At 33.3% G+C, this 57,671-nt stretch carries 48 protein-coding genes and 3 rRNA genes (2 of these 51 cut by a window edge); 18 read left to right on the top strand and 33 right to left on the bottom strand.

What is annotated here, in order from left to right; all coding sequences use genetic code 11:
• Positions 1 to 582, bottom strand: the start of a protein-coding gene (locus tag ACWJKE_RS18060; RefSeq protein WP_462959064.1) for a glycosyltransferase. The gene continues 813 nt to the left of window position 1, outside the view; only the first 582 of its 1,395 coding nucleotides appear in the window; its start codon is at positions 580 to 582; the stop codon falls past the left edge of the window.
• A 229-nt stretch (positions 583 to 811) separates the two neighbouring features.
• On the opposite strand from ACWJKE_RS18060, the gene ACWJKE_RS18055 reads away from it, so the two are divergent.
• On the top strand, positions 812 to 1,885 hold the full coding sequence (locus ACWJKE_RS18055) for a tetratricopeptide repeat-containing glycosyltransferase family 2 protein (RefSeq protein ID WP_216304472.1): 1,074 nt from the start codon (positions 812 to 814) through the stop codon (positions 1,883 to 1,885).
• 149 nt (positions 1,886 to 2,034) lie between these two features.
• On the opposite strand, the gene ACWJKE_RS18050 is transcribed toward ACWJKE_RS18055, so the two are convergent.
• Complete coding sequence (locus tag ACWJKE_RS18050) at positions 2,035 to 2,865, bottom strand: IS3 family transposase (protein ID WP_462959355.1); 831 nt, start codon at positions 2,863 to 2,865, stop codon at positions 2,035 to 2,037.
• A 5-nt stretch (positions 2,866 to 2,870) separates the two neighbouring features.
• Positions 2,871 to 3,407, bottom strand: a complete 537-nt coding sequence (locus tag ACWJKE_RS18045; protein ID WP_462958831.1) for a transposase — start codon at positions 3,405 to 3,407, stop codon at positions 2,871 to 2,873.
• Between the two features lie 114 nt (positions 3,408 to 3,521).
• Between ACWJKE_RS18045 and ACWJKE_RS18040 the strand changes: the two genes are divergently transcribed.
• A complete protein-coding gene (locus tag ACWJKE_RS18040) occupies positions 3,522 to 4,205 on the top strand; it encodes a helix-turn-helix domain-containing protein (RefSeq protein WP_258280590.1) in 684 nt (227 codons plus the stop codon).
• A 74-nt stretch (positions 4,206 to 4,279) separates the two neighbouring features.
• On the top strand, positions 4,280 to 5,098 hold the full coding sequence (locus tag ACWJKE_RS18035; RefSeq protein ID WP_253198320.1) for an IS3 family transposase: 819 nt from the start codon (positions 4,280 to 4,282) through the stop codon (positions 5,096 to 5,098).
• Positions 5,099 to 5,500: 402 nt separating this feature from the next.
• Here the strand turns inward: ACWJKE_RS18035 and ACWJKE_RS18030 are convergent, their stop codons facing one another.
• The 5 genes from ACWJKE_RS18030 to glsA all read right to left on the bottom strand — a co-directional run bounded on the left by ACWJKE_RS18030 (position 5,501) and on the right by glsA (position 11,744).
• Positions 5,501 to 6,448, bottom strand: a complete 948-nt coding sequence (locus ACWJKE_RS18030) for an L-lactate dehydrogenase (RefSeq protein ID WP_216304470.1) — start codon at positions 6,446 to 6,448, stop codon at positions 5,501 to 5,503.
• 497 nt (positions 6,449 to 6,945) lie between these two features.
• Positions 6,946 to 7,749, bottom strand: coding sequence for a pyruvate, water dikinase regulatory protein (locus ACWJKE_RS18025; protein WP_216304469.1), 804 nt, complete (start codon positions 7,747 to 7,749; stop codon positions 6,946 to 6,948).
• Between the two features lie 170 nt (positions 7,750 to 7,919).
• Positions 7,920 to 9,083 (bottom strand): class I SAM-dependent methyltransferase, encoded by a 1,164-nt coding sequence (locus ACWJKE_RS18020; protein ID WP_462952835.1) that lies wholly within the window; start codon positions 9,081 to 9,083, stop codon positions 7,920 to 7,922.
• A gap of 246 nt (positions 9,084 to 9,329) precedes the next feature.
• Positions 9,330 to 10,739 carry an alanine/glycine:cation symporter family protein gene (locus ACWJKE_RS18015; RefSeq protein WP_462952834.1) on the bottom strand — a complete coding sequence of 470 codons (1,410 nt, stop codon included), beginning with the start codon at positions 10,737 to 10,739 and terminating at the stop codon, positions 9,330 to 9,332.
• 87 nt (positions 10,740 to 10,826) lie between these two features.
• Complete coding sequence (gene glsA, locus ACWJKE_RS18010; protein WP_462952833.1) at positions 10,827 to 11,744, bottom strand: glutaminase A; 918 nt, start codon at positions 11,742 to 11,744, stop codon at positions 10,827 to 10,829.
• A gap of 439 nt (positions 11,745 to 12,183) precedes the next feature.
• On the opposite strand from glsA, the gene ACWJKE_RS18005 reads away from it, so the two are divergent.
• On the top strand, positions 12,184 to 12,654 hold the full coding sequence (locus ACWJKE_RS18005) for a GreA/GreB family elongation factor (protein WP_220287768.1): 471 nt from the start codon (positions 12,184 to 12,186) through the stop codon (positions 12,652 to 12,654).
• Positions 12,655 to 12,739: 85 nt separating this feature from the next.
• Here ACWJKE_RS18005 and ACWJKE_RS18000 read toward each other — a convergent pair whose 3' ends face one another.
• The 5 genes from ACWJKE_RS18000 to ACWJKE_RS17980 form a co-directional block, all read right to left on the bottom strand.
• Positions 12,740 to 13,648: a L,D-transpeptidase family protein gene (locus tag ACWJKE_RS18000; protein ID WP_216304463.1), complete on the bottom strand. Its 909-nt coding sequence runs from the start codon at positions 13,646 to 13,648 to the stop codon at positions 12,740 to 12,742.
• Between the two features lie 247 nt (positions 13,649 to 13,895).
• The gene (locus ACWJKE_RS17995) at positions 13,896 to 15,356 is read right to left on the bottom strand and encodes an IS1182 family transposase (protein WP_220287894.1); all 1,461 of its coding nucleotides are present in this window, start codon (positions 15,354 to 15,356) and stop codon (positions 13,896 to 13,898) included.
• Positions 15,357 to 15,523: 167 nt separating this feature from the next.
• Positions 15,524 to 15,640, bottom strand: a 5S ribosomal RNA gene (gene rrf, locus ACWJKE_RS17990).
• Between the two features lie 116 nt (positions 15,641 to 15,756).
• Positions 15,757 to 18,682 (bottom strand): 23S ribosomal RNA (locus ACWJKE_RS17985).
• A 292-nt stretch (positions 18,683 to 18,974) separates the two neighbouring features.
• A 16S ribosomal RNA gene (locus ACWJKE_RS17980) occupies positions 18,975 to 20,492 on the bottom strand.
• Together the 16S, 23S and 5S rRNA genes form the textbook arrangement of a ribosomal RNA operon.
• Positions 20,493 to 21,075: 583 nt before the next feature.
• On the opposite strand from ACWJKE_RS17980, the gene ACWJKE_RS17975 reads away from it, so the two are divergent.
• Positions 21,076 to 21,279, top strand: coding sequence for a DUF6440 family protein (locus tag ACWJKE_RS17975; RefSeq protein WP_462952832.1), 204 nt, complete (start codon positions 21,076 to 21,078; stop codon positions 21,277 to 21,279).
• 21 nt (positions 21,280 to 21,300) lie between these two features.
• Here ACWJKE_RS17975 and ACWJKE_RS17970 read toward each other — a convergent pair whose 3' ends face one another.
• Positions 21,301 to 21,441 carry a hypothetical protein gene (locus ACWJKE_RS17970; RefSeq protein ID WP_462952831.1) on the bottom strand — a complete coding sequence of 47 codons (141 nt, stop codon included), beginning with the start codon at positions 21,439 to 21,441 and terminating at the stop codon, positions 21,301 to 21,303.
• 397 nt (positions 21,442 to 21,838) lie between these two features.
• Between ACWJKE_RS17970 and gltS the strand changes: the two genes are divergently transcribed.
• Positions 21,839 to 23,071: a sodium/glutamate symporter gene (gltS, locus tag ACWJKE_RS17965; RefSeq protein WP_220287364.1), complete on the top strand. Its 1,233-nt coding sequence runs from the start codon at positions 21,839 to 21,841 to the stop codon at positions 23,069 to 23,071.
• A gap of 286 nt (positions 23,072 to 23,357) precedes the next feature.
• Complete coding sequence (locus ACWJKE_RS17960) at positions 23,358 to 23,873, top strand: hypothetical protein (RefSeq protein WP_216303241.1); 516 nt, start codon at positions 23,358 to 23,360, stop codon at positions 23,871 to 23,873.
• Positions 23,874 to 23,971: 98 nt separating this feature from the next.
• On the opposite strand, the gene ACWJKE_RS17955 is transcribed toward ACWJKE_RS17960, so the two are convergent.
• Positions 23,972 to 25,153, bottom strand: coding sequence for a MalY/PatB family protein (locus ACWJKE_RS17955; RefSeq protein ID WP_462952830.1), 1,182 nt, complete (start codon positions 25,151 to 25,153; stop codon positions 23,972 to 23,974).
• Between the two features lie 680 nt (positions 25,154 to 25,833).
• Between ACWJKE_RS17955 and ACWJKE_RS17950 the strand changes: the two genes are divergently transcribed.
• From ACWJKE_RS17950 to ACWJKE_RS17940, 3 genes are all read left to right on the top strand, one after another.
• Positions 25,834 to 27,096, top strand: coding sequence for a dicarboxylate/amino acid:cation symporter (locus tag ACWJKE_RS17950; protein WP_462952829.1), 1,263 nt, complete (start codon positions 25,834 to 25,836; stop codon positions 27,094 to 27,096).
• Positions 27,097 to 27,465: 369 nt separating this feature from the next.
• Complete coding sequence (locus tag ACWJKE_RS17945; protein WP_216303244.1) at positions 27,466 to 27,846, top strand: RidA family protein; 381 nt, start codon at positions 27,466 to 27,468, stop codon at positions 27,844 to 27,846.
• Positions 27,847 to 27,863: 17 nt separating this feature from the next.
• A complete protein-coding gene (locus tag ACWJKE_RS17940) occupies positions 27,864 to 28,853 on the top strand; it encodes a D-cysteine desulfhydrase family protein (RefSeq protein ID WP_462952828.1) in 990 nt (329 codons plus the stop codon).
• A gap of 112 nt (positions 28,854 to 28,965) precedes the next feature.
• Here ACWJKE_RS17940 and ACWJKE_RS17935 read toward each other — a convergent pair whose 3' ends face one another.
• On the bottom strand, positions 28,966 to 29,868 hold the full coding sequence (locus ACWJKE_RS17935; protein WP_462952827.1) for a LysR family transcriptional regulator: 903 nt from the start codon (positions 29,866 to 29,868) through the stop codon (positions 28,966 to 28,968).
• 134 nt (positions 29,869 to 30,002) lie between these two features.
• On the opposite strand from ACWJKE_RS17935, the gene ACWJKE_RS17930 reads away from it, so the two are divergent.
• A complete protein-coding gene (locus ACWJKE_RS17930; protein WP_462953663.1) occupies positions 30,003 to 30,422 on the top strand; it encodes an OsmC family protein in 420 nt (139 codons plus the stop codon).
• A gap of 223 nt (positions 30,423 to 30,645) precedes the next feature.
• Here the strand turns inward: ACWJKE_RS17930 and ACWJKE_RS17925 are convergent, their stop codons facing one another.
• On the bottom strand, positions 30,646 to 32,691 hold the full coding sequence (locus ACWJKE_RS17925; protein WP_462952825.1) for a sigma-54 interaction domain-containing protein: 2,046 nt from the start codon (positions 32,689 to 32,691) through the stop codon (positions 30,646 to 30,648).
• 191 nt (positions 32,692 to 32,882) lie between these two features.
• Here ACWJKE_RS17925 and ACWJKE_RS17920 point away from each other — a divergent pair, with 191 nt between their 5' ends.
• The 4 genes from ACWJKE_RS17920 to ACWJKE_RS17905 are packed head-to-tail and all read left to right on the top strand — an operon-like array spanning position 32,883 to position 35,637.
• Positions 32,883 to 33,266: a GntR family transcriptional regulator gene (locus ACWJKE_RS17920; protein WP_462952824.1), complete on the top strand. Its 384-nt coding sequence runs from the start codon at positions 32,883 to 32,885 to the stop codon at positions 33,264 to 33,266.
• Complete coding sequence (locus tag ACWJKE_RS17915) at positions 33,259 to 34,113, top strand: ABC transporter ATP-binding protein (protein WP_462959063.1); 855 nt, start codon at positions 33,259 to 33,261, stop codon at positions 34,111 to 34,113. The genes ACWJKE_RS17920 and ACWJKE_RS17915 overlap by 8 nt, the downstream gene beginning before the upstream one ends.
• Before the next feature lie 58 nt (positions 34,114 to 34,171).
• Complete coding sequence (locus tag ACWJKE_RS17910; RefSeq protein ID WP_462953660.1) at positions 34,172 to 34,870, top strand: ABC-2 transporter permease; 699 nt, start codon at positions 34,172 to 34,174, stop codon at positions 34,868 to 34,870.
• Positions 34,864 to 35,637: a hypothetical protein gene (locus ACWJKE_RS17905; protein WP_462959062.1), complete on the top strand. Its 774-nt coding sequence runs from the start codon at positions 34,864 to 34,866 to the stop codon at positions 35,635 to 35,637. Before ACWJKE_RS17910 ends, ACWJKE_RS17905 begins: the two co-directional genes overlap by 7 nt.
• 186 nt (positions 35,638 to 35,823) lie before the next feature.
• Here ACWJKE_RS17905 and ACWJKE_RS17900 read toward each other — a convergent pair whose 3' ends face one another.
• The 6 genes from ACWJKE_RS17900 to ACWJKE_RS17875 all read right to left on the bottom strand — a co-directional run bounded on the left by ACWJKE_RS17900 (position 35,824) and on the right by ACWJKE_RS17875 (position 41,726).
• Positions 35,824 to 36,825, bottom strand: coding sequence for a GGGtGRT protein (locus tag ACWJKE_RS17900; protein ID WP_216303250.1), 1,002 nt, complete (start codon positions 36,823 to 36,825; stop codon positions 35,824 to 35,826).
• 22 nt (positions 36,826 to 36,847) lie between these two features.
• Positions 36,848 to 37,540, bottom strand: coding sequence for an iron-sulfur cluster assembly scaffold protein (locus tag ACWJKE_RS17895; RefSeq protein WP_216303251.1), 693 nt, complete (start codon positions 37,538 to 37,540; stop codon positions 36,848 to 36,850).
• A 143-nt stretch (positions 37,541 to 37,683) separates the two neighbouring features.
• Positions 37,684 to 38,517 carry a deoxyribonuclease IV gene (locus tag ACWJKE_RS17890; RefSeq protein ID WP_220287378.1) on the bottom strand — a complete coding sequence of 278 codons (834 nt, stop codon included), beginning with the start codon at positions 38,515 to 38,517 and terminating at the stop codon, positions 37,684 to 37,686.
• Between the two features lie 34 nt (positions 38,518 to 38,551).
• Positions 38,552 to 39,964, bottom strand: coding sequence for a glycoside hydrolase family 1 protein (locus tag ACWJKE_RS17885; protein ID WP_462959061.1), 1,413 nt, complete (start codon positions 39,962 to 39,964; stop codon positions 38,552 to 38,554).
• 246 nt (positions 39,965 to 40,210) lie between these two features.
• A complete protein-coding gene (locus ACWJKE_RS17880; protein ID WP_462953658.1) occupies positions 40,211 to 41,287 on the bottom strand; it encodes a M24 family metallopeptidase in 1,077 nt (358 codons plus the stop codon).
• A gap of 34 nt (positions 41,288 to 41,321) precedes the next feature.
• Positions 41,322 to 41,726, bottom strand: coding sequence for a DUF6465 family protein (locus ACWJKE_RS17875; RefSeq protein ID WP_462953657.1), 405 nt, complete (start codon positions 41,724 to 41,726; stop codon positions 41,322 to 41,324).
• A gap of 522 nt (positions 41,727 to 42,248) precedes the next feature.
• Here ACWJKE_RS17875 and ACWJKE_RS17870 point away from each other — a divergent pair.
• A complete protein-coding gene (locus tag ACWJKE_RS17870; RefSeq protein ID WP_216303255.1) occupies positions 42,249 to 42,476 on the top strand; it encodes a ground-like protein in 228 nt (75 codons plus the stop codon).
• A 51-nt stretch (positions 42,477 to 42,527) separates the two neighbouring features.
• On the opposite strand, the gene ACWJKE_RS17865 is transcribed toward ACWJKE_RS17870, so the two are convergent.
• The 3 genes from ACWJKE_RS17865 to recQ form a co-directional block, all read right to left on the bottom strand.
• The gene (locus ACWJKE_RS17865) at positions 42,528 to 44,144 is read right to left on the bottom strand and encodes an ABC-F family ATP-binding cassette domain-containing protein (RefSeq protein WP_216303256.1); all 1,617 of its coding nucleotides are present in this window, start codon (positions 44,142 to 44,144) and stop codon (positions 42,528 to 42,530) included.
• A gap of 105 nt (positions 44,145 to 44,249) precedes the next feature.
• A complete protein-coding gene (locus tag ACWJKE_RS17860) occupies positions 44,250 to 45,476 on the bottom strand; it encodes a DEAD/DEAH box helicase (protein ID WP_462952820.1) in 1,227 nt (408 codons plus the stop codon).
• Positions 45,477 to 45,491: 15 nt separating this feature from the next.
• Positions 45,492 to 47,663, bottom strand: a complete 2,172-nt coding sequence (gene recQ, locus ACWJKE_RS17855; protein ID WP_216303258.1) for a DNA helicase RecQ — start codon at positions 47,661 to 47,663, stop codon at positions 45,492 to 45,494.
• A gap of 326 nt (positions 47,664 to 47,989) precedes the next feature.
• Here recQ and ACWJKE_RS17850 point away from each other — a divergent pair, with 326 nt between their 5' ends.
• Both ACWJKE_RS17850 and ACWJKE_RS17845 read left to right on the top strand, forming a co-directional pair.
• Entirely contained in the window at positions 47,990 to 48,481 is a 492-nt protein-coding gene (locus ACWJKE_RS17850; RefSeq protein WP_165414514.1) for a YajQ family cyclic di-GMP-binding protein, read from the top strand.
• A gap of 296 nt (positions 48,482 to 48,777) precedes the next feature.
• Complete coding sequence (locus ACWJKE_RS17845) at positions 48,778 to 49,023, top strand: AbrB/MazE/SpoVT family DNA-binding domain-containing protein (RefSeq protein WP_071614011.1); 246 nt, start codon at positions 48,778 to 48,780, stop codon at positions 49,021 to 49,023.
• Positions 49,024 to 49,107: 84 nt separating this feature from the next.
• On the opposite strand, the gene ACWJKE_RS17840 is transcribed toward ACWJKE_RS17845, so the two are convergent.
• From ACWJKE_RS17840 to opp4C, 7 genes are all read right to left on the bottom strand, one after another.
• Positions 49,108 to 49,524, bottom strand: coding sequence for a hypothetical protein (locus ACWJKE_RS17840; RefSeq protein ID WP_165414641.1), 417 nt, complete (start codon positions 49,522 to 49,524; stop codon positions 49,108 to 49,110).
• A gap of 733 nt (positions 49,525 to 50,257) precedes the next feature.
• Positions 50,258 to 52,549, bottom strand: a complete 2,292-nt coding sequence (locus ACWJKE_RS17835; RefSeq protein WP_462954363.1) for an ATP-dependent DNA helicase — start codon at positions 52,547 to 52,549, stop codon at positions 50,258 to 50,260.
• 170 nt (positions 52,550 to 52,719) lie between these two features.
• Entirely contained in the window at positions 52,720 to 54,651 is a 1,932-nt protein-coding gene (locus ACWJKE_RS17830) for an ABC-F family ATP-binding cassette domain-containing protein (protein ID WP_462959367.1), read from the bottom strand.
• A 183-nt stretch (positions 54,652 to 54,834) separates the two neighbouring features.
• Positions 54,835 to 55,023: a hypothetical protein gene (locus ACWJKE_RS17825; RefSeq protein WP_165414639.1), complete on the bottom strand. Its 189-nt coding sequence runs from the start codon at positions 55,021 to 55,023 to the stop codon at positions 54,835 to 54,837.
• A 60-nt stretch (positions 55,024 to 55,083) separates the two neighbouring features.
• The gene (locus ACWJKE_RS17820; RefSeq protein ID WP_462953656.1) at positions 55,084 to 56,049 is read right to left on the bottom strand and encodes an ABC transporter ATP-binding protein; all 966 of its coding nucleotides are present in this window, start codon (positions 56,047 to 56,049) and stop codon (positions 55,084 to 55,086) included.
• A 42-nt stretch (positions 56,050 to 56,091) separates the two neighbouring features.
• Positions 56,092 to 57,072 (bottom strand): ABC transporter ATP-binding protein, encoded by a 981-nt coding sequence (locus ACWJKE_RS17815; protein ID WP_220287386.1) that lies wholly within the window; start codon positions 57,070 to 57,072, stop codon positions 56,092 to 56,094.
• A gap of 10 nt (positions 57,073 to 57,082) precedes the next feature.
• Positions 57,083 to 57,671 carry the 3' portion of an oligopeptide ABC transporter permease gene (gene opp4C, locus ACWJKE_RS17810; RefSeq protein WP_216303262.1) on the bottom strand. The gene runs 329 nt beyond the window's last position, so only the last 589 of its 918 coding nucleotides appear in the window; the start codon falls outside the window, past its right edge; the stop codon is at positions 57,083 to 57,085.

Raw genomic sequence — 57,671 nt, 5'->3', positions numbered from 1 at the left:
GCATAAATCATCATCTTCAAAATTTCCAGGTGAAAATTGCTCATCCATAACGCCAATCTTGTTAAGAACATCTCTCCTTATAAGCATGCAAAATGCCACAAGCCTTACTTTCCCCTCCCATTTCTCGGGGTTTGAAACATTATTAGCCTCAGCGAATGGAATCATATCTTTAACATCACTATAAGGCACACTTACAGACTGATAATTAGAACAATTATTAGTTATAGATGAAGTTGCTCCAACTTTATCATCACTGTAAAGACATATTTTAAGATTATCAAGCCACCTTGGAGTAACTACCGTATCATTATTCAAAAACAAAATATCATTTTCTTTGCCTGATGCAGCTATTCCAATATTACAGCCCTTTGGAAAACCTACATTTTCATCATTTAAAATAGATTTTATATCCTTCTGGTCTTTAAGCCATTCTCTTGTCCCATCAGTAGAATTATTATCTACAACAATTATTTCGTAGGTATTCTCTTTAGTGTATTTCCTTATGCTATCAACGCATTTGTGATTGTAAATAAGATTGTTGTAAGTTAAAATTATTATTGAAGTTTTCCTATTCTCAATCATTACTTTATCCCTTCCTCGATCACTTAGTCACAGCAAATTATGCTTCAATTACATATTACGCTTATTATTAAAAAATGTACCTATCCTATTTATAAATTCATCCTAATGGCCTTAGAAATGATTTTCATAACCTTAGTTACATTTTATAATTTATTTTTAAATATGCTCCCTATTCCAACCCACAGCATATTATATACTGTAAATTTGTTTTAGGAGGCTTATATCTTATATGGTAACTATTAGTTTATGTATGATTGTAAAAAATGAGGAAGATGTTTTAGGTAGGTGTCTTGACTGTATTAAGGATATTGTTGACGAAATAATAATAGTTGACACTGGCTCCACAGATAACACAAAAAAAATTGCACAAGAATATACAGATGATTTTTTTAATTTCCAGTGGATTGATGATTTCTCTGCTGCTAGAAATTTTTCTTTTTCTAAAGCAAAAATGGATTATATTCTTTGGCTAGACGCTGATGATATCATTCTCGAAGAAGATATAAAAAAATTTAAACAACTTAAGCAAAGCTTAACTCTAGATGTAGATAATGTTATGATGATGTATAACGTAGGCTTTGATGAAAATGGAACAGTTACCTTATCATATTTTAGAGAACGCTTGTCAAAAAGAATAAATAATTGTAAATGGACAGAACCTGTTCATGAATGCCTAGTAATGGGAGGAAATATTATAAACGCCGATGTTTGCATAACACATAGAAAAGAACATGCCGCAGTACAAGGTAGAAATATATCTATTTATAAAAAATTGCTGTCAGATGGGCAATCTTTAACACCAAGAGGACTCTTCTATTATTCCAGGGAATTACATCAAAATGGATTTTTTGAAGAAGCAATAAAATATTTCAATGAATTTTTAGACACAGAAAAGGGCTGGGTAGAGGATAATATAAGTGCCTGCTTTGATCTTTCTAACTGTTATAACATTATAGGTGATAAAAAAGCCATGCTAAAAATACTACTTAGAAGCTTTGAATATGATACTCCAAGAGCTGAAATATGCTGTACTATAGGAACCTACTATTTTGAGATTTCCGATTATAACAAGGCTATTTTTTGGTATAAGCTCGCATCAGAACTTAATAAGCCAGTTAATAGTTGGGGCTTTATATCTCATGATTATTGGGGATATATACCCAATTTACAACTATGTGTTTGTTATGACAGGTTAGGAAGTAGAGCAGAGTCAATTAAATATAATAATAAAGCGGCTGAATATAAGCCTGATTCTCCAGCGGTACTTTCAAATAGAGATTATTTTGAAAGTACTGCTATATAAATTATTACCTTTAAAATATATCCCAAAATTGAGGTAACATTATATGATATGCTCCCCTTATGGTGAATTGAACCCTAAAAGTTGAACAAAATATTTGAACAAAATATTTCATGTATGGGACTAGTAGTTTAATGTAACTGCTGGTCCTTTTACGCTACTGATTTTCTATAATTAACTGGACTTAACCAATTCAAACTTTGTTTGATTCGATCATTGTTATAGTATTTGATATAATCGATTAATTCCATCTTTATTTCTTCCATTGATGTAAATTCCCTTATATACAATAGCTCAGTTTTTAAAATACTAAAAAAGTTTTCTACTACTGCATTATCATGACAGGTTGCTTTACGTGACATACTTTGTTGAATTCCTTTTGCTATTAATTTATTTCGATATGATTTTTGTTGATATTGCCATCCCTGATCCGAATGCAAAATAAGTCTCGTGTTATCGGGTATTTTTCTAAAAGCCTCTTCCAATGTATGATTAATTTGCATCATATTTGCATGGTCATTAAGATCATAACTAATAATTTCACGATTATATAAATCCAGAATTACTGATACGTATGTTTTTTGCCCACAAAATGAAATTTCACTGATATCCGTTACCCATTTCTGATTAGGTTTGTCCGCTTTAAAATTCCTGTTTAATATGTTAGGTGCGATTTTCCCAACATCACCCTTATAAGAGTTATATTTCTTCATTCTTACACAACAAAACAGTCCCAGAGAATTCATTAATTTTAGTACCGTCTTATGATTAATTATATATCCGAGTTTGTGTAACTCCGCTGTAATACGTCTGTAACCATATGTTTTTTTATTTTTATCAAAGAGTTCTATAATCTTTTGCTTTATTTTTTTATACTTATCTAGTCTGTTCATTCGTTTTATATAATAATAGTAAACACTGTGTGGAATTTGTGCTATATCTAAAAGCAGCGTGATTGTGTATTTATGCCTTAATTCATAGATTACTGTTACCTTTTCTTTGGTGTTTGCCTGGATTGAATTAAGGCATTCAATTTTTTTGTGTAATCTAGCTCCGCACGAAGACGCTCGTTTTCATTGTAAAGAGCCTTCTCCGTTTTTGTTTGTAAATCGCTTAGTTTTAAGTTTTTACAAGTGCTGATTATATTCTTTATAGGTTCTCCTTTTTTTCGGCCACGATGATCTATAGCTAAAAATTCTTTGCCATTTTCAATATAGAGTTTTTTCCATCTAAGAACTAAAGATTCATTAAGATTATATTTAGAACATATCTCATGTTTTGAAAGACCACTATTTATTAATTCTTCTGCAACCTTTATTCGAAAGTCACCTGTATATTTATTCCGTTTTCCATTACGAGGTATAAGTGCATCGTCGCCATGTAACTCCTGAATTTTTTCCCATCCTCGTATTGTTTGGGGAGCGACATCATATTTTCTTGCTAGAGCATTGCGTGAGCCATTATTAGCTTTCTTCCATTCATCAAGTATTTCTAAACGCTTTTCAAGTGTGTATTTTACTTTCAAAAAAAATCACCCCTTATATAAACAATTATAATACTTTGTCCAATAAAAGGGGAGCAGTTCATGGTAGACAGTTAAAATAATAAAACTGTTTACTATAAGGAGGGCTATTTTTTTATGGGAAGAAAATCAACTATATCAGACCAACAAAAAATTAAGGCTGTAACATCATATTTAAATGGAAAAGCTAGTATGTTAAGTTTATGCAACAAACTTCAAGTACATAAGAGTTCTTTTCAAAAATGGGTAATACGATATAAATCAGAAGGTGAAGCTGGGTTAAAACATTCTAGCAAAAATACTTCTTATACTGCCAAAATCAAGATTAACATTGTAAAAGAATATCTTGATGGGCATGGCTCACTGAATGATTTATGCATTAAGTATCATATTTCGTCAAATACAGTTTTATGCAATTGGATAAAGAAGTATAATGGTCATGAAAACATAAAATCTTCTGGAACAGGAGGAAAAATAATCATGACCAAAGGACGCAAAACTTCTTATATTGAACGCATTGAAATCATAAAGTACTGTATTGAAAACAATAACAGTTATAATAAAACTGTTGAAAAATATAAGGTATCTTATCCTCAGATTTATACCTGGATGAAGAAGTATAATCAGTTTGGTATTGAAGGGCTTTTGGACCGACGTGGAAAGCCAAAGGCTGAAGAGTTAATGACAGAAGATGAAAAGCTAAAAGCTCAATACAAGCTTTTAGAAGCACAAAATAGAAGATTACGGATGGAGAATGCTCTTCTAAAAAAAATCCAAGAGATAGAAAGAAGGCGATATTAAGCGAAGCTAGATACGAAGATACTTATCTTGCAATCCAAGAATTATCTAACAAAGATAAATTTCCTATAACTGAGTTGTGCATTATAGGCGGCGTTAGCCATTCTGCATATTATAAATGGCTACACAGAGAAAAAAGTAACCGAGTATTGAAAAACGAAGAATTATTAAAGCTTATTTGTGAGTTATATGAGGAAAAAGACGGTATCTTAGGCTATCGCCAGATGACGATTAAAATCCGTAGAGAATATAATAAAAAAGTTAATTATAAACGAATTTATCGTCTGATGCAGATATTAGGATTAAAATCCGTATGCAGAAAAAAAAGATATAATTATATTAAGTCAACTCCTGAAGTTACTGCAGAAAATATTTTGGATAGAAATTTTAAAGCAGAACAAGTCAATAAAAAATGGCTTACAGATGTAACCGAGTTTAAATATGGGAGAAGTGGACAAAAGGCTTATCTAAGTGCAATATTTGATTTAGGTGATAGAAGTATTGTTTCATATGTCATTGGTCATTCTAATAATAACCAATTGGTTTATCAAACCTTTAATCTTGCTGTTAAAGTATACCCTGATGCTAAACCAATATTTCATAGTGACCGAGGTTTCCAGTATACTTCAAAAATATTTAAAGAAAAACTAAAAAAAGCTGGAATGATACAGAGCATGTCGAGGGTTGGGCATTGTATTGATAATGGTCCAATGGAAGGATTTTGGGGAATCTTAAAAACAGAAATGTATTATCTTCATAAATTTGAAGACTATGAAAGCTTAAAGAAATCGATTGAAGACTATATAGAATATTATAATAATAGACGTTATCAAAAACGTTTAAAGTGCATGACACCAATGGAATATCAGCGGTATCTATTAGGTAATGCAGCATAAATAAAGCGCCTACCAAATGATAGACGCCTTACATAAAATCTTTAATTATTTCCACTGTCTACTTGACAGGGGGCAGTTCAATATGGGTTCCCTTTATCAAAATTATTTTATAGTTCTGGCAACAATTCTATAATTCAAGAAGATTATAAAATAAGTAACATCAGTTATGTTCCTATCGGCACTGGCACATTTATAATGGGTAATAGTTGGCTTAATATTTGTTCAAATGAGAATAATATTATGCCTAAAAGTGTTATAGGAGATGGGTTACGTTAAAAATTTGAACAAAAAAAATCTTAACTATTCAGAAAAGATTCTTTTTATATTCATAATCCTATTTAATTATTCTAAAATGAAATTCGGCAATTTTCTACTTGTTATTTTATTTCGAATGCCTCAACTTTATATTTTGGAATCTTTTATAACTGTCTTCAGCACCTTTGAAGATTCCAAAAGTTTATCTGTTTCATCCTCATTGAGTTTGACTTGTAGTATTTTTTTTACCCCTTCTCTACCTAAAATTGTTGGAACTCCCATATAAATGTCCTGGATTCCATATTCACCCTTTAGCAGAGATGATACTGTAAGAATAGAGTTCTCATTGCTTAATATTGCTTCAACTATTCTTTTTATGGCTAGGGCAACAGCATAATATGTTGCACCCTTTTTTTTAATAATAGTATAGGCTGCTTCTTTTACTTCCTTATATATATCAAACTTCATCTCTCCACCACATTTTTTAGGACACATATCACAGTACTCATCAACATTCATACCCGCAATACTAGTTAAACTCCAAGTAGCAATTTCTGAATCCCCATGTTCACCCATTATATAGGTATGTATATTTCTAGCGTCAATTTCAAAATGCTGACTAAGCAGGTATTTAAATCTCGAAGTATCAAGAACCGTCCCCGACCCAATTACTCTATTGCTTGGAAATCCTGAAAGCTTATAGGTTATATAAGTCAATACATCCACGGGGTTTGACACTACCAATAATATAGAATTGGGACTGAATTTTACAACTTCCGGAACTATACTTTGAAATATTTTTAAATTTTTCGAAATACAGGTAAGCCTTGTTTCTCCTGGCTTTTGACCAATTCCAGCTGTAATAATTACTATATCTGAATCCTTTGTGTCTGAATACTCTCCAGACGTTATTTCAATAGGCCTTACGAAGGAAGCTCCATGTGATAAATCCATTGCCTCGCCCTCAGCTTTTTCCTTATTTATATCTACAATTACAATTTCAGATGCTAATCCTCCAGTCATTAAAGCAAATGCTGTAGTAGAACCTACAAAACCTGCTCCAATTATAGATATTTTATTTCCTCTTGTCCTCATACAAAAACTTCCTTTCTTTGTTACCATTATATACTATATAATAATTAATAGCTAATAATATTGTTTCTGAAATGGACATCGATTAAGTAAGTAATAATGCTTTAATAAATATCGCCGTTTGATGCCCTCCCTTTAAATTAAAATATATAAATAAAAAAGACTTTCAACACACTGAAATTCTATCCTGCTTAAAATCTCCTTTAGCATAAACGATTATACTAAAAAAGACCTTACATACAACGATAAAACCATTGTGTTAAAAATCTCACTTGACTGAACTCAGCCACGATAAAGCCAGACCAAAAGGTCAGTATGTTGACTTTATCACCAATATAGGCAGCTACTCCCTTTTAACATTTAAGTTTATATTTTTTATTATACTATTAATGTATCATAAAATTCACACACGAAATACATTTTTTTTATTTTAAGTAAAATTGTTCCACAGCAAAGCATTTATTTAAAAATATTACTATTATTAAAAAACATTAAAAACACTATTGATCATACCCTATACTTTTCATAATAATTAAAGCCGTATCTTCTATAGCTCTTTTAGTAACATCAATTGTTAAACACCTTGTTTTTTTCATTATTTTTTCTGCATAATCTAACTCATCTAATATTCTTGAATCATTCGCATATTGAAAGTTGGCATTAAGTCCATTGAATTTACCCATTCTATTTTTTCTTATTTCGATAAGCTCAAAGGGATTTATTTTAAGCCCTATGATCTTCCTTCCAGGGATGTTATATAGTTCTTCTGGAACAGGCACTTCAGGTACTAACGGTATATTTATAGCTTTAATTCCTTTATTAGCTAAATACATACACAATGGGGTTTTTGAAGTTCTTGAAACACCAATAAGCACTACGTCTGCATGTTTTATCCCATCATAATCCCGGCTATCATCATATTGCATAGCAAACTCCATAGCTTCTATTCTTTTATAATAATCCTTATCCATTTTCCATATTGCTCCTGGAATGTATTCTGGCTGTTTATTTAATAACTTAGAAGCTAGTCCTATCCCTGGTCCTAAAACATTCGATACAAATATTCCTTTTTCTACACATCTTTGTACTAAAAATTCTTTTACATCTACCATAATAATAGTAGAAATAATCATTACTTTTGAATCCCTATCTATTTTGCTAATAAAATAATTAACATCCTCAGCTGTTTTAATATGTGGTGTTTTTTTCACTATTACACTATCTGGAAACTGACTCGCTACTGATTTAGCCACAAGTTCCGCTGTTTCTCCTATTGAATCCGATACCGCATATATTGTTAACATTTTTTCATCTCATCTACTCTCTTTTTATATATTTTTTTCAGCACTCTAGCTTATCGTCTCTTAATATAAAAACTAAATTAAAATTATATTTTTAAAACAAATTAAAGAATGTTGAATTTAAATTAGATTGATTAAGCTATCATTATGTTATCCATATTAATCGATATAATTTAAATTAAATTATCTTTTTTTAATAAATTAAATAATGTTGAATTTAAATTAAATTGGTTCATTAAAACATTAACTTCAGATAATGCTTTTTCTTTTTTATCCTTAGATATATTAGCTTTTGAAGCTCTAATTAATATGTTTTTAGGAGAGTGTGATATATCTATAAATTCTAGAAGCTGACTTTTATATCCGACGCTTTCTAAAAGATTTGCTCTTACTGAATCTGTCATAAGCGCTGAAACCCTTTCTTGTACTATTCCATACTTTGTTAGTATCGATAATGACTCTGTTTTAATTTGGCTATTGAATTCATGCTGGCAGCAAGGAACAGAGAAAATCATATTACTATTCCACTTTATCGCATTATATAAAGCATAATCAGTAGCTGTATCGCACGCATGTAATGTAATTACCATATCAACTTTATTATCATATTTAAATCCATTTATATCCCCTAGCTCAAAATGTAAGTTTTCATAATTGTATCTTGTAGATATGTCATTACATTCTTTAATTACATCCTCCTTAAGATCAAGTCCTATCATTTTCACATTGATTTTTTTGATTTCAACAAAGTAATAATATAATACAAATGTTAAGTAAGATTTTCCACATCCAAAATCTAATATAGTAAGTTCTTTAAAATCATTCTTCTTAATTTCATCATCAATAATTTCAACAAACTTATTTATTTGCTTATACTTATCATATTTTGAATTAACAACCCTGCCTTCTTTTGTAAAAATGCCTAAATCTATAAGAGGCTCTATTATCATACCCTCTTTAAGAATATAATTTTTTTCTTTGTTATGTCCTTTATTAGCAATTTTTACATTATCACTTTTTTTCTTCCCTAAATGAATTTTACCTTTTTTAGATATTTTCAAATCAAATGTAATTGTATTTGACCAAGCATCTACTTGTTTATAACTCGCTGATACATATTCTAGTATTTTTTCTCCTAAAACATCTATAGTAATATTCTCATGGAAAGCTTGCTTATCGGTGTTTTTTTCTATTTGATAATATTGCTTTACATCATCTTCTTTCAATACGAATGTTATTTTATTATACTGTACATCTTTATTCATTTTATTACTAATAACTAATTTTAAAATATCTTGCTTTAATATTTCATTAATCGCGCTTCTTAACTCTTCCATGTCAACACACCTTATAATTTATTTTAAAACTACTTTTCTATCTAATAATATCATTATATACCAAGTTAATTAATTCTAACACTTTTAAAAATAATTCCAATAAAATTTATGATATGAAAAATCTTGCTTCCCTAATATTTATAAAGAATTTTTTTTATAATATATAAAAACAGACCATATACTAAAATATACACCGTATATGGCCTGTTCAATAACCGATTTAAAATATGCTATTAGAATTCCCTACTAATCCTTATTCCAACACTCAGTATTGGTAAGTCCATCAATAGAATCCGCATGAAATACTGGATCTTTGCCTTGTTTAATCTGAATTGCATAATCCTTAATTACCTTTGGAAGCACCTTACTTAATTTGAAAATAACAACAAGATTTATGAGTGCCATTGCTCCCATAAATAAATCTGCCATATTCCATACAATACTTATTGAAGACATTGATCCCCAAAATACCATACCAAGTACACCTACTCTAAAAGTAGTAAGCCATATTTTATTTCCATTCATAAACTCAATATTTGATTCACCATAATAATAGTTTCCAATTATAGAACTCCACGCAAACATGAAAATGCATACAGCTATAAATATGTTCCCCCATTCACCTACCTGCGATGTTAATGCTGCTTGTGTCAGTTCTATTCCTGTAAGTCCTTCGTTTAAATGTTCGCCAGAAACCAAAACGATAAATGCTGTTGCACTACATATTACTATAGTATCTAGGAAAACCCCAAATACTTGCACAATACCCTGTTTAACAGGATGACTTACATCTGCTGTAGCTGCTGCATTTGGAGCACTTCCCATACCTGCTTCATTTGAGAATAGTCCTCTTTTAATACCCATCATAATCGCTGCACCAATTCCACCGCCTGTAAATTGCTTTAAACCAAAAGCACCTTGAAAAATCATTTTAAATACAGCTGGAACTTGAGCTATATTTTTGAAAATTACAAAGAATGCAACAAATACATAGGCTACAGCCATAACTGGCACTAGAATCTCTGCAACTTTTGCTATCCTCTTAACGCCACCAAATATAACTAAAGCAGTAAGTCCTACCAGGATCATGCCCCCCCAGAATCTTGTAATACCAAAAGCTCCTTCAAAAGCTAATGTTACAGTATTTGCCTGAACCGAATTAAATACAAGTCCAAAGGATATAGTTATAAGTACTGAGAATACTATACCAAGTTTTCGTTTGCCAAGCGCTTTTTCCATATAGTATGCAGGGCCACCCTTGTATCCGTTTTCACCCTTTACTTTATAAATCTGTGCTAATGTATTTTCAACAAAGCTTGAGCCTGCACCTAAAAGAGCTATAACCCACATCCAGAAAACTGCTCCTGGACCTCCAACTGTTACGGCTATCGCAACCCCCGCAAGATTTCCAGTACCAACATGAGAAGCAACACTTATACAGAATGCCTGAAACGATGATACCGCCACACCTTCCTCGCCATCTGAGGTTTTTCTACCATTCCTAAGAAGTTTAAATGTATGAGAGAAAAATCTAAACTGTGGAAACTTAAGATGAATAGTAAAATATGCTCCAATACTTATAAGTAAAATTATGAGCACGTAAGACCAAAGTATGTTATTAACTGATGTTACAATAGAATTTAATAAATTTAACATTTTGTCACACTCCTTCTAATAATTTAAATACTGAAATATAATAATTTTTTTCTACACCATACCTTATTATGTATTTTATTACAAAATTCAGAAGATACTTAGATTGAGTTCTTTAGAAAGTTCTTCTAGAACTCTCGTTCCAGCAATACTATTTCCGTAATTATCAAGTGCTGGCCCTACAACTGCTATTCCCATACGGTTTGGAACAACAGCCATAATACATCCCCCTACTCCGCTTTTAGCAGGAACACCAACCTCAATACAAAATTCTCCGGATCTGTCGTATAATCCACAGGTCATCATAATAGCCTTAACTATTTTATTGATGTACTCTGGAATTAACCGTTCATTTGACCATGGTGCTACTCCATTGTTTGCAATTACTGATGCCATTCTTGCTACATCCTCAACAACTACCTCAACTGAGCAGCATTTAAAGTATGCGTCTAATACGTCTTCTACATCCTTTTCAATTATGCCTGCTCCCTTTAGATAGTAAGCAATAGCTCTGTTTGTATTCCCAGTTAATTTTTCAGAGTTATAAACTGAATAATTCACCTCAATGTCATTATTATTTGCTAATTTTTTCATCATATTGTGAATTTTACTGAATTTTTCTATCCCATTATCTCCTTCCACAAGGGATGTACAAACTATTGCACCTGCATTTATAAACGGATTTGATGGTTTATGTGTCTCCTTCATTTCTAACTTAACCAATGAATTAAATGGGTCCGCTGAAGGTTCCTTACCTACTTTAGAAAAAACTACATCCTTTCCATTATCAATAAGAGCACATATAAGGATTACCACCTTTGATACACTTTGAATAGTGAACTTTGTTAGGTAGTCACCTTCTACAATAATATTACCGCATATGTCAAATATACATGCTCCAAGAGCATCTCTATCCCCCTTTGCAAGTTCAGGAATATACGTTGCTACTTGTCCATCTTTCGTAATTTTTTTACTGTTTTCAATTGCTGTTCTTAATATTGATTGCATTTACAACCCCCTCTTTAAGTTGTTTTTCTCATCTTCATATTTAATATTTTTTTATTTATATTACTTACAATGACTTCTTTTATTATACTCTATTATTCTCAAGATTTGGATAAAAAACTTTAAACATATTTCTACATATTTATAATAATCATGAAGATTTGTTTCGGAGGTGCTTTTTATTTGTAAATGTTTACATAAATGCCCACAATAAAATACCTTATAGACTTAGATGGAGTTATTAATGCTATCATTAACTTATGATCATTGGTGGTCATGTGGATGGAAGAATAACAGTACTTACTGAAAAAAGTTGAAAAACGGCAAGTTCAATAGTAAAATATACAAGTAATACTCCAGATTTTTTAAGAAATTGAATTATAAATGTACTATTAAATTATATAGTAAACAATCTGTAAAAAAGATAAAAGAAGGTGCTAAAATGAATAATAAGCTTACTAAAAAAGATCTTGAAGATCTTCAAAAAGAATTTGATTATCGTAAAGGTCCTTTAACCATGGAAATTGCACATGAAAAAATGATAGCTGCTGCTCACGGTGATAGAAGTGAAAATGCTGAATATAAAGCTGCCAAAACAAATATGTACGAAAACTACAGAAGAATGGGATATTTAATAAAAATGATTAGAACCGCTGAAGTTATAGATGATGTTATTTATAATACTAAAGGGGCAAATATAAGTGATAAATTAATGATAAAATTTGAAGGTAGCGATGATATCGAAGAAATAGAACTTGTAACAACATTACAAGTGGATATATTAAATGGCAAGTTTAGTATTGAGTCACCAATAGGAATGGTATTATTCGGAAAAACAGTAGGAACTATAGTAGAAGTAGCATCTCCTGATGGAAATTATAAAATAGAGCTATTAAGCATAACTAAAGAATAACTTAACACATTGTAGCATACAATAAAAATAAGAATACCAAATGGAATTCTTATTTTCGAGTATATATCCTTTTATAACTTACTTTTTATTTGCTCCAAATAGCAGTTCTAGCTGGAATATTATCATATATAAATTTAGCATCTTTTAAAGCTAACCTTACACATCCGTGAGATACAGGAACTCCAAGGGTGTTATCTATAACATAATTACCCTTTCTATCGTATAGTACGCTGTGGAATAAATAGTTACCTCTTATTTGAGTATAATATTTACACCTAGCGCCTCCATCTGAAATAAAGTAGCTTCCTTTAATTCCAACGGTAAAATTACCTTTAACTGTTGGTGTTCTTGATTTTCCTGAAGAACAAACCATTGATCTAACAAGATTCCATTTTCTGTTAGACCCTTTGAATATATTTACCCTTTGGTGAGATAAATCAATCCATATAAAATAAGCAGTTGAACTATAAATGTTCTTACTGTTTATAGTTTTTTCTAACGAATTGTTTGAAACTGAAACTTTAGGTGTATATTTTTGTATTACTGGTGGTTTATACATAGACTGTGAAGTTGGTTTCATATTAAGTTTCTTTAGTGTTAAATTACCTACTATGCCATCTTTGATTAGCTTATTTCTCATTTGAAAGTCTATAACCGCATAATAGGTTAATCGTCCGAAGTCTCCATCTGCATAAAGTTTATAACCAAATTTATTAAGCTTTTGCTGTATTTCCTTAACTTTACTGCCCTTATTTCCTTGCTTAAATATTATTTGAGCAATTGGCTGTTGTTTTTTTTGAGCTAAAAGTTTAATACTGTTATTTTGTACATTTTCTTTTTGTATAGTATTTTGAGATACTCTAACGTTAGTTTGATATATTTTTGCGTCACTAGGAGGCAATTTCACCGCAGCCTCCGATTTATTCGCTAAAGTACATCCACTTATCATAACCACAACTATAAAGACAATACCTGATAGATATCTTTTATTCATACTGAATACCCCTTTTTTTTAGAAGTATGGATCTTGTCCCTATAGTATATTCTCCTAAAATTAAAGTGTCACTAAAATCCAAAAATGTAATTGTATTTAACCAAATAAAAACCACTAAGTTAAACTGAGGCCGCTGAAAAAAGCACTCTTTATTTAGTAGAGTTTTCAAGCTTGAATAGAAAAAGCATGAGATGTCCATATTTTGGATATCTCATGCTTTTTATTTTATAATTAAGTTTTAAAAGCCCTATTTCATGCTTTTCAACTTAATTATTCTCTTTAGATTCACAGTGAAGATTGATAATGCACCTTGCATTTGCATGCTAATTAAGCCTGACGATATTGCTACATCATAGCTATGTTGGTGCTTAAGTTCACTGTTTTTAGCCTCTATCATATAACGTTCCCTAGCTCGTTTTTTAAAATATTCACTTTTTTCGAACTCTATTTGATCTTTGTGAGTATTTGACTTTATTGAAACTGAATAAGTTTTAGATTTAGCGCCTTCTTTATAACACCCATCTTTATGAACACAATTTTTACACTTTTCTACATTAAAATAGTAGGTTAGCACTTGATTTTTACCAACATTCTTCTTTCCCTGTTTTGCTTTTTTAATAGCCATATGACCTGCCGGACATACAAATAAACCAGCATCTTTATTAAACTCAAATTCATCTTCTTTTTTTCGCATTCCTTGTGAAATTACAGGATTTAGTCTTGAAATTAATGCAATTTTATTTTCTTTTGTATATTCTAGGTTTTTCTTTTCAGAATAAGCTGTATCTCCAATTACTTCATTTACATCTATACCAGCCTCACGGCTTTTTTCTATTAAGGTTATGAGCTCCTTTCCATCACTTTTTTCGCCAGTTGTAATAACAGCTGCTGTAATTAAACGTTCTTCACTCATAGCAAGGTGTGATTTATATCCAAAAAAAGAACTATCCTCAGTTTTATGCCCCACTTTTGCATCCTCATCTTTTGATATTTTTAGATTTTCTAAGTCATCATTAATAGCTTCCATTAAGTAGTTTAATTTAGTTTTCACAGCTGGATTTGCTGCAGTTTCTGGCTTCTCGTTTATGGTATCAATTAATAATTTGCAGTACTCAAGAATATCTTCAAGTACTCCAGTTGTAACTTTATTAGGTAACTCTTCTTTAATACCAGGATGTACTCCGTACAATGTTTTTCTTAAGTTTTTTGCACGTTTCAATAATTCCTCGCTTGCTGACTTTTGGTTATAACGTGACTTGGTATGCGTAGCATCAACTATTATTGCTTTACTTTTTAAAACTCCCTCTTTTATAGCAAGTTCTACAGTCTTGTTTATTAATAAATCCAATAAATTCATGTCTTTAAGGCGAAGCTTTCTAAATTTAGTTAGTGTACTTGAGTTTATTAAATTTGTTTCTTCTGGGGCTAAATTTAGAAAATATTTAAAGGACATGTCATAAAGAGTTCTTTCAACAACATCTTCATCAGACAATTCATATATTACTTTCAAAAGTAAATATTTAAATAGCATTATGGGGTTAATAGCACCTCTACCCATAGATGAACTATAGTTAATCATCAATTCGTCATAAACAAATGAAAAGTCAACAAGGTCATTAATTTGCTTTAAAATGTTATCTTTCGGAATAATTAACGAATATAAGCTATGGTATGTATTTATTTTTATTTCCAATTGTCCTTTTAGCATAATAGTTTAGCCCCTTTTATTTTATTCTACTATACTAATTCGACATATCTTTTAAAATTCCTTTTTGTTTTTTAGTCTTTTATATAAAAAAATCGCCATCTTTAATTAGATGACGATTTTTTTATATAGTTTTTCAGTGGCCTCGTTAAACTTAGCGGTTTTTTCTTACCTGGCGACAACCTACTCTTCCACAAGGTCACCCCTGCAGTACCATCGGCGCATTGAAGCTTAACCTTCGTGTTCGGTATGGGAACGGGTGTTACCTTCATGCCATAATCACCAGATTGAGAATATAAATATTCTCTGAAAATTGCACAGTGAATTAGTCTTTTCGCTCACGCTCAAAGCCTCGCTTCTTTCTTACGAAAGAAGTATATCGCATTACTTTTAATTATATATTTAGGTCAAGCCCTCGACTTATTAGTATTAGTCAGCTGAACATGTTACCATGCTTACACCTCTAACCTATCAACCTGGTGGTCTTCCAGGAGTCTTACTAACATCGCACTTACGTGCGAGTTATGGGAAATCTCATCTCAGGGTGGGCTTCACGCTTAGATGCTTTCAGCGTTTATCCCTTCCAAACATAGCTACCCAGCGATGCCACTGGCGTGACAACTGGTGCACCAGAGGTTTGTCCATCCCGGTCCTCTCGTACTAAGGACAGCTCCCTTCAAATTTCCTACGCCCGCGACGGATAGGGACCGAACTGTCTCACGACGTTCTGAACCCAGCTCGCGTGCCGCTTTAATGGGCGAACAGCCCAACCCTTGGGACCTACTTCAGCCCCAGGATGCGACGAGCCGACATCGAGGTGCCAAACCTCCCCGTCGATGTGGACTCTTGGGGGAGATCAGCCTGTTATCCCCGAGGTAGCTTTTATCCGTTGAGCGATGGCCCTCCCACGAGGTACCACCGGATCACTAAGCCCGACTTTCGTCCCTGCTCCACTTGTAAGTGTCGCAGTCAGGCTCCCTTCTGCCTTTGCACTCTTCGCGCGATTTCCAACCGCGCTGAGGGAACCTTTGGGCGCCTCCGTTACTTTTTTGGAGGCGACCGCCCCAGTCAAACTGCCCACCTAACAATGTCCTGTGACCAGATTCATGGCCTCCAGTTAGAACCTCAGTACTGTCAGGGTGGTATCCCAAGGATGACTCCACACAGGCTGACGCCCATGTTTCTCAGTCTCCCACCTATCCTGTACAGACAATACCGAAATTCAATGCTAAGCTACAGTAAAGCTCTACGGGGTCTTTCCGTCCAATCGCGGGTAGCAAGCATCTTCACTTGCACTACAATTTCGCCGGATGTGTTGTTGAGACAGTGCCCAAATCATTACGCCATTCGTGCGGGTCGGAACTTACCCGACAAGGAATTTCGCTACCTTAGGACCGTTATAGTTACGGCCGCCGTTTACTGGGGCTTAAGTTCATACCTTCGCTTGCGCTAAGTAATCCCCTTAACCTTCCAGCACCGGGCAGGCGTCAGCCCCTATACATCAGCTTTCGCTTTAGCAGAGACCTGTGTTTTTGCTAAACAGTTGCTTGGGCCTATTCTCTGCGACCTACTTACGTAGGCACCCCTTCTCCCGAAGTTACGGGGTCAATTTGCCGAGTTCCTTAACAACAATTCTTCCGATGGTCTTAGGATTCTCTCCTCACCTACCTGTGTCGGTTTGCGGTACGGGCACCAATATCCTCGATAGAGACTTTTCTTGGCAGCGTGGAATCAGATACTTCGGGAATAAATTCCCTTCCCCATCACATCTCAGCGTTAAGAGCAAACGGATTTGCCTGCTTGCTCCGCCTAAATGCTTAGACACACATCCAATAGTGTGCACATCTTATCCTCCTGCGTCATCCCATTTCTAATAACGTCCATTGGTGGTATCGGAATATCAACCGATTGTCCATCACCTACGCCTTTCGGCCTCGGCTTAGGTCCCGACTAACCCTGAGAGGACGAGCCTTCCTCAGGAAACCTTAGGTTTTCGACCGTTAAGATTCTCACTTAACTCTCGCTACTCATGCCAACATTCTCACTTCTGTACCGTCCACCACTCCTTACGGTATGACTTCAGCCAGTACAGAAAGCTCCTCTACCGCGTACACAATTGTGTACACCCATAGCTTCGGTGGTAAGTTTTAGCCCCGGACATCTTCGGCGCAGGATCTCTTGACTAGTGAGCTATTACGCACTCTTTAAATGAGTGGCTGCTTCTGAGCCAACATCCTAGTTGTCTTAGAAATCCCACATCCTTTTCCACTTAACTTACACTTTGGGACCTTAGCTGATGGTCTGGGCTGTTTCCCTTTTGACTACGGATCTTATCATTCGCAGTCTGACTGCCGAAATAAAAGTATATGGCATTCGGAGTTTGATAGGGTTCAGTAACTGTTGTCAGCCCCTAGCCCATTCAGTGCTCTACCTCCATTACTCAATTAATCGACGCTAGCCCTAAAGCTATTTCGAGGAGAACCAGCTATCTCCGAGTTCGATTGGAATTTCTCCGCTATCCACAGCTCATCCCATGGTTTTTCAACACCAACGTGGTTCGGACCTCCACGGAATTTTACTTCCGCTTCATCCTGGCCATGGATAGGTCACCCGGTTTCGGGTCTACGACATGCAACTATGCGCCCTATTCAGACTTGGTTTCCCTTCGGCTCCGTACCTTAAGTACTTAACCTTGCTACATATCGTAACTCGTTGGCTCGTTCTACAAAAAGCACGCCGTCACACATATAAAGTGCTTCGACCGGTTGTAGGCACACGGTTTCAGGTTCTATTTCACTCCCCTTCCGGGGTTCTTTTCACCTTTCCCTCACGGTACTTCTTCACTATCGGTCACTAGGTAGTATTTAGCCTTGGGAGGTGGTCCTCCCAGCTTCCCACAAGGTTTCACGTGTCTCGTGGTACTCTGGATTAGATCTGACTGTTTTTCCTTTTCATTTACAGGCCTATTACCTTCTGCGGAGCAGCTTTCCAGCTATCTTCAATTAAGGAATTGCAGTATTTATGATCTATCCTCAACCCCCAGATCAAAGACCTGGGTTTGGGCTCTTTCCCTTTCGCTCGCCGCTACTTAGGAAATCGATGTTTCTTTCTCTTCCTCCGGGTACTTAGATGTTTCAGTTCCCCGGGTCTACCTCTGCATACCTATTTATTCAGTATGCAGTACATAGTTGTTACTATGTGGGTTCCCCCATTCGGAAATCTTTGGATCACAGGCTATTTGCGCCTACCCAAAGCTTATCGCAGCTTAACGCGTCCTTCTTCGGCTCCTAGTGCCAAGGCATTCGCCATGCGCCCTTTGTAGCTTGACCTTGATTCTGTCTATTTACATAGACGATTATATTAATTTTGCGAAATTGTATTAAATCAATTTATAAACTACTTGCGTAGTTTTAATTTTTTTAAAACAACTTTTTTCACTGTGCAATTTTCAAAGAACATTTTAAGAAAAACTATTTATTATCTAACTCCTAAGAGTTAGATAAAATTAGTCTCTCAAAATTAAACAGAGAACTAGGTACGATTAATTACAATAGATATTTTTGAAGAATAAATTAATATTCTTCTATTGCATCGACCGAAGTCAATACATCTACTCCCTAGAAAGGAGGTGATCCAGCCGCAGGTTCTCCTACGGCTACCTTGTTACGACTTCACCCCAATCATCAATCCCACCTTCGGCCGCTGGCTCCTTACGGTTACCTCACGGACTTCGGGTGTTACCAACTCTCATGGTGTGACGGGCGGTGTGTACAAGGCCCGGGAACGTATTCACCGCGACATGCTGATTCGCGATTACTAGCAACTCCGGCTTCATGTAGGCGAGTTGCAGCCTACAATCCGAACTGGGATGAGTTTTTGAGTTTGGCTCCACCTTGCGGTCTTGCATCTCTTTGTACTCACCATTGTAGCACGTGTGTAGCCCTAGACATAAGGGGCATGATGATTTGACGTCATCCCCACCTTCCTCCCGGTTAACCCGGGCAGTCTCACTAGAGTGCTCAACTTAATGGTAGCAACTAATGATAAGGGTTGCGCTCGTTGCGGGACTTAACCCAACATCTCACGACACGAGCTGACGACAACCATGCACCACCTGTCACCCTGTCCCGAAGGACTTCGCCCATCTCTGGGTTATGCAGGGGATGTCAAGTCTAGGTAAGGTTCTTCGCGTTGCTTCGAATTAAACCACATGCTCCGCTGCTTGTGCGGGCCCCCGTCAATTCCTTTGAGTTTTAATCTTGCGATCGTACTCCCCAGGCGGAATACTTAATGTGTTAACGGCGGCACCGAGGTTCGACCCCCGACACCTAGTATTCATCGTTTACGGCGTGGACTACCAGGGTATCTAATCCTGTTTGCTCCCCACGCTTTCATGCCTCAGCGTCAGTTACAGTCCAGTAAGTCGCCTTCGCCACTGGTGTTCTTCCTAATCTCTACGCATTTCACCGCTACACTAGGAATTCCACTTACCTCTCCTGCACTCTAGACACCCAGTTTCAAATGCAGCACCCAAGTTAAGCTCGGGTATTTCACATCTGACTTAAATGTCCGCCTACGCATCCTTTACGCCCAGTAAATCCGGACAACGCTTGCCACCTACGTATTACCGCGGCTGCTGGCACGTAGTTAGCCGTGGCTTCCTCCTCTGGTACCGTCATTATCGTCCCAGAAGACAGAACTTTACAACCCGAAGGCCTTCATCATTCACGCGGCGTTGCTGCGTCAGGGTTTCCCCCATTGCGCAATATTCCCCACTGCTGCCTCCCGTAGGAGTCTGGACCGTGTCTCAGTTCCAATGTGGCCGATCACCCTCTCAGGTCGGCTACGCATCGTCGCCTTGGTGAGCCGTTACCTCACCAACTAGCTAATGCGCCGCGGGTCCATCTCAAAGTGGAATTTTCCGAAGAAAAATCCTTTGATGTTTCGATCATGCGACCAAAACATATTATGCGGTATTAATCTCCCTTTCGGGAGGCTATTCCCCTCTTTGAGGCAGGTTACCCACGTGTTACTCACCCGTCCGCCGCTAATCCACCCCGAAAGGTTTCATCGCTCGACTTGCATGTGTTAGGCACGCCGCCAGCGTTCGTCCTGAGCCAGGATCAAACTCTCAATTTAAAAGTTTACACTTTTTTAGTTGAAATGATTAATCTGCGACAACTGTTAAGTTGATTCGCAAGCTCATTACATACTTTTAGTCTTACGACTAAATTTTACTTTATACTAAAGTAATTAACTGGTTTAACGAAATATTATTTCGCTATCTTTACCTATTTCTCTGTTTAATTTTCAAAGACCAATTCGCTTTGTCATCATGTGACGACTTCTACTATATTACTAGGTATTTCTTGTTTTGTCAACATTTTTTTAATTTATTTTCATTTGAAAACATACTAAATAGTTATCAACACTTAGTTTATCGTGCCACTCGTTTGTGACGACAAGGAGTATTCTATCATATAAATAAGGGCATAATTTCACAATATAGGTACTCTAGCTAGATTACATTCATATTTCTACATATTAGTCTAAATAATTCAATGTTTCGCATCCTGATACACATGGCTAATTATTATCAACATAGAAACATTTTTTTGAGAAACTGTCGTCAAATAACAAAAGTCTCCCCCTATTAAGTATACAACCTTAATTTTTGGCTATATTTAATAATATTGCGAAATAAAAAATATAGGAGGAAAAAATGTTTAATAAGAATGATAAGATAAGAAATAAAACATTTAAAACTGTATGCAATCGGGCTGATGCATTAGCAGTACGTTGTAAAATACTTGTAGATACAGACACAGTAACAAATTATTTAATTAATATTGAGGATTATGCTGGAGGAATTACTGTATTGTTAGATAAAGATGGAAACCCTATATTTTCACAAGTGAAGTTGTAACGTTTTTATATAGATACAAACCTACTTATAATGTTTACTGATTTCAGTAATTAATTTACCCCAAAACTTAGACTCCTTTTTAATTGTTTTTACTATTTTTTTCGGATTAGCTTTTCCACTATACAATACTTTTACAACTAATAATGTATATATCAACTTCATATAAATCACTCCTTACAGTTATTTATATTCTTTTAAGCCTTTGAAAAGTCTAATGATTTACCAAAACCCCCGTTCCCTAGAGTTTTTCACATATTCAATTAAGGATTTCCCTAAAGTATCAGATTGGTGGATCCTTAATATCTGGAACTGATTTCAATATACAGTTTTTATTTACTAATTATCTCAAATCTATTATAAATCCTCTCTAAACGAATCCTTATTACTAAATAATTAACTGATACTTTTTTATCGAACATATAGTATTTAATTCTACATATATTATTAAAACCACTCTTATGTTTCTATAGATGTCTAGCACTGTTAAAATTAGAAAGTGGTATAATAAAATTAATCAAGACAACGTTTACATTGTCTTGATGTTAAAGGAGGAGCAATTATGAAAACAGAATTAGTAGAAGATTTACTTACTCTCAAGGTTGATATGGTAGCAACCTTAGCAACCGCAATTTTATTATTACTATTAGGTTACTGGCTTATAAAAAAGGTAGCTTTTTTTAGAAAGTTTTGTATTCCTGCCCCTGTAATTGGAGGTTTACTATTTTCAATACTTGCGCTTGTTTTAAAACAGAGCGGTCTAATAACAATTAGTATGGATACAACTTTTCAATCTCCTTTTATGATAGCTTTCTTTACGACTATTGGACTTGGCGCAAGTTTTAAATTACTTAAAAAAGGTGGAAAATGTTTAATTATCTACTGGCTGCTATGTGGAGTCCTTGCTATTTCACAGAATGTTATAGGCATTGTATTTGCAAAGATTACTGGAATTCACCCTATGTTTGGTATTATGGCAGGTTCAGTTTCAATGGAAGGTGGACATGGTGCAGCAGCCGCTTTTGGAAAAACTGCTGAGGCTATGGGTATTGCAGGATCTACTACCGTAGCTATAGCTGCCGCCACTTTTGGTCTTATATCTGGTGGTCTTATCGGGGGCCCCATTGCAAAGCATTTAATAGACAAACACAAATTAAAACCTAGTACATCAGATAACTATGACGTAAAATCCTTTGAAAATGTAGTAAGCGACACAGGAAATACAAAAATCACAACGAATATGGTTATGGCTCATATGGCAATAATAACTGTTTGTATGACAATCGGGTCTATTGCCAGCGGATGGTTTTCAACAGCTACAGGCCTTTCTTTACCTGGATATGTAGGCGCTATGTTTGTATCTGTAGCTTTTAGAAATATAAATGATAAAATACACATCGCTAAACTTGATTATTACACTATAGATTTAATGGGCAACGTGTCCCTTGGAATTTTCCTCTCAATGGCATTAATGACATTGAAGTTATGGGAACTTGTAGGACTTGCAGGACCATTATTAATAATAGTTACTGCACAAGTAATATTTATGATATTATACACAGTATTTGTTGTATTTAAATTCCTTGGAAAAGATTTTGATGCAGCCGTTATGGCAGCTGGTATGGCAGGTCATGGTCTTGGCGCTACTCCAAATGCTATAGCTAATATGGGAGCTGTTACTGAAAAATATGGTCCATCTCCAAAGGCATTTTTAATAGTTCCATTAGTCGGAGCATTTCTAATTGACCTCATAGGTATCCCAACTATTGTATTCTTCATGAATTTTTTTAAATAAAAATCCATATAGAAAATATTATTACGATGCCAAGACTTCCAAAAGTACTTACAGCAAGAATTTAAGCAAAAATAACCTTTTCCATTGTTAATAGTGTCGTTAAATTTAACGGCACTATTAACTAACCCTTAACCCGATAAAACTCCTAATCTTAGTACTTTACTATACATTCCTGCTAAGTGTTTAATTAAATTTTACAATGGCCTTATTAAATTTAATTTATTATAGAAGGTATTTGGAAATATTTGGAGAATACTTTCTATATATAATTTAGGAGGCGTGTACAATGATCTATGATGCATTTAAAATAGCTAAACATTTAAATATCAGTAAAGTAACGGCTTACGCTAAGATGAAATTACCTGAAGTAAAACCTTTTTTAATATCCCACAATGGTAAAACATGTGTAGAAGAAAAAGGTCTAGAAGCAATTAAACAAGCTCTAAAATATAATCACTCTTCAGAAGCAGAATCAGAAGTTGCAGTTACAGTGGTGAATCTATTAAAAGAAGATATGATTGAAATACTTAAAAGTAATATCGAATTTATTAAACAGCAATTAACTGTTAAAGACGGTCAACTCTATGATATTAATAAATTATTAGAAAATACACAGGTCCTGTTTAAACAAGAACAAGAGAAAAATAAAATCGTGTTATCATTACCCGAAACCATTAAAGAACACGATATTCAATTGGTTAATAATCTAACTCAAAGTCTTGAAAGACAACGATCCAAAGCAGTAGCCGACGAAATTCTTCACAGGAAAAAAGGAATTTTCCAAAGATTGTTTGATAAATAAGAAATAGCTGTAGTAAAATTAATTATTACTACAGCTATTTCTTTATTTTCATATCCCTCGTTAAATCCAAGTATATCACTGCTTGTTTATAATTTTATCTAATCCCTATTCAATGAATTAACAGCTTTTTCAAGTTGTAGCATAGCTTTCTCAAGTATTGAACGTGGACACGCTATATTTACACGCATATATCCAGAAAGACTACGACAGAAATCATTGCCAGCATTAAGTCCTAGACCCGCCTTATTTATCATAAATTCTTTCAGTTCATCATTTCCCAATTCTAGTTTACGACAGTCAAGCCAAACCAGATAAGTACTTTCAGGTCTGCTAGGTTTAATTTTTGGTATGTTGTTTTTACAAAACTCTCCTATGAAATCAATATTGCCCTCAATATATGGAATTAACTGTGTAAGCCACTCTTGACCATACCTATAAGCTGCTTCTACCGCTACAAGACTAAAGCAATTATTGCGATGGATATCCATACCTCTCCAAAAAACATCAAATGTCTCTTTAACTTCAGCATTCGGAAAAATCACTACAGACGCCTGTAGTCCTGCCAAGTTGAAAGTTTTTGTACATGAAGTACAGGTGATGGTTTTACTAGAAACCTCCTTTGATATACTAGCAGTAGGAATGTGTTTATTATCCCACAATATCAAATCTGAGTGTATCTCATCTGAAACAATCATTACATTATAGCGTAGGCATAGTTCAGTAATATGTTCTAGTTCCTCTCGGATCCACACTCTGCCTACCGGATTGTGTGGGCTACACATAATAAATAACTTTGGTTTCTGTTTTAATTTTTCTTCGAAGTCCTCAAAATCTATTGAATAGACTCCATCTTGTTCTAATAATTGATTTTCAATTACCACTCTTCCCCAAGATTCTATTACGTCATAAAATTCTGGATAGACTGGAGTCTGTATCAAAATTTTATCTTCTTTATTAGAAAATTCTCTGACAATAACCGATAGAGATGGAACAACACCGGGGCTGAAACTAATTAAATCTTTATTAACTATCCAATTATTTTGAGTCTTTTCCCAATCACAAAAAGCTTCATAATAGGAGTCAGGGCGAGATGTATATCCATAGATTCCTTGCTTCGCTCTTTTGATGATAGCATCATTAATGGGCTTAGCTACCTCGAATTCCATATCTGCTATCCATAATGGTATTACATTAGAAGTTCCAAATTTTTTTTCTCTTTCATCGTATTTTGCAGCAAAGTTATTACTACGGTCAATTATTTCATCAAAATTATACTTCATAATTTACACCCTTCTTATATTTATTTGTGCAAGAAATACTTGCTATAACATAAATATAGCAAAAATGATGCCAATTTTCTGATTGATCTTTTGGAGTGGTCTTTAACTAAGTATCTATTATATATAAAGCTTTTATCGAAAAAATTGTTTTCGAACAAATTAAATGGTTAAAGTTATACAACTTAAACCATTTAAATGAAAAATATTGTCTACTCCTCTTGAATTGCAATCAAAAATTACATCATTCTCATTTAGACCAATAATTCTTCATCTCTAATTACCGAATTTTGTTGAAAAAGAGCAAAAACCTCATTTATTGGCATAAAATTTGCTAGTTACCATTATAGCAAGCTTGATATAAGAAATGAAAGGATAAAAACTATGATTACAAAAATGGAATTATTAAGTTGCTAATGCAAGGAGCAATTGTACACTTATATTAAGCGTACATAATGGAATAGGTATCACACCTATTTTCAATATTTATTCAAAATTATTTTCGTCAAAGTAAACGATACCGTACTTATAAATCGTGATTAATCAACAATGTCATTATTTGTCCACAGATTGTATAACAGGTAATTGCTCATTATCAATTATAAAAAAGCGTAAAGTCAAGGATTGTTTGAAATGTCTTTTTATTTCTTAACAATACCAACCAATGAAAAGGAGATATTAAAATGAACAAAAAAAAACAAAGCACATGGAAAAACTATCGTTTCTCTATTGTTTTAATGCTATCTATTATAATAGGTAGCATAATTGGAATTATTTTCGGTGAAAAAGCAACAGTACTTAAACCATTTGGTGATGTATTTCTTAACTTAATGTTCACCGTTGTAACCCCTCTAGTCTTTGTTACCATAGCTGGTGCAGTAGGAAATATGGTCAATATGAAAAGACTTGGGAAAATTATAAGCAACATGTTTTTGACATTTGTTACTACGGGACTTATTGCCGGCGTTATCGTTATTGCTGTTGTCAAGTTTTTTCCACCTGCTGCTGGCGTTAACCTAACATTGCAATCTGCTAAAGCGTTGGAATCCGTCAAGCTTTCTGATCAAATTGTTAAGACACTAACTGTAACTGATTTTGGTGGCTTATTTTCTCGCTCTAATATGATGCCTCTTATTATATTCTCTATTTTCTTTGGTTTATGTGTTAGTTCCCTTGGCGCTGAAAACAACATTATAGCTAAGGGGTTAGACGCTATGTCCAAAGTTATGATGAAATTTATCAGCATTATTATGTTGTACGCTCCAATTGGTTTAGGTGCTTATTTTGCAAGCCTCATTGGCGAATTTGGTCCTCAGCTCTTGGGAGCTTATGCAAGAGCTATGATTATATATTATCCACTATGTATTGTATATTTTTTTGTTGCATTTTCTGGATATTCATATTTTGCTGGTGGTACTCAGGGTATAAAAATTTTCTTCAAAAACATCTTAGAACCGTCAATTACATCTCTTGCAACACAAAGCTCTATTGCAACTCTACCTGTTAACCTAAAGGCTACTAATAATATGGGAGTTCCAAAGGATATCCGTGAAATTGTATTGCCAATCGGTGCGACCATGCATATGGACGGTACTGTTATCTCTTCGATATTAAAAATTTCATTTTTATTTGGAATATTCGGACAAGGATTCTCTGGAATTGGAACCTATATTGCTGCACTAGCCATTTCAGTTATGGGCGGCGTAGTTATGTCGGGTGTTCCAGGTGGTGGACTTATCGGTGAAATGTTGATTGTAAACTTATTTGGGTTTCCGCCAGAAGCGTTTCCAATTATTGCAACTCTTGGTTTCCTTGTAGATCCTGCTGCAACATGGATAAACTGCACTGGTGACGCTGTAACATCTATGATAGTTACTAGATTGGTAGAAGGTAAAGACTGGATGAAGAAGAATGTTCAATCTTTATCATCTTCTATCAAAGGCTAATGATTTATAGATGTTAACTCTATATTATAGGTTGAATGCTCTCCCCTTAAATAACTGATTTAGTCCTATAAATTCTTAATAATATAGAAAAGGGTTCAATAACATTGGCATAGTTATTGCTTGTAATATAAGTGTATTTGCAAATACGAGTTACAATTAAAACTTACATCGGATGATTTTTAGCATCTAATACTTTATGTACAATAAATCCTAAACTGTAAACTTTAATAATAGTAAGTATTCACCTAATAGTACTATGCTAGGATTAGAACTTGCATTATTAGGTTTACTTGTATATTATTATTGTAAGATAAAAGCTAAAAAGACTTTCAAAATTAAAATATAGTTTCATAAAGAAGGAGATTAATTATGATAAAAGAAATTATTTCAACTAAAAAAGCACCTGCAGCAATTGGACCATATTCACAGGCAATTAAGGTAGGAAATTTATTATTTACATCTGGTCAACTACCATTTGTACCAGAAACCGGAGAACTTATAAGTGGCGACGTAAGAAAAGCTACAGAAAGATCTATTGAAAATTTAAAAGCAATATTAGAAGAAGCAGGATCATCTCTTGATAAAGTCGTAAAAACGGTAATTTTTCTTAGAGATATGAATGATTTTGCAATAGTAAATGAAGTATACGAAAGCTATTTTACTTCAAATCAACCAGCACGTTCATGTGTCCAGGTGGCAAAACTACCTAAAGATGGAATACTTGAAATAGAAGCTGTAGCATTTGTATAAAAAAGGAGGAGTAATCAATGATTAAAATTCCTGAAAAAATAACGTTTGCAAACTTACCCACACGAATAGAAAAACTAGAAAGACTTTCTCAAAAACTGGGCGGACCTAATATCTATATAAAAAGAGATGATCAAACAGGAACCGAAGTATCTGGTAATAAAATAAGGAAACTTGAATTTTCTGTAAAGGAAGCCCTTGATCAAAAATGTGATGTACTTATTACCTGCGGAGGAATCCAATCTAATCATTGTAGATCTACGGCAGCAGTCGCTGCAAGACTTGGAATGAAATCAGTCCTTGTTTTAAGAGGGGACTCAGAAACAGAATCAGATGGTAATTTGTTTATAGATAAGCTTTTGGGAGCTGAGATTCGTTTTGTTACTCCAGAAGAATATAAAAATAATAAAGCTGGAATTATGGAACAAATCAAAGCGCAATTAGAGGCAACGGGCTGTAAACCTTATATTATACCAGAAGGTGCTTCTAATGGGATTGGTGGATTTGGGTACTATAATGCCATGAAGGAAATTATTTGCCAGGAAAAAGAGCTAGGTGTACATTTTGATAAAATTGTACTAGCCGTAGGATCTGGTGGAACCCATTCCGGACTGTTTCTAGCAAGCAAAACACTAGAGTATAATGGTGAAATCTATGGCGTCAACGTTTGTGATGACGCTGAACACTTCAAAAATGAGATTTATAAAATAGCTCATGAAAGTATGCAATACATCGATGTGAATTTACATATTTCTAAAGATGAAATTCATATTATAGATGGATATGTAGGAAGAGGATATGCTCTTAGCAGAGCAGAAGAGCTTCAATTTATCCACGACTTTGCAAAACTAGAGGGAATTATTTTAGATCCTGTGTATACCGGTAAAGCAATGTATGGATTAGTACAAGAAATTAAAAAGGGAACCTTTAAAAACTGCGAAAATATTCTATTTATTCATACCGGCGGAGCATTTGGATTGTTCCCACAAAAAGACCTATTTGAGTTTTAAAAATAATAGACTTATATAAAAAGTTCACAAAAAGGCATAGCAAAATTTTGCTATGCCTTTTCTGATAAAAGCACTACTTTACCTCCTACGAGATATGGGCAGCAGTCTAATATCACTTCTGACAATACTGCATTGGAAGGATTATCTTCGTCATATTCAGCAAAGTCTGTAAAGCAGGCGACATCCACTTGTCTTTGTGGTAAATTACTTGAGTCAAGAATTCAAAATAAGGTCCACACCATTTCAATTCAACAAGCTCACCTTTTGATAGTTCTTCTTCAACTGTAATTTTAGGCAGAAGTATAATTCCTAAACCGCCGATTGCAAGCTGTTTCATAGATTGGATACTACCGATTTCCATAATTGATTTGGGAGTCAAACCACAATCGCTAAGTATTTTCATCAGCGTCTTCCGATAGCTACAGCCTTCTTCTGCTAAAATAAGGGTATAGTCAACGATGTTTTCGGGATATACACTAATGGACTTTGCAATAGGATGGTTCGGTCCTGCGAGTAATACTAAAGGTTCGGGTATTGCCAATTCAACAATGAAATCTGAACTTGTTATCATACGCTCCAAGCAAAAGGCCACATCAATCTGGTTATCCAGTAAAAGTTCTTGATACTCCGTAGATTTGATAGTTTTTAATATGATTTCAATGTCGGGAAACTTATAATGGAACTTTTTGAGAAGGTTATCTATCCGTGTTGTGCATAACGACTCCCATGCTCCTATCGTCACAACTCCTTTTCTAGCAGGATAATCTTTTACTGCATCTTTTGCCTCTTCACACAGATTAACGATTTGTCTTGCATAAACAAGAAATTTTTCACCCTCATGGGTAAGCGAAATATTCTTCCTAATACGTTCAAATAGACGAACTCCTAGGTCGCTCTCTAGCAACTGTATCTGAGATGTGACAGTAGGCTGAGTATATCCAAGCGTATATGCTGCTCGAGTAAAACTATTAAGATCCGCTACAGTAATGAATGTATTAAGTTGGCGAATTTCCATGTTATTATCCTTTCTTCATCCATAAATTTTTTATATGATTATGATTTATTATATCAATTTTTCTTTTTGAAGTCTATGAGTTATTATTAACTTAAACACATACCATATTATGAATATAGGAGGATTTAATTATTATGATGAACGCAGTAGTAAAATGGCTTGGAGACGGAGCGGCATTTGAATGTACAACTCGAGAGGGAGCAAAATTCGTGCTGGCTGGTCCAGCAGAAATGAATAACGGAAAAGTTTTAGGTCCAAAGCCAATTGAAATACTTCTTCATGCGGTTGCAGCATGTACAAGTGTAGATATAGTTACAACGCTTAAGGCTAGAGGGGCTCAAATTTCAGAATACGAAGTGATTGTGAATGGAGAAAGAGGAGCAGTGGTTCCAAAGCCTATCGAAAAAATTGATCTTTCATATAATATAAAAGGAAAAGGTATGACCCCTGAAATGATAGAAGATGCGCTTAAAACTACCTTTGAGGTTGAGAGTGGTGTTGCAAATACTTATAAATCAGATATCACTTGGTCTTTTAATCTCATTGAAGAATAATTTTACATTGCTTTTTAATTAGTTCTTTTCTGTTTTAATTTTCTTTCAAAGTCCTTAAAATCTATTGAATAGACTCCATCTTGTTCTAACAATTGATCTTCAATTATTAGAACAAGATTCTATTACTTCAAAATTTACACCCTTCTTATATTTATTTATGCAAGAAATATTTGCTATAACATAAATACAACAAATATGGTGCCAATTTAATGAAAAATAATGTCTATTTAAGTTGAGATTGCAGTTTGTTGAAAACCTTTATGCCTCGGTCATTTATTTTACTACCACCTCTACCTCGCGACATTTTAATTAAACCTAAATTATTTAAATCATTTAAAATACCGCGAACTTCTTGTTGGGTTAGGTAGCGTCCTGTTTTTTCTGCTTGCTCAGAAATTGATAATCTACCCATGGAAATTTGTTGAACAAATCCCACATGCAATCTGTCTAGTACAAAAAAATAATCATCTAATTGATTACCTGCTAATTGCTCCAAAAGTTTAGTATCTAGATTAGTGCTAGTATCAGACTTACATTTTAATGTTGACATAGCATTATTGTAGAACCCAGGTGGTAAATCATCGTAATACACTATATCTTTATCTATATAGGTGAGATATTCTACATAGTTGTGTAGTTCACGAATATTTCCATTCCAATTATGAGAGAGCAATGCATTAATTACTTGTGTAGATAGGATGAATTTTCCTCCCAATTTATGTTTAAAGTAGTCAAACAGCAGCATAATGTCTTCACCGCGCTCTCGCAATGGAGGAAGCTGAATTGGCAAGGTGTTTAGACGAAAGTAGAGGTCATTACGAAAACTCCCGTTAGACACCAGCTCTTCAAGATTTTCATTGGCTGCAGCTATTATTCGTACATCAATACTAATAATTTTATTGCCTCCAATTCGCATAATCTCTCTTTCTTGAATAACACGAAGCAGTTTTATTTGGAGGGCTGGACTCATCCCTTCTACTTCATCTAAAAATATTGTTCCCCTATGAGCATATTCAAAAAGCCCCAATTTTCCTCCCCTTTTAGCACCAGTGAAAGATCCTTCATCGTAACCAAACAGTTCACTTTCTAGCAGATTATCTGGTATCGCTGCGCAGTTTATGGCAATAAAAGGATAGTTATGACGCTCTGATTCGTTATGTACAGCATGTGCAAAAAGTTCCTTCCCCGTTCCGCTCTCACCTGTAATTAAGACAGTAGAATTGGTTCTCGCCATTTTTTTAGCAATGGTACATGCTTTTTTTATTACATCACTCTCCCCAATGATATCATCAAAGGTATATTTAGCTTTATGACCTTTATTAAGTAATTGAAGACGCAAATTATGTTGTTTATACTCTTCTTCAGTAAATTTTTGTATAGTAGCAAAAGAACCGAGATATTCATCTCCACGTATTACAGGAGTAACGGTTACAGTAATATCCACACCACTCACTCTAATCAAACGATTATTTATCTTTTTTCGCGTACTCCTACACTCCTCAAAAGGTAAAAACGATAAAATTAACGCAGCAGGATGATCGATGGATTGTTCTTTCGTAACACCTGTAATTTCTAGTGCTCTTGAATTACAAGCAAAAATAATATCATCCTCATTCACACCAATAATACCTTCATCCATGATTTCCATCAAAATTTCAAATTGACTTTCCATTTGAAGAGATCTTCCAAACAGTTGATTAAAGCTATAATTATTGACAGCTAAAGAACGAAAATATTCCTTGAATTTTTCCCTCTCTAATAGGTAATCAAATTTTAGCCTCAGTGCTATTTCCACCATTGTGGTTGAATCTAGCACACGCTGCCCAAGGTCGATAATAGTCTTTATATCTTTTGGTACATAACGTAATTCACCTGGTGTTACCGACAGCTCGAACCCACTAACTGGCTTAGCTCCAGGATAATATGGTGTAAACTCTATGTGATTGATGCCTAGTTGGCTGAGTCTAGTTATAGCCTCGCGCACCATTTTTTCACTGAGATTGACAAATAAAGCTTTACTTCCATTTGGAATACTCCTTAAAATATCAAGAGATTTGTTAGTAAAGGCCACTGCAATTTCTACTTTAGGGACATCAATGGGGATGCACTCCTGAAAATCCGTAATGTTTTCAAAAGCATCGGTTGAAACTACAAATAAATCAGCTTCCTTTATTTTTTTAACCGATCCATTTAATACATTATAAGCACACGTGGTTACTAACTCACCAAAAAGCTCTTTAATCTGATTTTCGTAAAATTTTGCAGCCATATAATCCAACGCTACAACAGCTATTCTTTTTTTTATAGGACTCACCCTCTTAAGTTTTAATTATTATAATGTTAATTCTTTTTAAAAAACATGTCAAGGATAGTCTCTGATTAATAAATTGTATTTTAAAGAAATTATTGACATCTCTCTGTGTCTACCGTATAATAACAGTAGACAAGGAGGTCATATGTTTGAATATTCTTATATCATCCCTTTCGCAAACGCCCATATATGAGCAAATACAAAATCAAATAAAAGAAATGGTACTCAGCGGAAAGCTAAAATCCAAGGAGCAATTGCCGTCAATAAGGCTTATGGCAAAAGATTTGAAGGTTGGAATCATAACAGTAAAACGTGCTTATGAAGAACTTGGAAAAGAGGGTATTGTCATCAATTTACAAGGACGAGGATGCTTTGTTGCAGACATTGACCAGAAGAAAATTAAGGCACTACACATTGACATGCTTCATGAACGACTTCTTGAAATCAAAGAATTTACAGACGCTTGTGGCATATCCTCTGAGGAAATGCTTAAAGTTATAAATGAAATATACGGAGGTAGTAAAAATGACTAATAAGGCTTTGGAAATTAAAAACTTAAATGAAAATATAGGAGATTTCTCTTTGGATGATATAAGTTTTTCAATTGAAAAAGGAACTATCATGGGGTTTATAGGAAAGAATGGTTCAGGCAAAACCACCCTTATTAAAACAATACTTAATATGATTCCAAAAACTTCGGGACAAATATTCTTCGATGGTACTCCTATGTTCGGAAACGAAGAAACAGTTAAAGCAAAAATAGGAGTTGTCTTTGACAGTCTAATTTATCCTCTTAACCTCAAACCTATTAAAATTAAAAAAATGATATCACCCTTTTATAAAACATTTGATGGTAAAGAATTTGACGAACTTATGAAACGCTTTGAACTTAATCCAAATAAAAAGCTCAAAGCATATTCAAAAGGTATGCAAATGAAATTCGGAGTTGTAATGGCCCTATGTCATAATCCAGATTTAATTATACTTGACGAACCCACAGCAGGCCTTGACCCAATCGCAAGAGCTGACGTAATTGATTTACTCTTAGAACTTATGCAAAATGAGCAAAGATCCATACTATTTTCAACTCATATTACAAGTGATCTTGAAAAGATTGCCGATTATATAACAATGATTGATAATGGTAAAATCGTTTTTTCTAAGGGGAAAGATGAAATGCTTGATACCTATCTCCTTGCACATATTGAAAGAAAATCTATGACAGATGAAATTAAATCTGGACTTATAGGCATAAGGGAAACGACCTTCGGATATGAGGGATTATGCAACAAAAATCTAAAACTTCAAAATTTTGAAGGGGTTAAAACTGCCAGACCTACAATTGAAGATATTATGCTTTACATGGGTGCGAAAAAATGAAGATGACAAGGAACTACCACTTAGCAAATAATAGAAAGTTTTACAAGGAGGTGGAATAATGCTAAAGAAATTTTGGAATTATCAGTTACTTTTAAGTGATTCATCATGGTTCGCTAATACGAAAAATTCTTTAACATTTGTTTTTTTTAGTATATTTATTTACATGCTAATTATGATTACTTTAGACCTAATATTCGGAGATGGAGGATTTATATTCTATACCACGGTTTTTGCTTTGTATGCAATTTACTCCACTATAAATTCACAAAATAAATTATTTGAAATTGTACCAGTTTCAAAATTGTATTCGCTTATAAATATTTATTTTTTTGTTTTTATATTTATTACTTTTCCAGCTGCTATATTGCTCCTATTTGCGAGGCTTATGACACAATTAAACTTCACTTCGAGTATGAGTGTATTAATAATTAGTTGGAAAACTATATTATTAATAGGGTGCACCTCTACTATAGTAGCTAGTATCTTATTGCCCATATTTTTTATAAGGCTTAATTGCCTTAGAAAAACCCTTACAATATTTGGAGTTGTACTTATCCTAATAGTACTTCTTTTATTTAAAAACTTATTACCGGTTGTAACTGAACTTGGTACAATAAATTTTTGGAAAAGCATTGCAATAATGCCTCGTTACAATGAATTTTTATTATTATTAGTCTGCGTCTGTGTAGTAATAATCCCTATTTCAATGTTAATATCCTATAAACTATATAAAGGAGAGAGGTGCTTAACATGTTAAAAAAATTCATTGCTTATCAAAAGCTATTGCTAAATTCATATCCTCCAATTGATATTAACTCACCATCCCCTTTAAAGGTATTACTTTATGTTTTTGCTTTTGCTGTAATAATTTTCATGAATATATCTATATTTTTCGGAAACACAGCAATTTTCGATTCTTTTTTACCTTGTAATTTGCCTATTATAATTGTATGGATGATTAATGGGATCCTTCATGGTGATCACAAACTTTTTGAAACTGTTCCTGTAAGCCGAAAATATACAGCGTTAAATATATTTTTGCTACCAATAGTTATGATATTTATAATGTACATCCTATTCTATATTTCTGGTGCTGTGTTACTCGGTAGTATATTTGGATTTGTATACCTTACGGATTCCCAAGGTTTTAGTAACGCTCCCCCAGACTCTGCTATAAATCAAGTAATAGACACAACAAAAGGAGATCTATTAATGTTATGCATATTAGTAATAATTGTTTTTGTGGGAGTTGCAATTACTTTTATAAAAAGCAAAAAACTTAGGCTCTTAAGTTTTGCTGGGTTTGCTACTATCGGTTATGGACTTTTAGCTTTTCTAAAATCTTCTATGCCGATATCATCATACACTGGCGAAGTAGAATTTTTTGAAAGTTTTTCTATAATGCCTCTAGGAACTACAATTCTGATTTGTGTAGCTATTGCTACAGTTATAATAAGCATTGTCTCGGTTTTCATAGGATATAACCTTTATGTAGGTAAACCAACTGGTAGTAATGACTACTAGTTTTCATTAACACAAGATAGACATGCGACTTCTCTCATGTCTATCTTTTTATCTACTCCGCTCTTAACCATTCAGCAGTTTTTTTTGAATCTAGTAATTTGATTTGACATTAGTTATAGACGAAAATAAAAGCCCAGCATTTAGTCAATTATCACTAAATGCTGGGCTTGTACCTTTTCTTAGACTTTATTTACTCATTGCTTCTTCTACTGCAACCGCAACCGCAACTGAAGCTCCAACCATAGGGTTGTTACCCATTCCGATAAGTCCCATCATTTCAACGTGAGCTGGTACTGATGAAGAACCTGCAAATTGTGCATCTGAATGCATTCTTCCCATAGTATCAGTCATTCCGTATGAAGCAGGACCTGCTCCCATATTATCTGGGTGAAGAGTTCTTCCAGTACCACCACCTGATGCAACTGAGAAGTATTTCTTACCTTCTGCGCAACATTCTTTTTTATAAGTACCAGCAACTGGATGTTGGAATCTTGTTGGATTTGTAGAGTTTCCTGTAATTGAAACGTCTACTCCCTCAGAATGCATTATTGAAACGCCTTCGCGTACATCATCTGCTCCGTAACATCTTACTTTAGCTTTTTCTCCATCAGAATAAGCTGTTTCTTTAACTACTGTTAATTTACTAGTATAGTAATCAAATTTAGTTTGAACATAAGTAAATCCATTAATTCTTGAAATTATATAAGCAGCATCTTTTCCAAGACCATTAAGTATTACTTTTAAAGGTTCTGTTCTTACTTTGTTTGCAGCTCTTGCAAGCCCAATTGCACCTTCAGCAGCAGCAAATGATTCATGTCCAGCTAAAAATGCGAAGCATTTAGTTTCTTCGCGTAGAAGCATAGCTGCTAAGTTACCATGTCCAATTCCAACTTTTCTGTCATCAGCAACAGAACCAGGTATACAAAACGATTGAAGACCTTCTCCTATATATACTGCTGCATCAGCTGCCTTAGTACAACCATTTTTAATTGCTATAGAAGCCCCTACTGCATATGCCCAGCAAGCATTTTCAAATGCTATAGGTTGAATTCCTTTAACTATACCAAAAACATCGATACCTTTTTCTTCGCAAATTGTTCTTGCTTCTTCTAGTGAGTTTATACCGTGCTTACTTAACACAGGTAATATTTGATCTATTCTTCTTTCATAACTTTCAAATAAAGCCATTTAATTATTCCTCCTTCTTATATTATTTGTTTCTTGGGTCGATTACTGTTGTTGCTTCTGCAAATCTACCATAACTTCCAGTAGCTTTTTCCATAGCTTCATTAGCATCCATACCTGTTTTGATCATTTCCATCATTTTTCCAAGTTGAACAAATTTATAACCTATTATCTCGTTATTTTTATCTAATGCAATATTAGTAACATAACCTTCAGCCATTTCTAAATATCTTGGGCCCTTAGCAAGTGTTCCATACATTGTACCAACTTGACTTCTAAGACCTTTACCTAAGTCTTCAAGTCCAGCTCCTATAGGTAGTCCACCTTCTGAAAATGCTGTTTGAGTTCTTCCGTAAACAATTTGAAGGAATAACTCTCTCATAGCTGTATTTATTGCATCACACACTAAATCTGTGTTTAACGCTTCTAAAATAGTTTTTCCTGGAAGTATTTCTGATGCCATTGCAGCTGAGTGAGTACTACCAGAGCATCCTATTACCTCAACTAATGCTTCTTGTATTATACCCTCTTTTACATTTAAAGTAAGCTTGCATGCACCCTGTTGAGGAGCACACCAGCCAATTCCGTGTGTTAAACCTGAGATATCTTTAATTTCTTTACTTTGTACCCATTTTCCTTCTTCAGGAATTGGTGCCGATCCATGATTAGGTCCTTTTGCAACACACATCATTTCTGAAACTTCTGTTGAATAAATCATAATATTATCTCCTTCCATATGTATATGGTAATTTAATACGCTTTATATTCAGTGGGAATTAAAACGTCCCACTGGGTCAATAATTGAAATATGTCTTCGATTCTATTTTAACAAAGAAAACCTAACTTATCAATAGTATTTTATTAGTTTTTATATGCTTCTCTTAATATCTTAATTTCCTCAGCATGACCAGCTAATTCATTTGGTGTTTCTAAATAGAATGGTAAGTGACGTAACTTGGGGTGATTAATAATTCTACTAATCGCTTCTATTCCAATTGAACCTTCTCCAATTTTTTCATGTCTGTCTTTATGACTTTCAAATGGATTTTTACTATCATTTAAGTGAATTGCATAAAGCTTATCAAGTCCAATAATTCTATCAAACTCATCTATTACGCCATCTAAATCATTAACGATATCATAACCAGCATCATATATATGGCAAGTATCAAGACATACACCCATTTTGTCTGAAAGGGTAACACCATCAAGAATTTGTTTTAATTCTTCAAACGTTCGTCCTACTTCTGTTCCTTTACCAGCCATTGTTTCAAGAAGTACCGTAGTGGTTTGCTCTGGTTTCAATATAGTGTTAAGCATATTTATAATATATTCTATTCCCTTCTCAACACCCTGTTTTATATGGCTACCCGGATGGAAGTTATAAAAACTATTCGGGAAGTATTCCATTCTAGATAAATCATCTTCCATAATCATCACTGCAAATTCTCTTGTTTTTTCATCAGCAGAACAAGCATTAAGTGTGTATGGCGCATGCGCTAAGATTGTCGCAAATTTATTTTCTTTTAATATTTCTAATAAAGCTTCTACATCACTCGGATCAATTTCTTTTGCTTTACTACCTCTAGGATTACGAGTAAAAAACTGAAATGTATTTGCCCCTATGCTAAGAGCATCTTTCCCCATGGCTTTATACCCTTTTGATACTGATAAATGACAACCTATATTTAACATGATTATCCCTCCAATAAAAAATTATATTCTTATTTTATATTAAACTTTTCCCATTTGTTGAAATTACTTCTTTATACCAATCAAAGCTTTTTTTCTTATATCTTTCTAATGTACCTGTTCCATCATCATTACGATCAACATAGATAAATCCATAACGCTTTCTGAGTTCTGCAGTTGTTGCACTAACAAGATCAATACATCCCCATGAAGTATACCCCATTATATCGACTCCATCGTCGATTGCCTCCGCTACTTGAACCAAATGATCATTTAAATACTTAATTCTGTAATCGTCAATTACTGTTTTGTTTCCATTTTCATCAATTATTAATTTATCAATAGCACCTAACCCATTTTCAACAATGAATAAAGGTTTTTGGTAACGGTCATAAAAAAGATTAAGTATGTAACGCAATCCTTGTGGATCTATCTGCCACCCCCAATCTGAAGCTTCAAGATATGGGTTATGTACACCTGAAATAATGTTTCCTGTTCCCACTTCTCTCTTTTTAGGGTCTGCTGTTGCACAAGAACTCATATAATAGCTAAATGAGATAAAATCCACTGTATTTTTAAGTACCTCAGTGTCTCCTGGCTCCATATGTATTTTAATATTGTTATCTTTAAAGTATCTATCCATATATTTAGGATATGCTCCCCTTGCGTGAACATCTGCGAAATATAAATTTTCTCTATCCTGTTTCATTGCTTCAATTACATCGCTTGGATGAGGCGTTAATGGATAATTTGGTACACCAAGAATCATACATCCAAATTTTGCTCCTGGTATCATTTCATGCCCAATCTTAACTGCCATTGCACTTGCTACTAATTCATGATGTATCGCCTGATATAAATCTTGCTTCGTTAATTTTTCTTTATCCGTAAATATACCACCGCTCATATATGGTGCATTTAATACTGAATTAATTTCGTTAAAAGTAAGCCAATATTTCACCTTATTTTTATATCTAGCAAAAATTATTCTTATATAGTTCTCAAAAAATCCTACTAACGCACGATTTACCCACCCATTATAGTTCTTAGAAAGAGCAAGAGGAGTCTCATAATGTGAAATTGTTACAAGTGGCTCAATTCCATATTTTAGACATTCATCAAATAAATCATCATAAAATTGTAATCCCTTCTCATTTGGCATTTCATCATCACCATTTGGAAATATTCTAGACCATGCAATTGATGTTCTAAATGTTTTAAACCCCATTTGTGCAAACAGTTTAATATCTTCTTTATATCTATGATAAAAATCAATACCTACTAATTTCATGTTATCTTCTGTTGGTTCTTCTGTAACTTTCCCAATTATACCTTTTGGTGCAATATCTTGTGTTGATAACCCTTTGCCATCTTCATTGTACGCACCTTCACATTGGTTAGCTGCTACTGCTCCGCCCCATAGAAATCCTTTTGGAAAGCTCTTCGCCATTTTAAATCGCTCCTTTTAAATTTTAAAATTTATCTTACAAGTTATATCCATTTACTTTGTTGTTATTTACTAAATTCAATTTTGTGGATATCCTCTTACATTAGTGTACCCACACCTTATACATTATATATAACAATGAAAATTATTTATACCCTCGAAATAATATAAAAGAGCTTCGATAAAATTTTAATTTATCAAAGCCCTTTTATATTATTTAACTCTTTTATTTTATTTAGCACTTTTATACTATTCTACAATAATTAAGTCCTTTGTATAATGGTTTAATACCTCACAACCTTCTTTCGTAACTATTACTAAATCCTCTATACGAACACCCACGTCACCCGGAAGATAAATACCTGGCTCAATGGAGAAAATTTGTCCTGGCTGAACTTTATCAGTATTAGCAGAGGAAACATCACCGAAATCATGAACTTCTATTCCTATTGAATGCCCTAATCTATGAGTAAAATATTTTCCATATCCTTTCTCCGAGATATAGTCTCTAGCTGCAGCATCAATATCACAAAATCTAACGCCTGCTTTAACTTTTTCAATTCCCCTTTTATTTGCTTCTTTAACAATATTATAAACTTCTCTACTATGATCTGATACACTTTTATAGAAAACAGTTCTAGTCATGTCTGAGCAGTATGAATTCATCTTACATCCGATATCAATAACTACGCTGTCCCCTTCTTTAACCATTGATCCATCCAATTCATGATGAGGATCAGCAGCATTTGCCCCATAACCTATAATCGGATCAAATGAATGCCCTTCAGTACCCATTTCTTCCCATATATCACCAAGCAACTTTCCCATTTTCTTTTCTGAATATTTTTTAGGGATAAGCTTTATCATTTTATCCACAGCGGTATCATTTAATTTTGAAGCTGCCCTCATTAGATCTTTTTCACCTTCGTCCTTACACATTCTTACTCTGTCAAGAATTTCAGATCCATTAACAAATGTACTTCCACCTTTAAGCTTCATTAATTTTATTAAGAAATGAGCTGGCCAATTTTTATCTATTCCCATAGGCTTATCTTTATCAATGTTTCTTGCAAGAATTTCTACTGGACTCTGAGTATCGTTAAACCATATCTTTTCTACCCCTAAATCTTCACTTATAGGGAATAACTCATTTATAAACAATTTGTTATGTCCATCTAAGTTAATATAGAGTACAAGCATTCTTTCTCCTGATAAAATCCACTTCCCCGTAAGATAGAATATAGCCGCTGGGTCAGAAACTATCATTTGAGGTGTTTTCTTTAGCGCCATGATCTTTAGAACCTTATTAAGTCTTTCTTGCAACATTAAAAATCCCCTCCTAAAATATTATTGAATTATGTTAGGATAATTTCAAATTAATCTTAATTTCACCATTTACCAAGCAATAGGCTATATCTTCTTCAACCTTTATATATACATCTAAGGTTTTAAGTTCTGTAATTTTGTGAGATTTTACCCATTCTTCATAAACTTTTTCTAGTATTGTTTTTTTGGAAACCTCTTTTCCCTTATATTGAACATAGAATCCAACATCAATTCTCTTCGCTATTGTTTTTTTAGCTGTTTTTTTTGTAGCAGTAGTTGCCCTTCTAGCTTTTGATTTAACATTTTTAGCCATATCCTTCACCGCATTAATAGTCTTATCAACATTTTCTTTTGTAACATCAGAAACTATTGTTATTGCCTCTTCTGCTGTTGATCCACCAGCTTCTTTAGCCGAAGTTAACGTATTCTCTTTTATCATATCATGTACCTCCCATTTTAAAACAATTTTTATCCTTAATACTTATATTCTATATTTTTAGGAAAAACCCTTTTTTTAGGTGACTGTCAGTGACCCATATAAGATATTTATAACTTAATATTAATTATGTACTCTATTATATCATAAATCGCAATTAAATTCTATTTTTTGTTATTATATACATAATTATACTATGCGTATAGGAATGACATTACTTCTGTATGATGAATAGGTCTTATGAATATTTTATGAGAAAATAAAAGGATTCATCAAATTTTTTTTTAAAGATTTCCTACAACTTATATTCACACTTAATAAAATGCGGAATATATTAAAGTACAGCTACAACTTCATTCATTTAACGACCTTTCAAAAGCAGTCCATCACCTATTTATGGTGGCATTAACACCAAAGCAACTTCATTACTTAAGTTTAAGTGTAAAATTTCTTCTTAAGTTGCTAATTTAGCTACCTACGTTGATTTTTAAACTTTTACTTATTAAAAATAAGGAGGTTATTTATATGAGTCATAGACATAAAAATTGTTGTTGTTGCTGTGAACCTGTTAGTTGTTGTAAGCCTGTTAGTTGTTGTAAACCTGCTTGCTGCTGTGATAATAACTTTGGAAGTGGCTTTGGAAGTGGCTTTGGCTGCGGAAATGGCAGTATCTTGATAATTCTTTTACTATTAGGCTGTGGTGGTATTGGTGGCCGTGGCGGCTTCGGCGGCTTTGGTGGCTTTGGTTGTTAATTTAATAAAAAAAGAAGCACTCCTAATAATATTATTAGAAGTGCTTCTTTTTTATTTGTACATAAGTTCTAGTTCTTTTTGAACTTCATTATTTTCTATAAATTCATCATAAGTCATTTGTTTATCCATTATCCCCTTAGGTGTAATTTCTATTATTCTAGTTGCAACTGTTGCAACTAGTTGGGAGTCATGAGATGTAAGTAACATTGTTCCAGTATAGCTAGTTAACCCATTGTTTAACGCCGTAATAGACTCTAGGTCTAAATGATTAGTGGGCTCATCAAAAATTAATACATTAGCATTACTAAGCATCATTTTAGAAAGCATGCATCTAACCTTTTCTCCACCGGACAATACGCTGGCTTTTTTAAGGGCCTCTTCTCCAGAGAAAAGCATTCTGCCTAAAAAGCCTCTAATAAAGCTTTCAGCCTTTTCATCTGAATATTGGCGAAGCCAATCAACTAATGTGCAATCTACGCCATTAAAATATTCCGTGTTATCCTTTGGTAAGTAAGCCTTAGAAGTAGTAATTCCCCACTTAACCTCACCACTATCCGGCTCCATTTCACCCATTACTATCTTAAATAATGTAGTTTTAGCTATTTCATCTGCACCTGTAAAAGCAATCTTATCTCCCTTGTTAACTATAAAAGAAACATTATCAAGAAGTATTTCTCCATCCACAGTTTTACTTAGATTTTTAACTGTCAATAAATCATTTCCCGCTTCTCTTTCTGGCTTAAATCCAACAAATGGATATTTACGAGAAGATGGTTTTATATCATCTAAAGTCAATTTATCTAATTGCTTTTTACGAGAAGTAGCCTGTTTTGCTTTAGATGCATTAGAACTAAATCTAGCAATAAAGTTTTGTAATTCAACAATTTTTTCTTCTTTTTTCTTATTTTGATCTTTAGCCATTTGAAGAGCCAACTGACTAGATTCATACCAAAAATCATAATTTCCAACAAATAATTGAATTTTGCTAAAGTCTATATCTGCAACATGAGTACATATTTTATTTAAAAAATGTCTATCATGGGAAACAACTATAACAGTACTATCAAAATTCAGTAGGAAACTTTCAAGCCAATTTTTAGATTTTACATCTAAATTGTTTGTAGGCTCATCTAGTAATAGAATGTCTGGTTTTCCAAATAGTGTTTGAGCAAGGAGTACCTTAACCTTTTCTGATCCTGTTAATTCCTTCATTGTTTTGTTTTGAAGGTCTTCAGTTATTCCAAGTCCCATCAATAGAGTTGAAGCTTCTGATTCAGCTTCCCATCCATTAAGTTCTGCAAATTCGCCTTCTAGTACCGAAGCTCTAATTCCGTCCTCATCAGTAAAATCTGGTTTTGCATATAATTCATCTTTTTCATTCATTATTTCAAACAATCTTACATGCCCCATCATTACAGTTTTGACAACTTCATATTCATCAAATTCAAAATGATCTTGCTTTAAGAATGCTAATCTTTCTCCTGCTGTAATATTAACTTCTCCTGTATTAGGTTCAATTTGACCTGATAATATATTAAGAAACGTTGATTTACCGGCACCGTTCGCACCAATTAATCCATAACAATTACCTGGAGTAAATTTTATATTAACATTATCAAATAATTTACGTGCACCATATCTTAAACTTACGTTATTTGTACTAATCATATCTTTATAAATACCTCCATACATTAAGTAATTTCATTCTAGTCAAAACTACTGACTCATTATACCATACGGAAAGAAACTAGGCCAATGTAATTTATTTCTTTCTTATCTAGTTTTATTAGACTTATTAGTGTTTGATGCTTTGCTATCAGATCTAAAATTATGTTCTATTGACTTTGCTTTAGGTGTGTTTTGTAAATCAATAATTGTTCCCATACGAATATCTTTAGGCAGAATTTCTATATTAAAATCTTTTTCATAGTTTTTAATTAGATCAAGTTCTCTCTCTTCTGTTATAGATAATGCAAAACCATGTTCACCCATTCTTGCCGTTCTACCTACCCTATGTAAATAATCCTTAGGATTCTCTGGTATATCAAGATTAAATATATGTGACACTCCTACTATATCAAGGCCTCTAGCTGCTAAATCAGAAGCAACTAATAGTTGAATTTTTCCTGCATTGAAATCCTCAATAGCTTTTTTTCTATTAAGTTTATCAGAGCTTCCATGAATACCCTCAACCTTTAATCCGTGATAACCAAGCTTTGAAGTTGTAATTTCTACCTCATCACTTTTGTTTATAAATATTATTGCTTTTTCAGGTTTAGTAGCACTTATGAGTTTTCTGAGTAGAACCAGTTTCTCTCTCTTTTCAACTACGAAATACATGTGCTCTATATTAGGATTTACCTGACTTTTATCACCCACTTTAATTACTTCTGGATCCTTCATCAAAGTTTTAGCAATCTCAACAACTTTAAGCGAAATCGTAGCTGAAAATATCATAATTTGTCTATCCCTAAGCGTAGTTTTTATTATGGCCTTTACCCCATCTATGTTATCTTCATCTATCATTCTATCGCCTTCATCTATTACTATAGTCTTAACGAAGTGTGATTTCAGTTTCTTCATAGTTATAAGTTCTAAAATTCTTCCTGCGGATCCAACTATTATATGTGGCTTTTCCTTAAGAGCTTCTAGCTGTCTTTTGATGTTAACATTACCTATTATGGTAGTTGATTTGATGTTGCTATTTGAGTTCTCTGATAGCAATTCTATTTGCTTATGTATTTGCATTGCAAGTTCATGAGTAGGTGCAAGTACAATCGCTTGAATATCCTTTGATGTTGTGTCTATTTTTTGAAATATAGGTAATAAGTAAGCCAGTGTTTTACCTGAACCTGTTTCTGATTCTCCTATAATATCCTTGCCCTCAAGTCCAATTGGTATAGCCTTTACTTGAATTTCTGTAGGGCTCTGTATCCCCTGTTTAATCAAACCTTCTATAAGGTTTTCTTGTAATCCTAGTTCATTAAATAATTTATTCATATTTTCTCCTTTTTTCTAAGAAATCTTATTGTTAGCGTATTTAAATATTGTTGCTTTTATAGCTAAATAATCTATTTCTTCTGGTAATGCTTCTTTGATAGGTCTAAGCTTTGAAGCTCCAATTTTTTCTATAACTTCAATAATAAGCGCTTCCTGATGTTTTGGAATAAAATCATCTAAATTAACATCAAAACCCTCATAAGCACATTTAAATATATGTTCTTGTACTGTGAGGCTTTTTAATTTTCTCTCGTAAATTATGTCCTCTATGCTTTTACCCTCTTTATACATATTATAAGTAATAACATAGCTAGGGATCTTTCCTTCATTTTCGCAAGCTTTTTCTACCGCACATTCAGTTTGAACCTTCTCATCATTTTCATTATATAGTATTTCTGCCTTTAGTTCTATATTGTTTTCCTGCATATATTTTTTTATAACCTGAATGAATTCCTCACCATACTTCTTAAGCTTAGATTCTCCTACCCCTTTAATGTTTAGCATTTCTTTATTATTTACTGGGAAATATTCGCTCATCTCTCTTAACGCGCTATCTGCAAACACAATATAAGGTGGAACTTTTTCCCGGTCTGAAATTTCTTTTCGAAGGGACCTCAATATTTCAAACAAACCAGTATCGCGAGCTACCTTAGCTTTCTTTTTCTCAACCTTTTGATACACTTTTTCTTCATTTTTAAGTACTGCCACTGCTTTATCTTTTAAATGAACCACCGGAAATTGACCATCTGCAAGTGAAAGATATTCTTCTGCCGTAAGCACATTTATGAGGTCTCTTATCTCTTTAACAGTATATTGCTTTATTATCCCATAGGTAGATAACTTATCAAATCCAAGTTCCAAAACTTTTTTATTCTTTGAGCCACGAAGTACTTCTGCAATTAATGAAGTACCATACCTCTCCTTCATCCTAAAGATGCAAGAAAATATTTTTTGTGCCTCTATAGTTATATCTACCAGTTCACTTTCATCATTGCATGTACTGCAATTGTCACATTTATCTTGAACATTTTCTTCGCCAAAATATTCCAAAATAAACTGTCGTAAACATCTTGAAGTATGTGAATAATCCACCATAGCTTGAAGTTTCTTATATTCATTTACCTTCCTTTGAGGTGATACGACACTTTGTTCTATAAAAAATTTTTGAAGTAACACATCTGCTGCAGAAAATAACAGTATACATTCGCTAGGCTCTCCATCTCTGCCTCCACGTCCCGCTTCTTGATAATAAGATTCCATACTCTTTGGCAAATTATAATGAATTACATATCGAACATTTGATTTATCTATTCCCATTCCAAAAGCATTTGTAGCTATAATAATGTTGATATCGTCGTACAAAAACTTTTCTTGGTTTTGTTTTCGCTCTTCATCTCCTAGCCCCGCATGGTATCTTCCAACACTATATCCCTTTTTATTCAAAAGCTCATAGAGATTATTCGTTTCCTTCCTTGTAGAAGTGTATATTATCCCTACTTGGTCTTTATTATCTTGAATGTATTCTAATACAAAATCTCTTTTGTTTTCTCCACGAATAACAGTAAAGCTCAAATTTTCTCTATTAAAACCAGTTACATAAACATCCGGCTCTCTTAATTTTAATAACTTTATAACGTCTAACCTTACTTCCTCTGTTGCAGTAGCTGTAAATGCCGCTATAATTGGTCTTTCTTGTAATTTTTCTATCAAACTAGAAATTGCTGCATAACTGGTTCTAAAATCATGTCCCCATTGAGATACACAATGAGCTTCATCCACTGCTAAAAGCGATATTGTTAATCTATTTAACATATTGCAGAAGAAGTCTGATTCTAACCTTTCTGGGGCAACATAAAGAAGCTTAAACTCCCCAAGCGCTACCTTATCAATTCTTTCATTAACTTCATTAATACTTAATGAGCTATTTATATATGTTGCAGCTATCCCTATACTATTCAATGTATCTACTTGATCCTTCATAAGCGATATAAGTGGTGATATTACGAGTGTTACTCCTTTTAGCATTAGAGCAGGTATCTGGTAACACACCGATTTCCCTGCACCAGTAGGCATTACAGCAAAGGTATCTTTTCCGCTTATTATACTCTCTATTACATTTTCTTGTCCTTTTCTAAAATTATCATATCCATAATACTTTTTTAATTTTTCTTGTGCTTCACGCAACATATATTTCTTCCTCTCATACGTAATAATTTCTTACAATAGTATAACATTATTTTAAAAAATTTGTACCTTTATGGCGACGAACTTTGTATTTGTTTTAATCAAAACATGTATTATTATCTATTTTCGTCAACTTTATGATATTTAAAACATATCAAACATTTGATTTTCATGATTTAATAACATTTCATAAATAAACAAATCGCTATCAAGTTTATAGTTTTTATAATTTTTACTCATTAACTACTGGACATTTTCAAATTATTAATCTACTATTAATTAATAAGATTCTATTAATTAACATAAAAATATATAGGAGGTTTTTAATTATGGCAACTGCACATTCGTTTGACATAGTATCAGATGTCGATATGCAAGAAGTAGACAATGCAATAAACCAAGCATTGAAAGAAGTTAAACAAAGGTATGATTTTAGAAATACTATTACTGAAATTAACCTAGGAAAAGAAGATATTAAAATAATATCTGATGATGATTTTAAATTAAAATCAGTTATAGACGTTCTTGTAAGTAAGTTAATTAAAAGAGGTATATCTGGAAAAGCATTAGATCTAGGTAAACAAGAACCTGCTACATTAGGTTCTGCAAGGCAAACAGCCAAAATTGTAAAAGGTATTTCTACTGAAAAATCGAAAAAAATAATTGCTGAAATTAAATCCAGCAAAATTAAAGTTCAAGCTCAAATTATGGATAATCAGCTAAGGGTTACCGGCAAGGACCTTGACGATCTACAGCAAGTAATGGCTTTAATAAAATCGAAAGATTTTGATATTCCCCTACAATTCACTAATTATAGATAGTTACATTTTTAAAGGTTAGTACCCACTGTACTAACCTTTTTTTATTTACTATCATGATTTACACCAATTACAATCTATTATGAATATTGTAATTATTAAAATTTTATGTATATTGTATAAGATATTATAATAATGTTTAAAATGACAGACCATTATATTTTTTTTGCATAATACGTAAAAGTTTGTTAATTTTTATTATTTTTCTTAAATATTTTCATAAACCTATTGACGTTTTATGTTATTTTTGCTACAATTTAATTATAAATAAGTCGAAAGATGTTTGAGGAGGAAATTAAATGAAATCAACAGGTATTGTAAGAAAAGTGGACGAACTTGGAAGAATTGTTATTCCTATAGAATTGAGAAGAACTTTGGATATAGATATCAAGGACGCTTTAGAAATCTATGTAGATGGTGATCAAATTATTCTTAAAAAATATGAACCAGCTTGTATTTTCTGTCAAAATGCAAGAGACGTTGTAAACTACAAAGGTAAAAATATTTGTAAAGACTGTCTTGCTGAGTTAGGTTCAGGTAAATAATTCAAGATAATTTTTTATTAAATAAAATAGGGCATATAAGCCTAACAATAAAAAAAAGATATCCTTTAAAAGGATATCTTTTTTTTATGTCTTCAACCTAAACTCGCTACAGCACTTTGAGCAAGTTATAATAATTTTACCTTTTCCTCTTGGTAATCTTAATTTTTGTTCACATTTAGGACAGCTAGTTATTATATACTTCTTTTTTTCCTTTAATCTCTCTATAGGTCTATAATTTTTAATTTTAATATTAATTAGTTTAATATTTTGTTTTAAATTATTGATTTTACGATAAAAATGTCTTTCTATATTTTCAAAAACAAATTTTTCATTATTTCTCCCATGTACATTAGTTGACCTACATCTCCAAATTGAATATATAATAAGTGCTGTTCCTAAAATCCATGAATACCTAGCTACTAACAAAAATATTCCTATCAATAAGGTTGCTGTTGAAAATCTATCCCAGCCATAAACTTCTCTAGAAGATTTAACAAACATTTATACTATTCCCCCTATCATTTTCTGAAGTAGATAACAATTATTAATTGTTATCTACTTTAACATGTGTAAGCAGTAAACTAAATATAATAATTTTAATTTAGCACTTTCAGCATTGTTACTCTTATATTATATTCTAGCACTATAAATGCTATATTATTATTAATTTTCTGTAAAAAATACCCCCAAAAACCTTTTAAGCTCCTGTTACTATTACTTATTTAATTAATAGTATAGGAAATCGTCAACCTATATAGCTAACTAACCTATAGAGAGAATACGATATAAGTAAAATATAAAACTAGTTAGAATTAATATTTTACAAAAATGTTATAACATCACTGATAAATCACTAAATGAAAATGTAAATTTCATTATATTTTGTCGAATATATTTATCTATTTTCATTTTTAATCAGCTTATATTAAACTTTTAAAAATCCCATTGACTATATGTGTAATACATGTTAATCTTAGAGTAAGAAATAAGTCGAAATATACCGTTTATATATAGGAAACTTATTTTGATATAATCCCTTTAAAATTAAATACCCCCAACTATAAAAAGGAAAATATTTTATGTAGATGTATCTGTAGCGGTTATTATTAAATTAGTTTCCTTTTTTATCCCCCCACAGTATCTTATAAATAGACTTTAATTATTTGTATATAAAAAACTTGAGCAAATGCTCAAGTTTTTTTATTTTCTTAGATAATATTATTTTTACAATTCCTTATTCCCAAAATTCACAAATCTCTTTTTTAGCATGAGTGCTATTATTTATTATATGATAATTGTCCCATTCCTTTGGGAAAAGTCGTCTATACCTTTGGTTAAGGAATCTATCATCTATTAACAGCGCGATCCCACTATCTTCCTCTGTTCTAATTACCCTTCCCGCCGCCTGTAGTACTTTATTCATACCTGGGTACATATAAGAATATTCATAGCCACAATTGCTTTTATTATTAAAGTATTCTTTAATAATTTCCCGTTCAAAGCAAATCATAGGATGACCTACACCGATGATTATAACACCAATTAATGCATCACCTTTTAAATCAATACCTTCAGAAAATATACCACCTAAAACTCCAAAACCTAAAATATTCTCATCACTCGAACTACTAAAGTTTTGCAAAAATTCTTCCCTGGCATCTTCAGTCATAGAATTGGTTTGGATACTTACTTTGATATGTGGATACTTTTGCGTAAAACTATTACACACTTCCTCCATATATTTATATGAAGGAAAAAATACCATATAATTTCCATTCTTAGCACTTATTACAGAATATATGTACTCTACTATCTTTAGGTAACTATTTTCTCTATATTTATATTTAGTAGAAATGTCCTTAGCTACCATTACCCTAAGCTTACTTTTGTCAAAGGGAGAATTCAGCGTTAAATGGTAATCCTTACTTTCTCCACCCAAAATCTCTTTAAAGTATACTAATGGTAGTAGCGTTGCAGAGAAGTATATCACTGATTGACCTCTTTTTGACGCCTCGCTTAAAAGCTTAGATGGATCCAAGCAAAATATTTTTAATACTACGTCATCTAACCCACTTTCTACATAGGTTATATATTTATCATCATAAAGTTCAGCTACCCGAATAAAACTCAAAGAGTTAAAATACAATTCTAAAAAACTATCATATGTTTCAGATTTTTCATTTTTCGTGAGCCATTTTTCTAATATTTTAGTAAGCCTCGTAAGGAGGTTATATACATCCACTGGTTCAGCATTTTGTTTGTAATATCCATCTTCATTACACATTTTCTTCATGCTGTTGATAAGAGCATTTAACTTATTCAAAACTTTGTACATTTGATCGTCAAGACCTTTTATATCTTTTTTCAATTGCATAATCAATTTTTTACTAATTTGCGCTGAAAACATTTCTCTAGCTCTATCCACTAAGTTATGAGCCTCATCAACCAAAAAAGTATATTCCCCACCGTTATCAGTAAAGAATCTTTTTAAGTAAACCCTAGGATCAAATACATAATTATAATCGCATATAACGCTGTCAGCCCACACAGTTAAATCCAATGAAAACTCAAATGGACATACGTTATATTTATTTGAGTATATCTCAATTATTTCTCTGCTAAATGTATTTTCATTTTTCAGAATATCAAGTAGCGCTTCATTAACTCTATCAAAATGTCCTTTTGCAAATTTACATTGCTGCGGATTACATGCACTACCTTTACTAAGACATACTTTATCCTTTGCTGTTAGTGTAATCGTCTTAAATTTAAGTCCATTTGATTTCATTTTATCAAAGGCATCCTCTGCAACTCGTCTTGTTATAGTTTTGGCTGTTAGGTAAAAAATCTTTGTGGTATGCCCTTCTCCCATAGCTTTAACCACCGGAAACAAAGTAGATATAGTTTTACCTATTCCTGTGGGGGCTTGCACAAACATTTTCTTTTTCTCTACTACTGTTTTATATACGCAGACAGCTAGTTCCCTTTGACCGTCCCTATAATTTTCAAACGGAAACAACAACTCTTTTATAGTACTATCTCTTTCCTTATTCCACTCACTAGCAATATTTGCCCATACAAAATAGCTAGAGATAATTTCATCAAAAAATTCTTGTAGTTTTTCAATTGAAAAAGCTTTGATAAACTGCTTAGTTTTTTGCGTATCTATTTCATAATAGGTTAATTGAACATTAATAAGCCCAAGATTATTTTGAATCCCATATATATATGCATAACATTTGGCTTGAGCCCAGTGAAGACTATTATAATCTTCCTTAATAAGTTCTATATCCTTAGCAACTGTTTTAATTTCATCTATGGTAACTTTATTATTTTTGATTAGAATACCATCAGCACGCCCCTCAATTATAATCGAGGCCCCATTATATAGTATACTGTGTTTTAAACTTACCTCAGCGCGATATTCTTCTCCAAGTAATACCGAATACTTTTCTTTATTCTCACTTTGAATTTTTTGATGTGCTTTGGTTCCCTCTACAGCTCTGCTACTCCCCATAAACCTCATATCTAAATCGCCAGCCCTTAGTACAAACTCTACTAAGTTACGCACAGATATTTTTATATCTCTATTTTTATCCACAGACCATACCTTCTTTATTAAATAAACTTATCACTCATAAATTTTCAATAACATTTCAGAAACAAAATCACCCACTTGTATAAGTGGGTGATGATTTAATTGTTTTTCTGCTGCTCTATTTTCTCAACTAATTCATTTAAATATGTCCATCGCACCATTAGCTGTTCAGCTTCAACTCCAATATTCTTTTGCTGCTTAACTAGTTTCTGCAAATATTCAAAATCACTACTTCCATCATTGATTTTTTTATTAATATCCACAAGTTCTGCTTCCTTTTGCTCAATTTCACCGTCGATTTCATCAAATTCTTTCTGCTCTTTAAATGTAATTTTCAAAAGCTTCTCTTCTTTAATTGCCTCATCTTTACTGCTTGCAACCTCTTCATTTACATCTTTTTTGTCTTCTTTATCTACTTCTAGTAAATTCGGATTTTTTTCTATATATTCTTTATACTCAGAATAATTACCTACAAATTGAATTATCTTTTCATTTCCCTCAAAACTGAATATTTTGTCAGATACTCTATCTAAAAAGTATCTATCATGAGATACAGTTATAACCACACCACTAAACCCATCTAAATAATCTTCGAGTACTGCTAGAGTTTGAATATCAAAGTCATTAGTTGGCTCATCTAAAAATAGTACATTTGGAGCTTCCATAAGAATCCTTAATAAATATAGTCTTCGTTTTTCTCCACCGGATAAACTAGAAATAAATGAATGCTTAGTAGTTCCATCAAATAAGAATCTCTCAAGCATTTGAGAAGCTGTAACCTGTTCTCCATCGCCTGTAGTTATATATTCTGCACCTTCTCGAATGTACTCTATAGCACGTAGCTTTTCGTTCATCTCACCATTTTCTTGATGGAAAAAGCCAATTTTCAATGTTTCTCCCCAATCTATTACCCCTGAATCTGGGCTTAATACTCCACTTAAAATATTCATAAGCGTAGATTTCCCCATACCATTAGGTCCTATAATACCTACTTTATCTCTCCTAGTAAAAGTATGACTAAAATTACTAATTAATTTTTTATCACCATATGCTTTATATATGTTCTCTACATTCATAATCTTTTTACCAAGTCTAGTAGATGCCGAGGATAATTCTAACTTTTCGTTTGTTACATCAACTTTTCCATCGCGAAGCTCATCAAAACGGTCAATTCTCGCCTTTTGCTTAGTACTTCTAGCTTTAGCCCCACGTCTTATCCAAGCTAGTTCCTTTTTAAATAAACTCTCTCTTTTTTTCTCTATTGTATCCATTAAAGCCATTCTTTCAACTTTCTTTTCCAAAAACACACTATAATTCCCCTGATAACTATATAGATTACCCTTATCAAGCTCAATAATTTTATTTGTTATTCTATCTAAAAAATACCTATCATGAGTAATCATAAGTAGTGCACCTTTTCTACTATTTAAAAATTTCTCAAGCCAATCTATTATTTTATTATCCATATGATTTGTAGGCTCATCCAAAATTAATAAATCTGAGGGAGTAATTAGAGCACTACACAAAGCGACTCTTTTTCTTTGTCCACCTGAAAGGTTGCCTATTCGCTGCTTAAAATCGGTTATTCCAAGCTTTGTAAGTATTATTTTAGCTTCATTTTGAACTTCCCATCCGTTACATGCGTCCATCTTAGTGTTAAGGTTCATTAAAGTATTTTGAACGGATTCATCTTCTGGATTTTCCTCCATTTTCTCCATAGCTACTTCATATTCTCTTATAACCTTCATAACATCAGTTTCACTTTTAAAAATTTGCTCAAGCACTGTAGCTTCTGGGTCAAATTTAGGATTTTGAGATAAATATTCTATATTCACTTTGTTTCCCTTTAAAATTCTTCCCCCATCAGGAACTTCAAAGCCAGCTATTATTTTTAAAAAAGTTGATTTTCCTGTTCCATTAACTCCTATTAATCCAATTTTATCGCCATCACTTATACCTAATGACACTTTATTAATGAGTATTTTTTCACTATAACTTTTACTCATTTCTTCTATTGTTAACAAATTCATATACATACCATCCTTTTCATGTTCTAACATTAGGGGCATGAGATTAAATGTCCCTACACTTCAATTATACCCAAATAAGCACCCAAGTGATAGTGCAAATTCATCTTCGACAAATTTTTCATTATCTCTAGGGTGTATTTTTAAACAAATATACATTTTTTTACAACTACTAGTTGACTATTATTAACTTCTGATCCATACTTTCATTACAATAAATAACAACAAACTCATGACTAATGCAGCTCCCATAACTATTGGCATAAATATCTGAAATTGTGCTATAACAATGGCTACAATGTCCTTCCATCCTACACCTTCATCACAATTCAAATCACTATCCTTTATTCTTTCTAGTTCTCTTTCCTGTCTCATATATTCCCCCCTTACTTTGGAAATTCAATATACTATCCTTTTATGCTACCAATCATTACCTTACAGCAAGTGGCAAGCTACAAAATGTTTACTGCCTACATCTTTATACTGTGGACATTCATTTTTGCATCTTTCCACAGCATATTGACATCGGGTATGAAATTTACAGCCAGAGGGTGGATTTGCCGGACTTGGTATGTCTCCCTTAAGAATAATTCTTTCTCTCTTTAATGTTGGATCTGGTAGAGGCACTGCCGATAACAATGCCTTCGTATATGGATGAAGAGGATTATTATACAATTCATTTTTTGATGCTAATTCCACCAAAGATCCTAGGTACATAACCCCTATTCTATGACTAATATGTTTTACTACACTTAAATCATGCGAAATAAATAAATATGAAAACCCCATTTTTTCTTGAAGATCACACATTAAATTAACTATTTGAGATTGAATGGACACATCTAGTGCTGATACAGGTTCATCAGCAACTATAAATTCAGGATTTAATATAAGAGCTCTTGCTATTCCTATTCTCTGCCTTTGCCCACCTGAAAATTCATGTGGGTATCTTCTTATGTGATAAGGTGCAAGCCCACAAATCTCAAGCACCTCTTGAACTCTACCAGCAATTTCGCTTTTAGGCAATAACTCATGATCTATTAGCGATTCTCCAACTATTTGCCCTATAGTAAGTCTTGGATTAAGAGAACTATATGGATCTTGAAAAATTATTTGCATTTTAGGTCTCATCTTTCTTAAATCTTTTTTCGATAAATCAAATACATTTTGATTTTTAAAATAAACATTGCCTTCTGTTTTGTTTATAAGCCTTAACATAGTTCTACCAACTGTAGTTTTCCCACATCCTGATTCACCCACTAGGCCCAAGGTTTCACCTTTATTTATATATAGAGATACCCCATCTACAGCTTTAACATAACCTACAGTCTTTTTAAGTATTCCACCCTGAATAGGAAAATATGTTTTTAAATTCTCTACTCTAACTATTTCATCGTGCACTTACTTCCCCTCCTTGCATCGCTTCATAGTACAAAATATTTATTAGTTGTTTTGCTCCTCATATAAAAAGCAGGCTACCTTATGTCCTTGCCTTATCTCGTAAGTAGGTGGTTGCTTCTTTCTACAAATATCCATAGCTTTCGGGCATCTTGCACAAAAATAACATTCTTCTGGCATATTAATTGGGTTTGGAACCTGTCCGGGTATTGAGTATAATCTATCTACATCTTTATCCAGTGAAGGTTTAGATTTCATTAAGCCTTCAGTATATGGATGCATTGGATTTTTAAATAACTCAATTACAGGTGCTTCTTCAATAACCTTACCAGCATACATTACTACTACATATTCTGCCATTTCAGCAATTACTCCAAGATCATGAGTTATTAGCATTATTGAAGTATTAAGCTTTTTCTTTAGATCCTTCATAATATCAAGTATTTGCGCTTGAATTGTTACATCTAATGCAGTAGTTGGCTCATCTGCTATTAAAAGCTTTGGATTACAAGACACAGCCATTGCAATCATTGCCCTTTGGCGCATACCTCCACTAAGCTCATGAGGGTAACACTTCACTATGTCCTCAGCTCTTGGCACTCCAACTAGCTTTAACATATCTACTGCTTTTTCCCTAGCCTTAACTTTATTTAACTTTTGATGGAGCATTATTACTTCTTCTATTTGATACCCTATAGTGAATATAGGATTTAATGAAGTCATAGGCTCTTGAAATATTACTGCTATGTCATTCCCCCTTATTTTTCTTATTTCATCGCCTTTAAGTTCTAAAATATTTTTATTTTCAAACAGAATTTCGCCTCCAACTATTTTTCCGGGTGGTGACGGAATTAATCTCATTATTGACATTGCCGTAACGCTTTTACCACAACCCGATTCTCCAACTACACCTATTATTTCACCTTTTCTAATATTAAAACTAACATCATCAACAGCTTTCACAATTCCATCTTCTGTGTAAAAATATGTTTTCAAATTTTTTATCTCCACTAAATTTTTACTCATAATACACCTCCTAAACCTTTAGTTTGGGATCGATGGCGTCGCGAAGTCCATCTCCAAATAAATTTATACCCATTACCGTTAAGAAAATGCATATGCCAGGAGGCGCCCAAATCCAAGGTTTGAATTGTAATATATATGCATTATTAACTGCCTGGACCATTTGACCCCAAGACGGCGTAGGGGGAGTAACTCCAAGTCCTAGAAAACTTAATGCTGATTCCGTTAGAATTGCACCACCTATACCTAAAGTAGCTGAAACTATAATAGACGCATAGGTATTTGGTAGTAGATGACTAAATATTTTCCTTCTATCCTTAAGTCCTAAAGCTTCTGCTGCCTGCATAAATTCCTGTTCCCTAAGCGATAGTATTTGTCCTCGAACAATACGGCAAAGGCTTGGCCATCCAAGTAATCCTATAATAAACATAACTACGTACATCCTATACTGTGGGGCAACATTTAAATCTGACATTACAGCTGCCAGCATTATTAGTAGTGGCAAACTTGGAAAGCATAAGAATATATCAACTATCCTCATTATTACACTATCCACTGTTCCACCATAAAAGCCTGCTATTCCTCCTAACATACTTCCAATT

This window comes from Clostridium sp. CM036, assembly GCF_055081135.1.
Note: the sequence above shows the minus strand (reverse complement) of the source record. Positions and strands in the feature narration are given on the sequence as shown.

Excerpts from the sequence above, each read along its gene's own strand:
- ACWJKE_RS18055 (WP_216304472.1), top strand. The coding sequence starts at position 812 with ATGGTAACTATTAGTTTATGTATGATTGTAAAAAATGAGGAAGATGTT.
- ACWJKE_RS18040 (WP_258280590.1), top strand. The coding sequence starts at position 3,522 with ATGGGAAGAAAATCAACTATATCAGACCAACAAAAAATTAAGGCTGTA.
- ACWJKE_RS18030 (WP_216304470.1), bottom strand. The coding sequence starts at position 6,448 with ATGAGGACAAGAGGAAATAAAATATCTATAATTGGAGCAGGTTTTGTA.
- ACWJKE_RS18025 (WP_216304469.1), bottom strand. The coding sequence starts at position 7,749 with ATGTTAACAATATATGCGGTATCGGATTCAATAGGAGAAACAGCGGAA.
- ACWJKE_RS18020 (WP_462952835.1), bottom strand. The coding sequence starts at position 9,083 with ATGGAAGAGTTAAGAAGCGCGATTAATGAAATATTAAAGCAAGATATT.
- ACWJKE_RS18015 (WP_462952834.1), bottom strand. The coding sequence starts at position 10,739 with ATGTTAAATTTATTAAATTCTATTGTAACATCAGTTAATAACATACTT.
- glsA (WP_462952833.1), bottom strand. The coding sequence starts at position 11,744 with ATGCAATCAATATTAAGAACAGCAATTGAAAACAGTAAAAAAATTACG.
- ACWJKE_RS18005 (WP_220287768.1), top strand. The coding sequence starts at position 12,184 with ATGAATAATAAGCTTACTAAAAAAGATCTTGAAGATCTTCAAAAAGAA.
- ACWJKE_RS18000 (WP_216304463.1), bottom strand. The coding sequence starts at position 13,648 with ATGAATAAAAGATATCTATCAGGTATTGTCTTTATAGTTGTGGTTATG.
- ACWJKE_RS17995 (WP_220287894.1), bottom strand. The coding sequence starts at position 15,356 with ATGCTAAAAGGACAATTGGAAATAAAAATAAATACATACCATAGCTTA.
- ACWJKE_RS17975 (WP_462952832.1), top strand. The coding sequence starts at position 21,076 with ATGTTTAATAAGAATGATAAGATAAGAAATAAAACATTTAAAACTGTA.
- ACWJKE_RS17970 (WP_462952831.1), bottom strand. The coding sequence starts at position 21,441 with ATGAAGTTGATATATACATTATTAGTTGTAAAAGTATTGTATAGTGGA.
- gltS (WP_220287364.1), top strand. The coding sequence starts at position 21,839 with ATGAAAACAGAATTAGTAGAAGATTTACTTACTCTCAAGGTTGATATG.
- ACWJKE_RS17960 (WP_216303241.1), top strand. The coding sequence starts at position 23,358 with ATGATCTATGATGCATTTAAAATAGCTAAACATTTAAATATCAGTAAA.
- ACWJKE_RS17955 (WP_462952830.1), bottom strand. The coding sequence starts at position 25,153 with ATGAAGTATAATTTTGATGAAATAATTGACCGTAGTAATAACTTTGCT.
- ACWJKE_RS17950 (WP_462952829.1), top strand. The coding sequence starts at position 25,834 with ATGAACAAAAAAAAACAAAGCACATGGAAAAACTATCGTTTCTCTATT.
- ACWJKE_RS17945 (WP_216303244.1), top strand. The coding sequence starts at position 27,466 with ATGATAAAAGAAATTATTTCAACTAAAAAAGCACCTGCAGCAATTGGA.
- ACWJKE_RS17940 (WP_462952828.1), top strand. The coding sequence starts at position 27,864 with ATGATTAAAATTCCTGAAAAAATAACGTTTGCAAACTTACCCACACGA.
- ACWJKE_RS17935 (WP_462952827.1), bottom strand. The coding sequence starts at position 29,868 with ATGGAAATTCGCCAACTTAATACATTCATTACTGTAGCGGATCTTAAT.
- ACWJKE_RS17930 (WP_462953663.1), top strand. The coding sequence starts at position 30,003 with ATGATGAACGCAGTAGTAAAATGGCTTGGAGACGGAGCGGCATTTGAA.
- ACWJKE_RS17925 (WP_462952825.1), bottom strand. The coding sequence starts at position 32,691 with ATGGCTGCAAAATTTTACGAAAATCAGATTAAAGAGCTTTTTGGTGAG.
- ACWJKE_RS17915 (WP_462959063.1), top strand. The coding sequence starts at position 33,259 with ATGACTAATAAGGCTTTGGAAATTAAAAACTTAAATGAAAATATAGGA.
- ACWJKE_RS17910 (WP_462953660.1), top strand. The coding sequence starts at position 34,172 with ATGCTAAAGAAATTTTGGAATTATCAGTTACTTTTAAGTGATTCATCA.
- ACWJKE_RS17905 (WP_462959062.1), top strand. The coding sequence starts at position 34,864 with ATGTTAAAAAAATTCATTGCTTATCAAAAGCTATTGCTAAATTCATAT.
- ACWJKE_RS17900 (WP_216303250.1), bottom strand. The coding sequence starts at position 36,825 with ATGGCTTTATTTGAAAGTTATGAAAGAAGAATAGATCAAATATTACCT.
- ACWJKE_RS17895 (WP_216303251.1), bottom strand. The coding sequence starts at position 37,540 with ATGATTTATTCAACAGAAGTTTCAGAAATGATGTGTGTTGCAAAAGGA.
- ACWJKE_RS17890 (WP_220287378.1), bottom strand. The coding sequence starts at position 38,517 with ATGTTAAATATAGGTTGTCATTTATCAGTATCAAAAGGGTATAAAGCC.
- ACWJKE_RS17885 (WP_462959061.1), bottom strand. The coding sequence starts at position 39,964 with ATGGCGAAGAGCTTTCCAAAAGGATTTCTATGGGGCGGAGCAGTAGCA.
- ACWJKE_RS17880 (WP_462953658.1), bottom strand. The coding sequence starts at position 41,287 with ATGTTGCAAGAAAGACTTAATAAGGTTCTAAAGATCATGGCGCTAAAG.
- ACWJKE_RS17875 (WP_462953657.1), bottom strand. The coding sequence starts at position 41,726 with ATGATAAAAGAGAATACGTTAACTTCGGCTAAAGAAGCTGGTGGATCA.
- ACWJKE_RS17870 (WP_216303255.1), top strand. The coding sequence starts at position 42,249 with ATGAGTCATAGACATAAAAATTGTTGTTGTTGCTGTGAACCTGTTAGT.
- ACWJKE_RS17865 (WP_216303256.1), bottom strand. The coding sequence starts at position 44,144 with ATGATTAGTACAAATAACGTAAGTTTAAGATATGGTGCACGTAAATTA.
- ACWJKE_RS17860 (WP_462952820.1), bottom strand. The coding sequence starts at position 45,476 with ATGAATAAATTATTTAATGAACTAGGATTACAAGAAAACCTTATAGAA.
- recQ (WP_216303258.1), bottom strand. The coding sequence starts at position 47,663 with ATGTTGCGTGAAGCACAAGAAAAATTAAAAAAGTATTATGGATATGAT.
- ACWJKE_RS17850 (WP_165414514.1), top strand. The coding sequence starts at position 47,990 with ATGGCAACTGCACATTCGTTTGACATAGTATCAGATGTCGATATGCAA.
- ACWJKE_RS17845 (WP_071614011.1), top strand. The coding sequence starts at position 48,778 with ATGAAATCAACAGGTATTGTAAGAAAAGTGGACGAACTTGGAAGAATT.
- ACWJKE_RS17840 (WP_165414641.1), bottom strand. The coding sequence starts at position 49,524 with ATGTTTGTTAAATCTTCTAGAGAAGTTTATGGCTGGGATAGATTTTCA.
- ACWJKE_RS17835 (WP_462954363.1), bottom strand. The coding sequence starts at position 52,549 with ATGAGGTTTATGGGGAGTAGCAGAGCTGTAGAGGGAACCAAAGCACAT.
- ACWJKE_RS17830 (WP_462959367.1), bottom strand. The coding sequence starts at position 54,651 with ATGAATTTGTTAACAATAGAAGAAATGAGTAAAAGTTATAGTGAAAAA.
- ACWJKE_RS17825 (WP_165414639.1), bottom strand. The coding sequence starts at position 55,023 with ATGAGACAGGAAAGAGAACTAGAAAGAATAAAGGATAGTGATTTGAAT.
- ACWJKE_RS17815 (WP_220287386.1), bottom strand. The coding sequence starts at position 57,072 with ATGAGTAAAAATTTAGTGGAGATAAAAAATTTGAAAACATATTTTTAC.